The 57,671-nt window shown below is 39.0% G+C and carries 44 protein-coding genes, 1 tRNA gene and 1 pseudogene (1 of these 46 running past the window's edge); 31 read left to right on the forward strand and 15 right to left on the reverse strand.

The window, feature by feature from the left end; translation table 11 throughout:
* Positions 1–103: 103 nt before the first annotated feature.
* The 10 genes from EXE09_RS15700 to EXE09_RS15745 all read left to right on the forward strand — a co-directional run bounded on the left by EXE09_RS15700 (position 104) and on the right by EXE09_RS15745 (position 13,737).
* A tRNA-Trp gene (locus EXE09_RS15700) sits at positions 104–179 on the forward strand.
* A 74-nt stretch (positions 180–253) separates the two neighbouring features.
* On the forward strand, positions 254–694 hold the full coding sequence (gene secE / locus EXE09_RS15705; RefSeq protein WP_068973912.1) for a preprotein translocase subunit SecE: 441 nt from the start codon (positions 254–256) through the stop codon (positions 692–694).
* A 7-nt stretch (positions 695–701) separates the two neighbouring features.
* Positions 702–1,235, forward strand: coding sequence for a transcription termination/antitermination protein NusG (nusG, locus tag EXE09_RS15710; RefSeq protein WP_004718486.1), 534 nt, complete (start codon positions 702–704; stop codon positions 1,233–1,235).
* A gap of 117 nt (positions 1,236–1,352) precedes the next feature.
* Entirely contained in the window at positions 1,353–1,781 is a 429-nt protein-coding gene (gene rplK / locus EXE09_RS15715) for a 50S ribosomal protein L11 (protein WP_004868049.1), read from the forward strand.
* A gap of 3 nt (positions 1,782–1,784) precedes the next feature.
* Positions 1,785–2,480 carry a 50S ribosomal protein L1 gene (gene rplA / locus EXE09_RS15720; protein WP_068973911.1) on the forward strand — a complete coding sequence of 232 codons (696 nt, stop codon included), beginning with the start codon at positions 1,785–1,787 and terminating at the stop codon, positions 2,478–2,480.
* Between the two features lie 363 nt (positions 2,481–2,843).
* A complete protein-coding gene (rplJ, locus tag EXE09_RS15725) occupies positions 2,844–3,350 on the forward strand; it encodes a 50S ribosomal protein L10 (protein WP_068973910.1) in 507 nt (168 codons plus the stop codon).
* Positions 3,351–3,398: 48 nt separating this feature from the next.
* The gene (gene rplL, locus EXE09_RS15730) at positions 3,399–3,770 is read left to right on the forward strand and encodes a 50S ribosomal protein L7/L12 (protein WP_068973909.1); all 372 of its coding nucleotides are present in this window, start codon (positions 3,399–3,401) and stop codon (positions 3,768–3,770) included.
* Between the two features lie 307 nt (positions 3,771–4,077).
* A complete protein-coding gene (gene rpoB / locus EXE09_RS15735) occupies positions 4,078–8,166 on the forward strand; it encodes a DNA-directed RNA polymerase subunit beta (protein WP_130117882.1) in 4,089 nt (1,362 codons plus the stop codon).
* Positions 8,167–8,321: 155 nt separating this feature from the next.
* Positions 8,322–12,515 (forward strand): DNA-directed RNA polymerase subunit beta', encoded by a 4,194-nt coding sequence (rpoC, locus tag EXE09_RS15740; protein WP_130117883.1) that lies wholly within the window; start codon positions 8,322–8,324, stop codon positions 12,513–12,515.
* Positions 12,516–13,380: 865 nt separating this feature from the next.
* Entirely contained in the window at positions 13,381–13,737 is a 357-nt protein-coding gene (locus tag EXE09_RS15745) for a DNA transfer protein p32 (protein ID WP_068973905.1), read from the forward strand.
* A gap of 151 nt (positions 13,738–13,888) precedes the next feature.
* On the opposite strand, the gene EXE09_RS15750 is transcribed toward EXE09_RS15745, so the two are convergent.
* A complete protein-coding gene (locus tag EXE09_RS15750; RefSeq protein WP_068973904.1) occupies positions 13,889–14,377 on the reverse strand; it encodes a PaaI family thioesterase in 489 nt (162 codons plus the stop codon).
* 119 nt (positions 14,378–14,496) lie between these two features.
* On the opposite strand from EXE09_RS15750, the gene EXE09_RS15755 reads away from it, so the two are divergent.
* From EXE09_RS15755 to EXE09_RS15785, 7 genes are all read left to right on the forward strand, one after another.
* On the forward strand, positions 14,497–15,366 hold the full coding sequence (locus EXE09_RS15755; protein ID WP_130117884.1) for an alpha/beta fold hydrolase: 870 nt from the start codon (positions 14,497–14,499) through the stop codon (positions 15,364–15,366).
* A gap of 179 nt (positions 15,367–15,545) precedes the next feature.
* On the forward strand, positions 15,546–16,961 hold the full coding sequence (locus tag EXE09_RS15760; protein WP_130112285.1) for a Na+/H+ antiporter family protein: 1,416 nt from the start codon (positions 15,546–15,548) through the stop codon (positions 16,959–16,961).
* A 373-nt stretch (positions 16,962–17,334) separates the two neighbouring features.
* Positions 17,335–17,952, forward strand: coding sequence for an OmpW/AlkL family protein (locus tag EXE09_RS15765; protein ID WP_130112284.1), 618 nt, complete (start codon positions 17,335–17,337; stop codon positions 17,950–17,952).
* Between the two features lie 275 nt (positions 17,953–18,227).
* Positions 18,228–18,830 carry an OmpW/AlkL family protein gene (locus tag EXE09_RS15770; RefSeq protein ID WP_068973927.1) on the forward strand — a complete coding sequence of 201 codons (603 nt, stop codon included), beginning with the start codon at positions 18,228–18,230 and terminating at the stop codon, positions 18,828–18,830.
* Between the two features lie 137 nt (positions 18,831–18,967).
* Positions 18,968–19,309, forward strand: a complete 342-nt coding sequence (locus tag EXE09_RS15775; RefSeq protein ID WP_068973900.1) for a lysozyme inhibitor LprI family protein — start codon at positions 18,968–18,970, stop codon at positions 19,307–19,309.
* 82 nt (positions 19,310–19,391) lie between these two features.
* On the forward strand, positions 19,392–21,311 hold the full coding sequence (htpG, locus tag EXE09_RS15780; RefSeq protein WP_130117885.1) for a molecular chaperone HtpG: 1,920 nt from the start codon (positions 19,392–19,394) through the stop codon (positions 21,309–21,311).
* 61 nt (positions 21,312–21,372) lie between these two features.
* Entirely contained in the window at positions 21,373–21,738 is a 366-nt protein-coding gene (locus EXE09_RS15785) for a hypothetical protein (protein ID WP_130117886.1), read from the forward strand.
* 60 nt (positions 21,739–21,798) lie between these two features.
* Here the strand turns inward: EXE09_RS15785 and EXE09_RS15790 are convergent, their stop codons facing one another.
* The 3 genes from EXE09_RS15790 to EXE09_RS15800 all read right to left on the reverse strand — a co-directional run bounded on the left by EXE09_RS15790 (position 21,799) and on the right by EXE09_RS15800 (position 26,868).
* Positions 21,799–22,932, reverse strand: coding sequence for a hypothetical protein (locus tag EXE09_RS15790; RefSeq protein ID WP_068973897.1), 1,134 nt, complete (start codon positions 22,930–22,932; stop codon positions 21,799–21,801).
* A gap of 229 nt (positions 22,933–23,161) precedes the next feature.
* Positions 23,162–25,360: a phosphocholine-specific phospholipase C gene (locus EXE09_RS15795; protein ID WP_165382077.1), complete on the reverse strand. Its 2,199-nt coding sequence runs from the start codon at positions 25,358–25,360 to the stop codon at positions 23,162–23,164.
* Positions 25,361–26,166: 806 nt separating this feature from the next.
* Complete coding sequence (locus EXE09_RS15800) at positions 26,167–26,868, reverse strand: DsbA family oxidoreductase (protein ID WP_130117888.1); 702 nt, start codon at positions 26,866–26,868, stop codon at positions 26,167–26,169.
* Positions 26,869–27,062: 194 nt separating this feature from the next.
* Here EXE09_RS15800 and EXE09_RS15805 point away from each other — a divergent pair, with 194 nt between their 5' ends.
* The 3 genes from EXE09_RS15805 (at position 27,063) to EXE09_RS15815 (ending at position 31,600) form a co-directional block, all read left to right on the forward strand.
* Positions 27,063–27,824, forward strand: coding sequence for a hypothetical protein (locus EXE09_RS15805; RefSeq protein ID WP_130117889.1), 762 nt, complete (start codon positions 27,063–27,065; stop codon positions 27,822–27,824).
* Between the two features lie 200 nt (positions 27,825–28,024).
* Positions 28,025–28,546 (forward strand): hypothetical protein, encoded by a 522-nt coding sequence (locus tag EXE09_RS15810; protein ID WP_130117890.1) that lies wholly within the window; start codon positions 28,025–28,027, stop codon positions 28,544–28,546.
* A gap of 150 nt (positions 28,547–28,696) precedes the next feature.
* Positions 28,697–31,600, forward strand: coding sequence for an ATP-binding protein (locus EXE09_RS15815; protein WP_130117891.1), 2,904 nt, complete (start codon positions 28,697–28,699; stop codon positions 31,598–31,600).
* A 28-nt stretch (positions 31,601–31,628) separates the two neighbouring features.
* On the opposite strand, the gene fadA is transcribed toward EXE09_RS15815, so the two are convergent.
* Entirely contained in the window at positions 31,629–32,801 is a 1,173-nt protein-coding gene (gene fadA, locus EXE09_RS15820; protein ID WP_087512598.1) for an acetyl-CoA C-acyltransferase FadA, read from the reverse strand.
* Between the two features lie 12 nt (positions 32,802–32,813).
* Positions 32,814–34,967: a fatty acid oxidation complex subunit alpha FadB gene (gene fadB, locus EXE09_RS15825; protein WP_068973890.1), complete on the reverse strand. Its 2,154-nt coding sequence runs from the start codon at positions 34,965–34,967 to the stop codon at positions 32,814–32,816.
* Between the two features lie 513 nt (positions 34,968–35,480).
* On the opposite strand from fadB, the gene lpxO reads away from it, so the two are divergent.
* Positions 35,481–36,425 (forward strand): lipid A hydroxylase LpxO, encoded by a 945-nt coding sequence (gene lpxO, locus EXE09_RS15830; RefSeq protein ID WP_130117892.1) that lies wholly within the window; start codon positions 35,481–35,483, stop codon positions 36,423–36,425.
* 147 nt (positions 36,426–36,572) lie between these two features.
* Entirely contained in the window at positions 36,573–36,989 is a 417-nt protein-coding gene (locus EXE09_RS15835; protein WP_068973888.1) for a PH domain-containing protein, read from the forward strand.
* Positions 36,990–37,025: 36 nt separating this feature from the next.
* On the opposite strand, the pseudogene EXE09_RS15840 reads toward EXE09_RS15835, so the two are convergent.
* A pseudogene (locus EXE09_RS15840) lies at positions 37,026–38,068 on the reverse strand (AAA family ATPase).
* Between the two features lie 195 nt (positions 38,069–38,263).
* On the opposite strand from EXE09_RS15840, the gene uvrC reads away from it, so the two are divergent.
* The 4 genes from uvrC to EXE09_RS15860 all read left to right on the forward strand — a co-directional run bounded on the left by uvrC (position 38,264) and on the right by EXE09_RS15860 (position 43,092).
* Positions 38,264–40,063, forward strand: coding sequence for an excinuclease ABC subunit UvrC (uvrC, locus tag EXE09_RS15845; protein WP_130117893.1), 1,800 nt, complete (start codon positions 38,264–38,266; stop codon positions 40,061–40,063).
* A 159-nt stretch (positions 40,064–40,222) separates the two neighbouring features.
* Positions 40,223–41,017 (forward strand): thioesterase family protein, encoded by a 795-nt coding sequence (locus tag EXE09_RS15850; RefSeq protein WP_130117894.1) that lies wholly within the window; start codon positions 40,223–40,225, stop codon positions 41,015–41,017.
* Between the two features lie 121 nt (positions 41,018–41,138).
* Positions 41,139–41,726, forward strand: a complete 588-nt coding sequence (gene pgsA, locus EXE09_RS15855; protein ID WP_087552253.1) for a CDP-diacylglycerol--glycerol-3-phosphate 3-phosphatidyltransferase — start codon at positions 41,139–41,141, stop codon at positions 41,724–41,726.
* A 205-nt stretch (positions 41,727–41,931) separates the two neighbouring features.
* A complete protein-coding gene (locus EXE09_RS15860) occupies positions 41,932–43,092 on the forward strand; it encodes a hypothetical protein (RefSeq protein ID WP_130117895.1) in 1,161 nt (386 codons plus the stop codon).
* Positions 43,093–43,158: 66 nt separating this feature from the next.
* Here EXE09_RS15860 and EXE09_RS15865 read toward each other — a convergent pair whose 3' ends face one another.
* The 4 genes from EXE09_RS15865 to EXE09_RS15880 form a co-directional block, all read right to left on the reverse strand.
* A complete protein-coding gene (locus tag EXE09_RS15865) occupies positions 43,159–43,377 on the reverse strand; it encodes a hypothetical protein (protein ID WP_130117896.1) in 219 nt (72 codons plus the stop codon).
* Positions 43,378–43,572: 195 nt separating this feature from the next.
* On the reverse strand, positions 43,573–44,196 hold the full coding sequence (locus EXE09_RS15870; RefSeq protein ID WP_130117905.1) for a hypothetical protein: 624 nt from the start codon (positions 44,194–44,196) through the stop codon (positions 43,573–43,575).
* Positions 44,197–44,238: 42 nt separating this feature from the next.
* Complete coding sequence (locus EXE09_RS15875) at positions 44,239–44,646, reverse strand: DNA polymerase III subunit chi (RefSeq protein WP_130117897.1); 408 nt, start codon at positions 44,644–44,646, stop codon at positions 44,239–44,241.
* Positions 44,639–46,102, reverse strand: coding sequence for a leucyl aminopeptidase (locus tag EXE09_RS15880; protein ID WP_130117898.1), 1,464 nt, complete (start codon positions 46,100–46,102; stop codon positions 44,639–44,641). The genes EXE09_RS15875 and EXE09_RS15880 overlap by 8 nt, the downstream gene beginning before the upstream one ends.
* Positions 46,103–46,245: 143 nt before the next feature.
* Between EXE09_RS15880 and lptF the strand changes: the two genes are divergently transcribed.
* From lptF to EXE09_RS15900, 4 genes are all read left to right on the forward strand, one after another.
* On the forward strand, positions 46,246–47,346 hold the full coding sequence (gene lptF, locus EXE09_RS15885) for an LPS export ABC transporter permease LptF (RefSeq protein WP_130117899.1): 1,101 nt from the start codon (positions 46,246–46,248) through the stop codon (positions 47,344–47,346).
* Positions 47,346–48,416: an LPS export ABC transporter permease LptG gene (gene lptG, locus EXE09_RS15890; protein ID WP_068973878.1), complete on the forward strand. Its 1,071-nt coding sequence runs from the start codon at positions 47,346–47,348 to the stop codon at positions 48,414–48,416. Before lptF ends, lptG begins: the two co-directional genes overlap by 1 nt.
* Before the next feature lie 160 nt (positions 48,417–48,576).
* The gene (gpmI, locus tag EXE09_RS15895) at positions 48,577–50,124 is read left to right on the forward strand and encodes a 2,3-bisphosphoglycerate-independent phosphoglycerate mutase (RefSeq protein WP_130117900.1); all 1,548 of its coding nucleotides are present in this window, start codon (positions 48,577–48,579) and stop codon (positions 50,122–50,124) included.
* Positions 50,125–50,148: 24 nt separating this feature from the next.
* On the forward strand, positions 50,149–51,318 hold the full coding sequence (locus tag EXE09_RS15900) for a S41 family peptidase (protein ID WP_068973876.1): 1,170 nt from the start codon (positions 50,149–50,151) through the stop codon (positions 51,316–51,318).
* A 59-nt stretch (positions 51,319–51,377) separates the two neighbouring features.
* Here EXE09_RS15900 and EXE09_RS15905 read toward each other — a convergent pair whose 3' ends face one another.
* The 3 genes from EXE09_RS15905 to EXE09_RS15915 are packed head-to-tail and all read right to left on the reverse strand — an operon-like array spanning position 51,378 to position 55,065.
* The gene (locus tag EXE09_RS15905) at positions 51,378–52,796 is read right to left on the reverse strand and encodes a sigma-54-dependent transcriptional regulator (protein WP_130117901.1); all 1,419 of its coding nucleotides are present in this window, start codon (positions 52,794–52,796) and stop codon (positions 51,378–51,380) included.
* 27 nt (positions 52,797–52,823) lie between these two features.
* Complete coding sequence (locus EXE09_RS15910; protein ID WP_068973874.1) at positions 52,824–54,392, reverse strand: sensor histidine kinase; 1,569 nt, start codon at positions 54,390–54,392, stop codon at positions 52,824–52,826.
* Positions 54,393–54,429: 37 nt separating this feature from the next.
* Positions 54,430–55,065, reverse strand: coding sequence for a response regulator (locus EXE09_RS15915; protein WP_068973873.1), 636 nt, complete (start codon positions 55,063–55,065; stop codon positions 54,430–54,432).
* 233 nt (positions 55,066–55,298) lie between these two features.
* On the opposite strand from EXE09_RS15915, the gene pbpG reads away from it, so the two are divergent.
* Positions 55,299–56,354, forward strand: a complete 1,056-nt coding sequence (gene pbpG / locus EXE09_RS15920; RefSeq protein ID WP_130117902.1) for a D-alanyl-D-alanine endopeptidase PBP7/8 — start codon at positions 55,299–55,301, stop codon at positions 56,352–56,354.
* A 514-nt stretch (positions 56,355–56,868) separates the two neighbouring features.
* On the opposite strand, the gene thrC is transcribed toward pbpG, so the two are convergent.
* Positions 56,869–57,671: the 3' portion of a threonine synthase gene (thrC, locus tag EXE09_RS15925; RefSeq protein ID WP_068973871.1), read on the reverse strand. It continues 337 nt past the right edge of the window; only the last 803 of its 1,140 coding nucleotides appear in the window; the start codon falls outside the window, past its right edge; its stop codon occupies positions 56,869–56,871.

The following is a 57,671-nucleotide window of genomic DNA, read 5'->3' on the forward strand; positions in this document are numbered from 1 at the left end:
TCGTGAAGGTGGTCGTACAGTTGGTGCTGGTGTAGTTGCTAAAGTAACTGCATAATCACATAATGAAATTTGAACCGAGAGTTTAGACTCTCGGTTTATTTATAGGTCAGTAGTTCAATTGGTAGAGCGTCGGTCTCCAAAACCGAATGTTGGCGGTTCGATCCCGTCCTGACCTGCCAGTTTTTAAATAAAAAACTTGATGTCGGCTAAACTGGTCATATAATAAGTCGCGAAACCTACGACGAGTACAAAAATGTCGAATGATAAATCACGTGACGCAAATGGCGGCGCGGCAATTCCTCAAAGCAACAATTCAGCTGAAATGGTGAAGTCAGGTTCTCCATTTGATTTTATTTTGTGGATCATTGCATTGGCTCTATTGGGCGGTGCGTTGATGACAAATCAATATCTTCCAGCATATTGGGCACCAGCAAATAATGTGTGGGTGCGCGTTGGGGTAATTTTAGCTTGTATCATCGTAGCTTTAGGTTTATTATACGCCACCCATCAAGGCAAAGGCTTTGTTCGTTTGCTCAAAGATTCGCGCATCGAATTGCGTCGAGTGACTTGGCCGACGAAGCATGAAACAGTAACCACTTCATGGCAGGTTCTGCTCGTTGTTGTAGTTGCCGCAATTATTTTGTGGTGTTTTGACTATATCATCGGTTGGTTTATGAAGTTTATTATCGGGTAAGAGAGCTATGAAACGTTGGTACATTATTCATGCCTATTCAGGCTATGAAAAACAAGTGATGCGTTCACTTAATGATCGAATCCAGCGTAGCGCTGTTGCTGATAGTTTTGGTGAAGTCCTTGTTCCTACCGAAGAAGTGGTAGAAATGAAGGATGGTAAGAAACGTAAGTCAGAGCGTAAATTCTTTCCAGGCTATGTATTGGTCGAAATGGAAATGAATGATGAAACTTGGCACATTGTTAAAGAATGTCCGAAAGTTTTAGGTTTTATTGGCGGTACGGCTGAAAAACCTGCACCAATTACGCAAAAAGAAGCTGATGCGATTCTTGCACGTGTACACAATAAAGGTGAAGCACCTCGTCCTAAGACGATGTTCGAGCCGGGTGAAGAATTATTGGTTACTGATGGTCCATTCACAGACTTTAAAGGTGTGGTGGAAGAAGTTCAGTACGAAAAATCGCGCTTAACGTTGACGATTAACGTATTTAACCGTCCAACGCAGGTTGAATTGGAATTTCGCCAAGTCGAAAAAACAATTTAATCTAAATCGTTTTAAAGCGCCCGATTTGTTATGGATCGGGCATTGTTGTTGTAACGGTATCGTTACTTAAAAACTTGGGGAGCTCTAAAAGGCGTTTGTACCCAGAGGTAATTTGAAATGGCTAAGAAGATTGACGGCTATATCAAGCTGCAAGTTCCAGCTGGTAAAGCGAATCCATCTCCACCGATTGGTCCTGCACTAGGTCAACGTGGTGTTAACATCATGGCATTCTGTAAAGAATTCAATGCTGCTACACAAAAAGTTGAAGCTGGTCTTCCAATTCCTGTAGTGATTACTGTGTACAACGATAAGTCGTTCACATTCATCATGAAAACTCCACCTGCTGCGATTCTTCTTAAGAAAGCTGCTGGTATCCAAAAGGGTTCAGCTGTACCTAACAAAACTAAAGTTGGTAAGTTGACTCGTGCTCAATTGGAAGAAATTGCGACTACTAAAGAACCAGATTTAACTGGTGCTGATTTAGACGCACGTGTACGTACCATTGCTGGTTCTGCGCGTTCTATGGGCTTGGAAGTGGAGCTATAAGACATGGCTAAATTAACTAAACGTCAAAAAGCCATTGCTGCTGCTGTTGAAGCAAACAAAGTTTACACTTTGGAAGAAGCAGTACAAGTTCTTAGCAGCCTACCTGCTGCAAAATTCAAAGAATCTTTGGATGTTGCGGTAAACCTAGGTGTTGATCCTCGTAAATCTGACCAAGTTGTTCGTGGCGCGACTACACTTCCTGCAGGTACTGGTAAAACTGTACGTGTTGCTGTGTTTGCTCAAGGCGCTGCTGCTGAAGCTGCTAAAGCTGAAGGCGCGGACGTTGTTGGTTTTGATGATCTTGCTGAAAGCATCCAAGCGGGTAACCTTGACTTTGACGTCGTGATTGCTGCACCAGACGCTATGCGTGTTGTGGGTAAATTAGGTACGATCCTTGGTCCACGTGGCTTAATGCCAAACCCTAAAGTGGGTACTGTAACTCCTGACGTAGCAACTGCAGTTAAAAATGCAAAAGCTGGTCAAGCACGTTACCGTGTAGACAAAGCGGGTATCATCCACGCTGCGATCGGTCAAGTAGGCTTTACTGCTGAAGCTGTTCGTTCAAACGTTGAAGCACTTGTTGCTGACCTTAAGAAAGCAAAGCCTGCAACTTCTAAAGGTATCTACATTCAAAAGATCACTTTGAGCTCAACTATGGGTCCTGGTCTTGTTGTAGACGTACAGAATGTTACTAAATAAGTTTTATTACTTATTAAAAGAATTTTAAAGCCCTGAGCAGGTTTTAAAGCATTGCTTTAAAATCTGCGCAAGAAAGAATTTTTGCTTTATTCGAAGCATAGCTTCTCATCTTGCGGGTCAGCAAAGCTCTGCTTTGCTGATCGCCCCTCAGGCAAACTTTGAATTGATAAATGAATGTTTATCAGCGTCAAAGACCTCAGGCGAGGGGAGTTTTCGGACTCGCTTCTTAAAAGTCCAGTCTGAGTAGACGCGGTGGTGTGATTTTTCCTCCTCCGCGTGTAAGTCCCAATGTTGCAAAACATGAGGCTTACGAATTGGGAGTGCATTCGGTTGAATGCATAAATTACCGCTAGGAGGTTTTCAATGGCTCTTCTTATCGAAGACAAAAAACAGATCGTAGCAGAAGTAACTGAAGTTGCTGCTACTGCGTTCGCTGCTGTTGTTGCTGACTATCAAGGTTTAACCGTTGAGCAGTTAACTACTCTACGTGTTGAAGCTCGTAAACTAGGTGTTAAAACACGTATCGTGCGTAACACTTTGGCTAAACGTGCACTTCAAGATACTCAATTCAATATCTTGAATGATGACCTTGTTGGTCCAACAATCTTAGCTTTCTCTACTTCTGAAGACGACATGGGCGCATCTGCTCGCTTGTTTGAAGAATTTGCTAAAACGAACAAAGCATTTGAACTTAAAGCTGCTGCATTTGACGGCAAACTTTATAAAGGTGCTGAAGTTAGCGTTATTGCAAATCTTCCAAACCAAGAAAAAGCACTTACTATGCTTGCCAATGTTCTTCAAGCTCCTATTTCGAAATTGGGTCGCCTTATTACAGCACTCAAAGAGAAAAACGAGTCAGAAGCAGCTTAAGCTTAAAAATTTTTACACACCATTCAATTTCCATTTGGAGTTATTCTCATGGCTTTAACAAACGAAGAAATCTTAAACGCAGTTGCTGAAAAAACTGTTCTTGAACTTGTTGAACTTATTTCTGCATTCGAAGAAAAATTCAACGTATCTGCTGCTGCTGTAGCTGTTGCTGCTGCTCCTGGCGCTGGCGCTGCTGCTGCTGAAGAACAATCTGAATTCAACGTTGAGTTGACTTCTTTCGGTGCTAACAAAGTTGCTGTAATTAAAGCAGTTCGTGAAGCTACTGGCCTTGGTCTTAAAGAAGCTAAAGATTTAGTTGAAGGCGCTCCTTCAGTAATCAAAGAAGCTGTTTCTAAAGAAGAAGGCGAAGAACTTAAGAAAAAACTTGAAGAAGCTGGTGCTACAGTTACACTTAAGTAATCTTAAGGGGAGTCGATTATTTAAAAATCGACTCCACAAATTGGCTGATGGCTCTTGGGTCATCAGCCTTTTTGCGTTACAATAATCGGCTCGATTTTAGATTGTTTGATGTAAAAATCATCAATTTTAAAAATAAATAAACACAATCAAACGCTTACCAATATTTTTCCATTTTAAAAATATTGTTAAGCGTTTTGTACCACTGAAATTTGCAGCATTTGTATAAAAGTGGTGGTCATATCGACCTGCGTAATTTCTTCTAAGTTCGTTCTGCAGGCGGACTTAGTTTACCTTCCGAGGACTCCAGATGGCATACTCATATACCGAAAAGAAACGGATCCGTAAGAATTTTGGTAAATTGCCCCAAGTCATGCATACTCCGTACTTGCTCGCGATTCAAGTCGACTCGTACAGAACTTTTTTGCAAGATGGCAAAACTCCAAAAAATCGCGAAGATATCGGTCTCCAAGCGGCATTTCGTTCAGTTTTTCCTATAGAAAGTTATTCGGGCAATGCTGCTTTAGAATTCGTTGAGTATAGTCTTGGTAAACCAGAGTTCGATGTTCGCGAATGTATTCTTCGTGGCTCAACTTTTGCGGCACCAATGCGCGTAAAAATTCGTTTGATCATCAAAGATCGTGAAACGAAATCAATCAAAGACGTTCGTGAGCAAGAAGTGTACATGGGTGAAATGCCACTCATGACTGAGAACGGTACCTTTGTGATCAACGGTACTGAGCGTGTAATCGTTTCTCAGTTACACCGTTCACCAGGCGTGTTCTTCGATCACGACAAGGGTAAAACACACTCAAGTGGTAAAGTGCTTTATTCAGCACGTATCATTCCTTACCGTGGTTCATGGTTAGATTTTGAATTCGATGCGAAAGATTTAGTTTACGTGCGTATTGACCGTCGTCGTAAATTACTTGCGACTGTTGTATTGCGCGCACTGAATTTCAGCAATGAACAAATCTTGAATATGTTCTATGAAAAAGTGCCTGTATATCTTGATATGGGTAGCTACCAAATCGACTTAGTCCCAGAACGTCTACGTGGCGAAATGGCACAATTCGATATCGTGGATAACGATGGTAAAGCGATCGTAGAACAAGGTAAACGTATCAATGCACGCCATGTACGTCAAATGGAAGCTGCTGGTTTAACAAAACTTTCAGTTCCAGATGAATACTTGTATGAACGTATTACAGCGGAAGATATTGCTTTACGTGATGGTGAAGTGATTGCTGCAAATACAGTGCTTAGCCATGAAATCTTGGTGAAAATTGCTGAAGGCGGTGTTAAACAATTTAACATTCTATTCACCAATGACATCGACCGTGGTTCATTCGTTGCAGACACTTTACGTGCAGATACCACAACAGGTCGTGAAGAAGCGCTTGTTGAAATCTATAAAGTGATGCGTCCAGGCGAGCCACCAACAAAAGAAGCTGCTGAAAACTTATTCAATAACTTATTCTTCTCTACAGAGCGTTATGACTTGTCTCCTGTAGGTCGTATGAAGTTTAACCGTCGTTTGGGTCGTCCTTACGAAGTGGGTACAGATCAGAAGTCTCGTGAAGTTGAAGGCATCCTTTCTAACGATGACATCATTGATGTATTAAAAACTTTGGTTGAAATCCGTAACGGTAAAGGTGAAGTCGATGATATCGATCACTTGGGTAACCGTCGCGTACGTTCTGTTGGTGAAATGACAGAAAACCAATTCCGTGTAGGTCTTGTTCGTGTTGAACGTGCTGTTAAAGAACGTTTAAACCAAGCTGAAACAGATAACTTGTCTCCACAAGATTTGATCAATGCAAAACCAGTTGCTGCTGCAATCAAAGAATTCTTTGGTTCAAGCCAATTGTCTCAGTTCATGGATCAAAACAACCCGTTATCTGAAATTACACACAAACGTCGTGTATCAGCGCTCGGTCCTGGTGGTTTGACTCGTGAACGTGCGGGCTTTGAGGTACGTGACGTACATCAAACTCACTATGGTCGTGTGTGTCCTATTGAAACGCCTGAAGGTCCAAACATTGGTTTGATCAACTCGCTTTCAGTTTATGCGAAATGTAATAACTTCGGTTTCTTGGAAACACCTTACCGTAAAGTTGTTGATGGTCGTGTAACGGATGATGTTGAATATTTATCTGCGATTGAAGAAGTGGGTACTGTGATTGCACAGGCCGATTCGATTGTTGACAAAGACGGTAACTTACAAGAAGAATTCGTATCTGTACGTCATCAAGGTGACTTCGTACGTATGCTTCCTGAAAAAGTAACGCATATGGATGTATCTGCTCAGCAGGTTGTATCTGTTGCTGCGTCACTGATTCCGTTCCTTGAACACGATGATGCCAACCGTGCATTGATGGGTTCAAACATGCAACGTCAGGCTGTTCCTACTTTGCTTGCTGACAAACCACTTGTTGGTACAGGTATGGAAGCAAACGTAGCACATGACTCTGGTGTGTGTGTGATCGCGAAACGTGGCGGACGTATTGAGTTTGTTGATGCTTCTCGTGTGGTTATTCGTGTCAATGAAGACGAAATGATCGCGGGTGAAGCTGGTGTAGATATCTACAACCTCATCAAATATACACGTTCAAACCAAAACACTTGTATCAACCAAAAAGTGCTTGTAAGCCTTGGTGATAAAGTGGGTCGTGGTGACGTTCTTGCTGATGGTCCTTCTACTGATGGTGGTGAACTTGCGCTTGGTCAAAACATGCGCGTAGCGTTCATGACTTGGAATGGTTATAACTACGAAGACTCGATCTTACTTTCTGAGCGTGTACTTCAAGAAGACCGTTTGACTTCGATTCATATTCAAGAATTGTCATGTGTTGCGCGTGATACTAAGTTAGGTGCAGAAGAAATTACTGCTGATATTCCTAACGTAGGTGAAGCTGCACTGTCTAAACTTGACGAATCAGGTATCGTTTATATCGGTGCTGAAGTTGCTGCTGGTGACATCCTTGTAGGTAAAGTAACGCCTAAAGGTGAAACTCAATTAACTCCTGAAGAAAAATTGCTTCGCGCAATCTTCGGTGAAAAAGCGGCTGACGTGAAAGACTCATCTTTACGTGTATCTTCATCTGTGAAAGGTACAGTTATTGATGTTCAAGTGTTCACACGTGACGGTATTGAAAAAGATGAACGTGCTCAAGCAATTGAAAAAGCGCAGTTAGATGCTTACCGTAAAGACTTGAAAGAAGAATTCAAAATCTTCGAAGAAGCAGCACGTGAACGTATTGTTCGCTTGTTGAAAGGTCAAGAGTCTAACGGTGGTGGTACAACTAAACGTGGTGACAAACTTTCTGAAGAATTGTTATCTGGTTTAGAGCTTGTTGAACTTCTTGAAATTCAGCCAGTAGACGAAGCAATCGCTGAACGTTTAACTCAAATTCAAGTATTCTTGAAAGAGAAGAGCCAAGAGATTGACGAGAAATTTGCTGAGAAAAAACGCAAACTTTCTACAGGTGATGAGCTTACAACTGGCGTATTGAAAGTTGTTAAAGTGTATTTAGCTGTTAAACGTCGTATCCAGCCTGGTGATAAGATGGCGGGTCGTCATGGTAACAAGGGTGTTGTATCTAACATCTTACCAGTAGAAGACATGCCACATGACATCCACGGTGTTCCTGTTGATGTGGTACTTAACCCTCTAGGTGTACCATCTCGTATGAACGTGGGTCAGATTCTTGAAACTCACTTGGGTATGGCTGCGAAAGGTCTTGGCGATAAGATCGACAAGATGATGAAAGAACAACGTACAGTTCTTGAACTCCGTGAATTCTTAGACAAGATTTATAACAAAGTTGGTGGCGAGCAAGAAGATCTTGATAGCTTAACTGATGAAGAAATCTTGGTATTGTCAGGTAACTTGCGTAAAGGTGTTCCTTTAGCAACGCCAGTATTTGATGGTGCAGAAGAAGGTCAAATCAAAGAGTTACTTGAACTTGGTGGTATTTCACGTACAGGTCAAACCGTATTGTATGACGGACGTACAGGTGAACGTTTCGACCGTCCAGTAACTGTTGGTTATATGTACATGTTGAAATTGAACCACTTGGTTGATGACAAGATGCACGCGCGTTCTACAGGTTCTTATTCTCTTGTTACGCAACAACCATTGGGTGGTAAAGCTCAATTCGGTGGTCAGCGTTTCGGTGAGATGGAGGTCTGGGCACTTGAAGCTTATGGTGCTGCTTATACACTTCAAGAAATGCTTACTGTGAAGTCGGATGACGTTGAAGGTCGTACTCGCATCTATAAGAACATTGTAGATGGTAACCATTATATGGATCCGGGTATGCCTGAATCGTTCAACGTATTGACCAAAGAGATCCGTTCTTTAGGTATCAACATTGAACTGAAAAATGGTGACTAAGAAATCTCCCCCAGCCCCTCTTTAAAAAAGAGGGGAGAAGTCCCCCTTTCTTAAAGGGGGATTTAGGGGGATTTCGAGATTCCCTAAAATCAGTAAAAACAATATTTGTGACCCAGTTGTAGAGTGAAAATCTCCACAACACACGGAGAAAAAAATTGAAAGACTTGCTCGATATCATGCGCAAAAAGACGGACTCAGACGGTCATGCTCCAGTAGAGTTTGATCGCATCCGTATTGGTCTTGCGTCACCAGAAATGATTAAGTCATGGTCTCACGGTGAAGTTAAAAAGCCAGAAACCATTAACTACCGTACGTTTAAACCTGAACGTGATGGTTTATTCTGTGCCAAAATCTTTGGTCCAGTAAAAGATTACGAATGCTTGTGTGGTAAATACAAGCGTATGAAATACAAAGGCGTCATTTGTGAAAAATGTGGCGTTGAAGTAACAACTGCGAAAGTTCGTCGTGAACGTATGGGTCACATCGAATTGGCTTCTCCAGTTGCGCATATTTGGTTCTTGAAATCATTACCAAGCCGTATTGGTTTGCTTCTAGATATGACTTTACGTGATATCGAACGTGTATTGTATTTCGAATCTTATGTGGTTACAGATCCTGGCATGACGCCAATGGAGAAATACCAGCTTCTTAACGATGAAGAATACTTCACTGCTTTAGAAGAACATGGCGACGAATTCAGCGCGAAAATGGGTGCGGAAGCTGTTCAAGACTTGTTGAAAGACATCGATCTTGAAGCTGAAATTTCTCGTTTACGTGAAGAAATTCCAAACACAACTTCAGAAACGAAGCTTAAAAAAGCATCTAAACGTTTGAAGTTGATGGAAGCGTTCAAAGAGTCGAACAACAAACCAGAATGGATGGTGATGAATGTACTTCCTGTACTTCCACCAGATCTTCGTCCGTTAGTTCCGCTCGAAGGTGGTCGTTTTGCGACTTCTGACTTGAACGATCTTTACCGTCGTGTAATCAACCGTAACAACCGTTTAAAACGTCTTCTTGACCTTGCTGCGCCAGACATTATCGTACGTAACGAAAAACGTATGTTACAAGAGTCTGTAGATGCGTTGTTAGATAACGGTCGTCGTGGTCGTGCAATTACTGGTTCGAACAAACGTCCTCTTAAATCTTTGGCAGATATGATCAAAGGTAAACAAGGTCGTTTCCGTCAAAACTTACTTGGTAAGCGTGTTGACTATTCTGGTCGTTCGGTAATTACTGTAGGACCATCATTACGTTTACACCAATGTGGTCTTCCGAAGAAAATGGCACTTGAATTATTCAAACCATTTATCTTTGCGAAACTACAAGCATCTGGTCAAGCAACCACCATTAAAGCTGCGAAGAAAATGGTTGAGCGCGAAACGCCAGAAGTTTGGGACGTTCTAGCATCTGTAATTCGTCAACATCCAGTGATGTTGAACCGTGCGCCAACACTTCACCGTTTAGGTCTTCAAGCATTTGAACCTATTCTGATTGAAGGTAAAGCGATCCGTCTTCACCCACTCGTTTGTGCTGCGTTCAACGCCGACTTCGATGGTGACCAAATGGCGGTTCACGTACCATTAACACTTGAAGCTCAGTTAGAAGCTCGTGCGTTAATGATGTCGACCAACAACATCTTGTCACCTGCGAATGGTGAGCCAATCATCGTTCCTTCTCAGGACGTTGTCTTGGGCTTGTATTACATCACACGTGATGCAATCAATGCCAAAGGTGAAGGCATGGTGTTCGCGGATACTCACGAAGTAAACCGTGCGCTTGCAACAGGTCAAGTTGATTTACACGCTCGCGTTAAAGCACGTGTACACCAAACTGTAATTGATGAAAATGGTAACCGTGAGCAACAAACCATTGTTGTAGATACGACTCCAGGCCGTTGCTTACTTTGGGAAGTTGTTCCTGAAGGTATGGATTTCCAACAAATCAATGTTGAGATGACCAAGAAAAACATCTCTAAATTGATTAACTCTTGCTATCGTAAATTAGGTTTGAAAGATACCGTTATCTTTGCTGACCAATTGATGTACTTGGGCTTCCGTCAAGCAACACGTTCAGGTGTTTCTGTTGGTATGGAAGACATGTTGATTCCACCACAAAAACAAGCAATTATCGAAAAAGCTGAAGTTGAAGTTCGTGAAATCGAACAACAATTCGAACAAGGTTTCGTAACTGCGGGTGAGCGTTATAACAAAGTTGTCGATATTTGGGCGCGTACAAACGACCAAGTAGCGAAAGCGATGATGGATAACTTGTCATTCACAACTGTTAAAAACAAACAGGGTGAAGACGAGAAACAAAAATCATTCAACTCAATCTACATGATGTCTGACTCTGGTGCCCGTGGTTCGGCAGCTCAGATTCGTCAGCTTGCAGGTATGCGTGGTTTGATGGCGAAACCAGATGGTTCGATCATTGAAACACCAATTAAAGCAAACTTCCGTGAAGGTTTGACCGTACTTCAGTACTTCATTTCAACACATGGTGCACGTAAAGGTTTGGCCGATACAGCACTTAAAACTGCGAACTCTGGTTATTTGACTCGTCGTCTTGTAGACGTAGCACAAGATTTGGTTATTACTGAGCCTGATTGTGGTACTTATGACGGTCTTGTCATGACGCCGTTCATTCAAGGTGGCGATGTAATCGAGAACTTAGGTGCTCGAGTATTAGGTCGTGTACTTGCTGAAGATGCGAAAAAACCTGGTTCAGATGATGTTATTCTTCCACGTAATACACTCATCGACGAAAAACTTGCAAACTATTTAGAAGAGCAAGGTGTCGATGAAGTGAAAGTACGTTCAGTTGTAAACTGTGCGTCTACTTTCGGTGTATGTGCGAAATGTTATGGTCGTGACTTGGCTCGTGGTCACTTGGTGAATCCAGGTGAATCAGTTGGTGTAATGGCTGCACAATCAATTGGTGAACCTGGTACACAGTTAACCATGCGTACATTCCACGTGGGTGGTGCTGCAAGCCGAACTTCTGCTGCTAACAGCGTTCAAGTTCGTAACAAAGGTACAGTTCGTTTCCATAACGTTAAAACTGTACAACATGCTAAAGGTCACTTGGTATCTGTTTCACGTTCTGGTGAAATCGGTATTGCAGATGACATCGGTCGTGAACGTGAACGTTATAAACTTCCATACGGTGCGTCTATCTTAATCAAAGATGGCGAAGTTGTAGAAGGCGGCGGTATTGTTGCAACTTGGGATCCGCATACACATCCATTGGTTACAGAAGTTGCTGGTAAAGCACGTTTCAGCCAAATCGCTGATGGCGTAACTGCAACATCGAAGACTGATGATGCTACTGGTATGACGACTGTAGAAATCTTACCTGTAACAGCACGTCCTGCTTCTGGTAAAGATATGCGTCCTGCAATCGTGTTGGATACAGCAGATGGCGGTGAGCAATTCTACTTCTTGCCACAAAACACGATCGTAACTGTTCGTGATGGTGAAACAATCGGTGTCGGTGACGTTATCGGTCGTGTACCACAAGAATCTTCACGTACTCGTGATATTACCGGTGGTTTACCACGTGTAGCTGACTTGTTCGAAGCGCGTAAACCGAAGGAACATGCAATTCTTGCAGAAGTTTCTGGTGTTGTTAGTTTCGGTAAAGAAACTAAAGGTAAAAACCGTTTAGTGATCACACCTGATGATGGTTCTGAGATCTACGAAGAATTGATTCCAAAATGGCGTCAAATCAACGTGTTCGAAGGCGAGCATGTGAACCGTGGTGAAACCATTTCTGATGGTCCACAAAACCCACATGACATCTTACGTCTGAAAGGTGAAGTTGCATTAACCAACTACATCGTGAACGAAGTTCAAGACGTTTACCGTCTCCAAGGTGTAAAAATCAACGATAAACATATTGAAGTCATCGTACGTCAAATGTTGCGTAAAGTTGATATCACTGATGGCGGTGACACAAGCTTCATCAAAGGCGAACAAGTGGATTACATCCGTGTTGTCGGCGAAAACCAAGCTGTCTTGGCTCAAAACAAGTTCCCTGCGAAGTTTGAACGTCAATTGATGGGTATCACGAAAGCATCGCTTTCTACTGACTCGTTCATCTCTGCTGCATCGTTCCAGGAAACAACGCGTGTGTTAACTGAAGCTGCTGTAACAGGTAAAGAAGATGATTTACGTGGCTTGAAAGAAAACGTTGTAGTTGGTCGCTTGATTCCAGCAGGTACTGGTCTTGCATACCATTTAGAACGTCGTCGTCAAGAAGCGGAAGCTGCTGAACATGAATTGGTCAATGACTTCTCTGAAGTTGACCAAGCATTCTCTCAAGCTTTAAATGAAGATTCTTTCTAAGAACGCATTTAGATTTTGAAATGAAGAAGACGCCTTAGGGCGTCTTTTTTTGTATACTGAAAATGAAAAACCTTTATAAAATTTGAGTACTACCATCATTTTCATGATCCAATATATGTAAGCTTATAATTTAAAATAAAAAAAGGAGAATAAATATCGATGCTACCGCCTTGTAATACCACACTATGGATGGTGAGTTTGGTCTTGATCTTTTGGATTTCTATACTGTTGATTCTTGAAATTGTAAGATATATCAATCAATTTTATAAAGAGCTTACGGGTCAATGGACATCATTTTGGATATTTACGGATCGGCTGTTGAATAATGAAAGGTTTTCGCTCAGCCTAAAATGGCATCGAACTCTTGTCATGGTGTGCTTTCCAATAATACTATTTATTCTGTTCTCTTTGATGTTTATGCCAGAGATGAGTTTTTATGGTGTACTGATGATGTTAGGGATGAGCTATTTTATATTTCTATCTTTACTTGGACTTTTTAAACTTCAAGAGTCGTGGATCTCGAATTTGGCAGTAAAATTTCAAACACTATTCATCATCAGCATGATTATTGTATTCGCTCTATTCATTAGTTCAGTGTCGGCTATTCAGCTATGCTTATGATAGTCTTTTGAAATAGAATGATTTAACGATAAATTTATATTAAAACAAGAATAACTTTTTTGAATATTCAGTATTGTTGAATTTTAAATTTGGTCATGGCAGTTACAAATGAATGTCAAAAATCTAATATTTTTCCATTAATTTGTGTTTCTATGGCGTAATATTATTTTAAAGCGACTCTATATTTTAACAGTTGTGTTGATGAGAGTATAAAGCTGTAGCGTTAAGCTAAAGGAGAGAAGACATGAAAAAGACAGTAATGATCATGATGTGCGCAAGCTTACCGTTAATGATGCTGACTGGTTGTGAAAACATGTCTGCAAACGACAAGCGTATCGCTTCTGCTGCACTTGGTGGTGCAGTGGGTGGTGGTGTAGGTAATCACGCGGGTAATGGTGTTGGCGCTGCAGTCGGTGCAGGTGGCGGCGCAGCTGTCGGTAGCAAGGCTAATAATGGCTCAAACCGTAATGCAACATATAGCGGTGTAGGTGCAGGTATCGGTGCTGTACTTGGTAAAGGCATCTTCGGTGGAGATACTGGTGCTGCAATTGGTGGTGCAATCGGCGGTGGTGCTGGCTCTGCAATTGAAACAAAGAAGTAATTTAATATAGAAATTATCTACTTCAGATAAAATAAGCGCAAATTGCGCTTATTTTTTTGTGTATAAATGATAGGTGCTTAATCGAATAACGATGATTATAAGAATAGACTTAAAAAAATATTTGGAGAACGGATGCGTTTTGAAAGCGATTTTAGCGTTTAAATGGTTTTGATTTTTTTCTACGGATATACACAGTCTTTTGAACTTCTGCGATTCTTAGTCCAGAATCATCAAAAATATTTAAAGTGTAATTTCGATAAACGGGTTGGTAATTATCAGCCAGTTTTTTGATGTGATCAATTTCATTTAAATCTAAACGAATATCTGCATAGACCGTACTTCGTCCTGGTGAGAGAAAATTAATAGTTGCCGCTTTGTCCCAAACGATATATTTAGGTCCAAGATGATGCATCAAAATCAACATATAGAATGGATCAACCATCGAATATAGGCTACCGCCAAAATGTACGCCGACAACATTCTGATTGCGCTGAGTTAAAGGCATTTTGACACGAACGTGGAAATTTTTGAGATCAATTTTATCAATCTCGATACCAGCACCCTTGTAAGGTGAATAGTGATTCAACATAAACTTAGAGACAAAGGGGATTGTCTGTAGTTTCTTGATTAGTGAATTCATGGTCAATTCTAGTTATCTATTTTTCAACCATAATAAAGAACAGAATGGAAAGAGGCATTGATCGAAATGCCCTATACCATAAAATCATAGTCAATGGTTAAAACAATAAAGGTGAGTCGATGCAAGCGCAAAGTTATTGGATTTCCACTCAAGATCAACAAAAACTATATGCAAAAACATGGGGCAATGTTGAAAAACCGGCTTTAGTCTTGGTACATGGTTATCCCGATAATCAGGAAGTTTGGGAACCGATCATTGAAAATTTAATTCATGATTTTTATATCGTGACTTATGATGTACGTGGTGCAGGTGAGTCGAGTGTACCGAAGCGTATTCGTGATTATGCATTACCGCGTTTGTCTTTAGACTTAGAATGTGTGGTCAATGAGCTTTTACCAAATCGTAGCTTTCACTTAGCCGCACATGATTGGGGTTCTATTCAGTCATGGGAATCAGCCACTGAAGCAAAATTTAAAGATCGTATGTTGTCTTATACGACGATTTCTGGTCCATGTTTAGATCATGCTGCTTTCTGGATGCGTGATCAATTTGCAAATCAAAAAAGTAAATTTTTCAAACAATTATTTAAGTCTTGGTACATTGTTGCATTTCAACTGCCGATCCTAGCACCTACAGTTTGGCATTTCTTTAATCCTGAGCGTTGGGGCATGGTACTGAGTCAGTTGGAGAAAACCAAAGGCTTACCATTAAATCAAAATATTTCTAAAGATGGTGAACATGGGATTAGTTTATATCGAGCGAACTTTATTCCTCGTTTAACACGACCACGTCAGCGTCATGCAATATGCCCTGTACAGGCAGTGGTGTTAAAGCGAGATAAGTTTGTCAGCCCAGAATTGATCGATGAAATGCCAAAATGGGTCGAAAAATTTGAACGTGTGGAAGTAGATGCAAACCATTGGGCAGTATTGAGTCGTCCACAAGAAATTGCAGGATATATTGCTCAGTTTGTGACTAAAAATAATTAAAAAGCAATAAATTGATTTTCTTTTAGATGTTTAAGTGCTCGCCTGAGTTGACCTTAGAAAAGGTTGCTCAGGCTTTTTTTTTGGAATTTTGGGCACATAAATGCAATCTGACTAAAGAATCACAGTAATTGTAGTGAATCTGCTAAAATATCAACTTTCAAATTATCGTAAATTTCTCCATGAACGCTGTCGTTATCGCGATTGCCATGATGTTTATACTCTCATTGGCACGAGTTTCTGTTGTCTTGACACTGGTCATTTCAGCAATTGTTGGTGGTTTAGTTGCAGGTTTAAGTTTAAAAGATACTGTAGAAGCATTTAATGCAGGCTTAGGCGATGGTGCAGAAGTTGCACTGGCTTATGCTGTATTGGGTGCATTTGCATTAGCTTTATCAAAATCTGGCTTACCTGATTTATTGGCACATAAATTAATTGGTTTATTGGGTGGGGAAGCAACTCATAGCAAAGCACGTAAAGTAAAATATTTATTGTTATTTATTTTATTGATTTCTGCGATTTTTTCACAGAACTTGATTCCTGTGCATATTGCATTTATCCCTGTACTTGTTCCACCACTGCTTAAAGTCATGAATCATCTTAAACTTGACCGTCGTGCTGCGGCATGTGTGATGACTTTGGGCTTGGTTGCAACCTATATCTTTTTACCTGTGGGTTTTGGTGCGATTTTCCTTGAACAAATTTTGATGGGAAATATCAACAAAATCGGTGCGGCATATCATCTACATGTTGACCGTTGGATGATGCCAATGGGCATGGCGATTCCTGTTTTAGGGATGGTGGTAGGTACATTGGTAGCGGTATTTATCAGTTACCGTAAACCACGTGAGTATGTTGATCGTCAGGTTAAAACTGTACAAAACATTGACTTGGATAAACCTTTACGTGCAATTAATTCAGATGAATTAAAAGCAGATGCGATTGAGCTTGAAAATGAAGCTAAACAAGCACCTAAAATTGCACCAAAAACCATTTTCATGGCAGTACTTGCCATTGGTTTAACCTTGGCTGCACAACTGTATTCAGGCTCAATGATTTTGGGTGGATTGGTTGGTTTCGCTGTACTGTCTGCATCAGGTATTTTCAAATGGCAAGATGCAGATGATGTCTTTGTACAGGGTATGCGCATGATGGCATTGGTGGGTTTTATCATGATTTCTGCGGCAGGTTTTGCATCAGTTATGACCCATACTGGAGATATTAATAGCTTGGTGAATGGCGTGGTTCATATCATTGGCGATAATAAAGCACTCGCTGCATTCTTGATGCTATTTATCGGTTTGTTTGTCACGATTGGGATTGGTTCATCATTCTCAAGTGTGCCTGTACTCGCGGTGATTTATGTCCCATTGTGCGTTCAATTTGGCTTCTCGCCTCTAGCAACCGTTGCTTTGATCGGTACTGCTGCTGCACTCGGAGATGCAGGTTCTCCTGCTTCAGATTCGACTTTAGGGCCAACAGCGGGCTTGGGTGTAGATGGTCAGCATGATCATATTTGGGATACAGTTGTTCCTACATTTATTCACTTTAATATTCCATTATTAATTTTTGGTTGGATTGCAGCTATGGTGTTGTAATACATCTCATTCATTGATTTAAAGCTATTCTTCAAGTGATTGAGAATAGCTTTTTTGTATTTGGTCTGAAATATTGGCTAGTTATGAGAAATATCGCTTAATTTTATTAAATATACTTTTTTATAATAATTCTATTTATTAGAATATCTAATTAATTTTTTGATAAAAGTCTATTAAAATGATTGGTTTTATTTAAAAATAAAATCATATTAATTAAGTTGGTATTAAAACCAACCTTAAAGCTATGATTAAAATAAATTTACTTATATAACAATTATTTAAAAATAATAATATTATTAAAACTTAAATAGATATTGCAAGATTATTAATACCTGTGTTTAATGCAATTAATAACAACGATGGGGTATTAATAATGTTGAAACAAGTCGCTATTATTGCATTAATGGGAATGTCTGCTTCTGCTATGGCAGGTCAATGGCAAGTGAAAGTAGGTGGTTCTGTAATTGCACCGACTACAGATAGTGATGTTGCTGGTGTAGGTACAGTAAAAGCTGATCATGAATTTGCATTTACGCCATCTGTTGAATATTTCTTTAATGATAATATTTCGACTGAATTGCTTTTAGCTGCACCTATTAATCATGATGTTTCTATTGATGGTGCGGACGCTGTAAAAATTAAACACTTACCACCAACAGTAACTTTTAAATATAATCTTAAAAACTCAACCCGTTTTACCCCTTATATCGGTGTAGGTGGTACAGCGTTTGTTGCTTGGGATGAAAAAACTAAAGGTGATTTAGCTGATTTAGGCGCTAAAGTTAAAGTGAAAGAAGATTTCGGTTTTGCAGGGCAAATCGGTTTTAACTTCCAACCTGCTGATGCAAAAAATTGGGGTGTATTCTTTGATGCACGTTATGCTCAGTTAAGCCCAGAAGTTAAAGTAAAAGTAGGTAAAGACACAATTGCTAAATTCGATCTAGACATCGACCCAATGGTTTATACTCTTGGTTATAGCTACAAATTCTAAGTTTTAGTTCTTAAAATTTAGTTTAGAAAACTCGGCAGTTTGCCGAGTTTTTTATTGAGCAAAATATAAGAAAGAAATATAGAAATCGAATTTACTTAGCATTTTTTATTTAAAAAATTTATTTCGATATAGAAACCTAGAATTATTATTTTTGAATTCTTTTTGATGCACTTACATTGGTAGCTGTTTAGATCAAGTGATGATCAGCACACACTTATTTAAAAGACCATAGAAAAGAATCAAAGAGGTTAAAATATATGTTTAAAAGATCAACAATACAAAAATCACTTTTCGTTGTTGCACTGAGTTTTTGTGCAGTTTCAACGAGTTTTGCATCAAATTGGCAATTAAAAGTCGGTGGAAGTTTATTAGCGCCTGCCAGTAATAATGGCACACTTGCTGGTGCAAAAGCCGATGTGAGCTATGAATATAACTTAACCCCTTCTGTTGAATACTTTTTTGGTGATTCACCTTTTTCGGCAGAGCTGCTTCTCGCTGTTGCACCCTTCAAGCATGACATTAAATTAGATGGCGCGGAAGCTGCGACATTTAAGCATTTACCACCAACAATCACTGCAAAATATCATTTAAAAAATAGTACTCGCTTCACGCCATATATAGGTGTTGGGTTGACAGTCGCAGTACCTTGGGATGAGAAGTTAAGAGGAAGTAACTCAAAACTTGAAGCCGATGTAACTTATGGTGTCGCAGGGCAATTAGGCTTTAATTTCCAACCTGCAGACGCCAAAAACTGGGGTGTATTTGCAGATGTACGCTATGCGCAAGTTGAAAGCGATGTGAAACTAGATGGTAAAGACATCGGCACTTTAGAGGTGAATCCTTTGGTGTATACCTTAGGTTATAGTTACAGGTTCTAAAGTTGAAAATGTATATAAAACCTTGGTCTAGCTCAGGTTTTATATACAATAATATTCAAAAATGATGCTTTTTGTACTGGTTGAAAATGTAGATTTTAATTATTCTGTAGCTTATTCATTGTTGTTGTCGAAGACTTATGAAAGCTTTGATTTTCATTCTATTAGGCTTATTGAGTGGTATATCTATCAGCCATGCCGCCAGTTTTAATTGTGAGCGTGCACAGACTCAAACTGAACATACGGTATGTGAACAATTGAGTTTGAATGATGCCGATGTAAAAATGGCAACGACCTATAATATTATTCGTAAACTTGTCCCGATGGGGACGCGTGGTGTCATTCAAGATCAACAAGTGAAATGGTTACAGCTTCGAGATCAATGCCAAGACAATGTGAATTGCTTAACCGAAGTCTATAAAATGCGCCAGCAGAAGTTGGATATTTATATGAACAATATTTATAAACAGGGACCATTTTAATTTTTGGCGAAACCTTGAAAATCAATAAAATCACTCCATTCATATAGCAATTGATTTTTAGTTTGCGTGAAAGGAGTGAAGAATGAGCGAACAAACAACACAAAAACATAGCTTCCAAGCGGAAGTGGCTCAACTTTTACATTTGGTGACCCATTCTCTTTATTCAAATCCTGAAATTTTCCTCCGTGAATTGATCTCTAATGCTTCTGATGCATGTGACAAATTGCGTTTTGAAGGGATTAATCATCCTGAATATTATGAAAATGATCCTGACCTGCATGTCCGTGTCAGCTTAGACAAAGATGCGAAAACCATTACCATTTCAGACAACGGCATTGGTTTAACTCAACAAGAGGCGATTGATAACCTTGGTACGATTGCCAAATCGGGCACCAAAGACTTCATGTCGAAGTTGTCAGGCGATCAAAAAGCTGATGCGCAATTGATTGGTCAGTTCGGTGTAGGTTTCTATTCAGGCTTTATCGTGGCTGAAAAAATTACGGTTGAATCACGCCGTGCGGGTGAACCTGAGTCTGATGGTGTGCGTTGGATCAGTGGTGGTACAGGTGATTTCGAAGTTGAAGTGATCAACAAGGCTTCACGTGGAACAGATATTATTTTGCATTTGCGTGATGACGCACTTGAGTATTTAGAGTCTTATAAAGTTAAGCAAATCATCAATAAATATTCTGACCACATCAGCTTGCCAATCGAAATGCAAAAAGAAGTATGGCAGGAAGAAGAAGTTGCTGAGGGTGAAGAGCCTAAAGGCGGTCAATATGTGAAAACTGATGAGTGGGAAGCGATTAACTCTGCAAGTGCTTTGTGGACACGCAATAAATCAGAAGTGACTGAAGAGCAATATGTTGAGTTCTATAAGAATTTAACCCATGACTTCGAAGCACCGTTGGCTTGGACACATAACCGTGTCGAGGGTAGCACTGAATATACCCAATTGCTTTATATTCCAAGCAAAGCAGCGAGCAATATTTTCACACGTGAAGCCAAAGCAGGCATCAAACTCTATGTGAAACGTGTATTCATCATGGATGAAGCGGATAATTTAATTCCAAATTATTTACGTTTCGTACAAGGTGTGGTGGACAGTGCTGATCTTCCACTCAACGTCAGCCGTGAGTTATTGCAAGAAAGCCGCGATGTCAAAACCATTCGTGAGGGCAATACCCGCCGTGTTTTGACTACTTTGGATGGCTTGGCAAAATCTGAAGATGTAGCAGACCAAGAGAAATTCAAAACTTTCTATGCTGAATTCGGTTCAGTGATTAAGGAAGGTTTGGGCGAGGACATGGGTAACCGTGACCGTATTCTTAAACTTTTACGCTTCTCTACTTCAACCAATGATGAAGTTTCAACTTCACTTGAAGCCTACAAAGCACGTATGAAAGAAGGGCAAAAAGCCATTTACTACGTGACTGCGGACAGCTTGGCAGCAGCGAAAAACTCACCACAACTTGAATTGTTCCGTAAAAAAGACATTGAAGTATTGTTAATGGCTGACCGTGTCGATGAATGGGCAATGGAGTTTGTTCATGAGTTTGATGGTACACCAATGCAGAACGTGGCAAAAGGTGCTGTAGATCTTGGTGATTTACAAGATGCTGAAGAGAAAAAAGCCCTTGAAGCAGCAGCAGAACAATTTAAACCTGTGGTCGATAAATTGTCTGATTCACTCAAAGCCAAAACCAAAGAAGTGCGTGTAACGACTCGTCTTGTTGATTCTCCTGCGTGTTTGGTGACAGGTGAAGGTGAGCTTTCTCCGCAATTGGTGCGTATGTTGAAACAAGCAGGGCAAGTGGTACCAGAGTCTAAACCGATTCTTGAAATTAACCCTGAGCATCCTTTGGTGAAAAAATTGGAAAGTTCAGCGCAGTTTGATGATTTAGCCAATGTGATTTTCGATCAAGCCGTGATTGCAGAAGGTGGTTTACCTGATGATCCTGCGGAATATGTAAAACGTATTAACAATTTATTGCTGAAATAAGTCGTAAAATGTTGCTAGAGAGCCTATCGTAACGATAGGCTTTTTTATGAATAAAAAAATAATGAAATGGATAGTATGGGTTTTGAGTATTTTGATTTCTGCTGAAGTTTTTGCACAGCAGTCTTTGGGACGTAATTCAGAATTAAGTTTTGAAGAAGGAATTTTAAGAGAAAAAGTGGTTAAACCCTTATTAAAACAAAATAAGGAAACACAACAAAAGTATCGTTATTGTTTGGAAAGTTTAAAATCGAAACGTTGTACACCATTGAGCATAACTGAATCTGCGAGTTTTGCTCAAAGTTGGATTGGTCAAAAAATTAAAGTCACAGGTAAACTGAAAGAACAATATGAAGTAGAACCAAAAACAGGACTTAAGCTTCATTCAGTTTTTGTTTTAGATGTAATTGATGTTCAGCAAGTACGTTAAAATAAAGAGTGGATAAGTCTCAACTTATCCACAGTTGTTTAAATTATTTCCATTCTCGGCTTAAAATAATGCCTCAAGTCGTACCAAGGCACTTGGATAATGGCTCTTGTCTTCACGATGATCGTTGAAATAGTTAAGGTCACCTTGCACATAGAACCATTCACGCCATACAGGTTGACGCCATGATACAAAAGGTCCCCAACTGTTTAGACGCAAATCATCATTATTATAAAAACCACCGGTATACATACCGTAGTTAAAACGATTACCTTTAAAGAATTGATGCTGACGATAGGTACGGTTATCCCAAGTTAAATCATCATCCTGTTCATCTGCATAGGTGATATAGAACTGATTAGATAAAAAAGCCTGATCTGGACGAGCATGAGTCAGTTCTAGGTTTGTCCGTAAATAATTTTCACTGTCGATGCCATAGCGATAAATTTGTTCCGCATGGAAATAGAAATCATTGGCTAGTTTCCAATCCTTTTCAGCTTTTAATCGAGCGTAGATATCATCACCAGAACGAATACCCAAGTCAGCATCGACATCAAAAGGTAAGCGTTTAGACAGTTGTGACCAACGCAGTGCAATCGAGCTGTTGTCATCACGGATTTTTTTACTATCGACTGATTTATCGGGGTTACGATCTGTCCCGCTTCCTGTAATTGCAATATTGTTTTCGATTTCATCGTCTAAAGAATCGTCACCGAATACTACACTGAGACGATTTTCTAAGGTCGGTAATTTAATTTTTCCTCGAATACGAGGACTAAAGTCATAATTATCGTGCTTATTCCATCGGTTATCGAGTAATACTCTCAACGAAGCTGTAGCAGGCTTAGTTGGATCGGTTTCACCAAACCAACTGTCCATTTTATTGGCTGTGCGATCGACCCAGTTTCGAACACTCTTTTGTTTTTGGTCTGCCCATGTTTGATTTTCAGTTTCAGATGTTGGAGGCACGATTGCCAAATTTGATTGTTCTGGGAGAAAAGTAGGTGTTGAATCTACGAGCTGAGGAATATATTCCCAGATATTAAAATAGGGGTTTTTCGTTACAGTTGTAGACGTTTCTTGAAATTCTTCATTAGAATCAATTATTTCTGATTCTGCATAAGTTTGACCAAAGAGGCTACTGGTAATAATACTGAATGCAAAAATTGAAAGCTTAAACTTGATAGAATTCATCATTCATCAATAACCTATTTTTCTGTTTGGTATATAAAACTAATACTACATTCTAATAAAAAAATCAGCTTGATTTAAAGAAGTATTTTGTCAAAACAAATTGAAATCTTATGTAGAAATAGGTGTAGGTGATTGATAATGAAGTATACATCTCAGTATTCTGAAGCAAGCAACCGAATATTGAGATTGCTTGCTTTTAAAAGTGTGTCTAAAGGTTAAAAGCTGACAGACCTTAATTTAAAATATAGCCAAAAGCAGGATCACTTACACCATGCTGACCTGTTTCAACTCGCCCTGCAAAGCGACGATAAAAATTCATTGCTTCTTTGCAAGTCACTTCAAAATCATACCAATGCCCTGAGTCTTTTAATGACCATGACAGGATTTCTTCAGCATTTGGTTTGACTGTTACAGTTTTAGCCTGTTGTGAGAAATAGGCTTTGTCTTTGACTGTTAGGGTGCAGTTTCGTGAACCTGTATTGTGCAATTTTAAATAGACATCCCCTTTTTCTAAATCATAGCAAACTTGGATTTCAGGCAGTATTTTTGCAGTCGTTAATTCTTGGAAATTACCTTTAAAATAGCGTAAGAATCCATTATGACTCAGTACCCAAAGATCATACTGATGATTGTTTAGTGACCAAATATCCTCAAGCTGTTTATTTGCTTCAACCACATAGCGACGAGGAAATTGATCTAAGGCAAGTTTATCATAGACATGGAATACAGCCCCTTGCGTACCTGCATTGGCAAATTTAAGTGTTATATCGTTGGCTGAAGTCACAGCGCTGTTATGCAGTACATAAGGCAAAGCACGTGAAGGGCGGCTTCCTGTTTCTTGCTTCGGCAGTTGTTGATTGGATGGTACTGGAATTTGCAATAAAGCACCTTGAGCGATTGCAATTGCATCAGCTTCTGCCTGTGTTTTCTTGCCATTTAAAACAGGCAACTCTAATTTATTGGGATTTTTAAAATCAAAAGCAGAGGTTAAATCTCCACAAATAGCGCGTCGGAAAGCGCTGATATTGGGTTCTTGAACATTGAAGCGTTTTTCTAAGAACTGAATCACTGATGTATGGTCAAAACTTTGAGAATTTACCCAGCCCCCACGACTCCACGGTGAAATGATATACATCGGAACACGAATCCCAGGCCCAAAAGGTTGTCCATCACCGACAGACTTCCCATCTTTACGTGCTTCGAGTTTTGGCTGTTTGCTAAATCCTTCTGGGAATGGATAATTGCAATATTCATAAGCCATGTCTGCGTCACTAAGAGTGGTTTTACCATAAGTTTTGCCTGTGTTGTGGTCATAATAAGGCGGGCAAGGTGGTGCGACATGATCAAAATAACCATCATTTTCATCATAGTTAATGATCAGTACCGTTTTACTCCATACATCTGGGTTTGAGGTTAATGCATCCAATAATTCTTGGACATACCAGCCACCTTGTACAGGCGATGACGGTGATGGATGTTCAGAATAAAGCGCTGTAGGTACGACCCATGAAACTTCAGGAAGTTGATTGTTCAATACATCCTTTTTAAGCGTGTCAAATAGTCCTTGATTGGGGAGTGTATTGGCAATTCCTTTAAATAATGGATTATTCACATCATCAATCGTAGGGTCATAGGCAGGGCTGATGACTTTGCTGTCGCTAGAAACTTGACGTTCTTTAGGCGCTTTTTCGTTGGCTGCACGAAATTGGCGGAATGTGATGAGCTGATTACAACCAAAATTATCAGGCATATTCTGATAGACTCGCCATTTCACACCCGCTGCTTCTAAGCGCTCGGCATAGGTTGTCCAAGTCAGTCCGACTGAAGAAGGGCCGATTGAACTCTGCTCATTATTCAGCATATTTACACCAGCAGGCTTAGGACCATTGCTTCCCGTGTAATAAAACAAGCGATTGGAATGTGTTCCTGTATGCATGGCACAATGGTTGTTATCACAGACGGTAAATGCTTCAGCGAGTGCATGTTGGAAAGTCAATTCTTTGGGTGAATAATAAGACATTGAATGGTCTTTTTTGATTTTTGGCCAACTGTCCATGCGACCACCATCCCATGCATCTTGAGAATCGATCCATGTATGTGGTGTGCTATTAAGACGTTGAGCATTTCCTTTAGCACTGTCTAATTCATAGGGTAGTACTTCTTTGCCCAAGGCATTGAGCTGTTGCCAAACTGTACGATTATTGGCAAGTGGAATGGTAAAGCGATCACCAAATCCTCGATAACCTTTACGGGTACCATAATAACTATCAAAAGAGCGGTTTTCTAACATCAGCATGACTACATGTTTGACATCTTGGATCGTACCTGTTTGATTATTGGCATCAATCGCTAAAGCTTTTTGAATCGAGTTTGGAAAGGCTGCCATCGCGCCTAAGCCCGTCAATCCTTGTAAAAAGTGACGTCGATTCATTTTTATTGTTTTCATGTTTTAATTTTCCTCGAATTATTTCTATTAAGGTGCACAATTCAGTTTAGGTGTATTGGGCTTGTTTTCTGATGAATCATCATCATTACAAGCACTGAGTCCAAAACTCATCATAATAAAAAATCCTAAGAGGATAATTTGGCGTGTTTTTTTTATACAAGGAGGGCTGTTCATTGACAATTTGCTTCCATGAAGTTGAGTCAAGAACATAGGAAAGGCGAGTTGCAAAGATGTGACTGTGCTTTGACAGATTCATGAATTCCAAAACATCTTGAAATGTAAAAAAGCTAAGTTGTTTATTTTTAAAATAAAGAAATAGGTTGTGAAATTTTTATAAAAATATAGGAGAAATGTGATCACATCATGCACAGGTTGTGGATAACTTCGATCTTATCCACTCGGAATTTTTTAACAAATCAACAAAAAATCCCCCAAAATGGAGGATTCATTGTCTTAGAAACTAAGAAAATACAAACAACGTGGAATATACATCAAAAAATAAAAAGAAAACTACAGCGCGATAAATTCGTAAAAATACAATTTCTAAAATCATATTAATAGATCAAAAAAAGCTTGAACAGTTCTATTTATGCAACGCTCTATTGCAAAAATGACACAAAATAAATGAAAAAATGTCAGTAAAAATAAGTAAAAGAAATATAAAAAATTCTTTTAAAAATTGAGACCCAAACTTTTAAGTTGAATTTCAATAAAATTGTAACTGATCAAAGCAGGTGAAATTCTTAAGTGGATTTCACCTGTTCGTGATTTGATTATTGTGTCATTCAGATTTATTTATTCGGCACTTCACAAGATTCATCATTACATGATGGTGCATCTGGTTGCTCAACTTCAACATCATTGGCTGATTCAAGGGCTTTTTGCATCACTTGAACAAATACGTCATGTGGTTGCGCACCTGCCAAAGCCACACGTTGATCAAATACAAAGAATGGAACGCCAGTCACTTTGAGTTGATCATGCGCCACTTCTTCATCAAACTTCACAAAATCAGCAAATTCTTCAGAATTAAGTACATCATCCACTTCAACAGGATTTAAACCGATACGTGCAGCAACATCTTCAATCGTTTCACGTTCACCAATCGGTAAACCTTGGGTCATATAGCTATAGAAAAAAGCTTCTTTGGCTTCTGAACCTAAACCTTTGCTTTGCGCAAGGTGAATAATACGATGCGCGTTAAAGGTATTGCCAGAATTGGCATTTTCCCAATTAAACTCAATGCCTTCTTCTTTTGCCATCGCTGCGATATTACGTTGCATTTCTTCAACTTCAGCAATGGTACGACCATATTTTTGTGCTAAACGTTCAGAGTTAGACACTTCTTGGCGTACAGGTGCTTCTGGATCAAGTTCAAAGCTGTGCCAATGTACTTCGAGTTCAACACCGACTTGCTCAGCAGCAGCTTCAAAACGTTTTTTACCAATATAGCAAAAAGGGCACACCACATCTGACCAAATATCTACACGCATGGGAAATCTCTAAAATCGAATAATGAACAATGATGGGGTTGTTGGAGAGAAATTTAAAGGGACTTTTTGAATAGAAAATGGATTTACTGTTGTGGAGTCATGGGTATTTATCGCTAATATGGATAAATAACATACAGTTTTTTATAATTTCATATATATTTTGAGATATGAACGATGATATGTGGAGTGAGGGAATGCGACGAACGTTGCTGATTGTGATAAGCCTTGTTTTGGTGATTCTCTTAGCCATCGGTGGCTTTCTTTACTATGACCATACTTCGATTAAAAATGAGGAAGCCAATCGTCAGGCATTTGATTTGGTGATGACAGAAAAAATGCGTCAACTTTCTGAGCAAGCTCAAGATCGCTCTAAATCGGTTCAGATTGATATTCAGGATGCACGTTTAAAAGGTGACTATAAAACGCTATCTGAGTTTTTATTGGCTTATTGGGTGCGGAATGTCGATACTCGAAATGCTTATTTAAATCAACTCGCTGCTGCCAAATGGGATCAGTTTTTAGATGTAAATCGACTTGATCTAGATCGAAAGCAAAATTATGCAGAAACTACGCAAATGTTGAGCACGGTACGTCAAGCCATGCAACAGTATCAGCAAAATAATACACAAAATAAACAACAGGCATTGCAACAATTAAAGCAATTGGATTTGCGCAAAGATCTGAAACAGCCTTTGCTGGATAAATTACAGCAAAATGCAAAAGTTGATCCTGAAAATGCTTTGATTTTGAATGAATTACAGATTCTAGCCAAAGCTGAAAAAATGTTTGAAATGTTAAAAAAATATGAATGGAAAAAGCAGGGCAATCAAATTCTGTTTAAGGAAGATGCACAAGTGAAACAGTTTAATCAGCTTTATCAGGATGTGTTAAAGCTCAATAGCCAAATCAACTCCAAGAAAGAGCAAAATGCGGAGGTTTTGGCAGATGAGTTATAAACTTTTAAATAAATAGGCTTTTTATGGTAAACGTCTATGTGTTTATCATCATTTGATAAATTAATGGTGTGAAATTTACCGTTTATCTAAGTTTTGATGAATCAAAACGTGGTTTGCTGTAGCCTATTTTATACCCAATTTATTTTACTCGATCATATTGTTATCCATGATATGACGATCCATTTTTACAGGTGAAATGTATGAACTTTATCAAAGCTTCGATACTTGTAACTGCACTGAGTTCTATTTTTTTAACCAGTGTTCAAGCTGAAGAAGTCACAACTTTGCCGACCATTAAAGTAATGGCAGATGCTGAGTTGCGTGATGAAGAAGTCAAAATGGCACCTTTGCAAGAAGATAAAAATGTCCGTAAAGCTTTGCAGAAAAAAATAATTAAAAGTGAGCAAGATATTCAAAATTATGTGATTGGTGATAGTGCCAATATTGTGAATGTTCAACCGAAAGCACCGCAGATAGATATGAGCGGTTTAAGCCCAATGATGCAAGAATATGTTTTGGCAGTTGCATCTGGTTTACAGTCTTCTGATCCAACATCTGGTTTGATGACGATGCTTCAACCTGTTTCGATGGGGCTTACACGTGATCAAGCGATTGAGGCTGTTAAAAATGGTTCGTTTAAGTTGAATATAGATACAGATCGTTTGAATTTGATGATGGGTGATAATAAGTGGCAAAGTAATCTGCCGACGAATAAGCGTTAAGCTGAATATGATGTTAAAAAGCCAATCAGACGATTGGCTTTTTTAGTTTTAATTATGGGTAATTAAAAATTATAAAAATAGTTAAATACTTATTTTTATAAATAAATTTGTTAATATCGATATAACTTTATAATAAATTGATGTAGCGCTATGAGCACGAATTTAATCGCCCATTTAAAGAAAAAATGTGAAGAAGATGGAAATGTAGCAATCCTATTTGCACAATGGGAGTTTGATCAAAAGCTTGTAGGGAAAGCCTTAGAAAATATTGGTGGTTTTTATCCACATTTTAGTAATCATAATGCTTCGCACTCACAGCAAATATTAGTCAATATTGAGCGTATTTTAGGTAATGATATTGAGTTTCTAAGTGCAACAGATACATGGTTAATTCTTGAAGCTGCATATTGGCATGATGTTGGAATGTTAGTCGATGCTAAAAATGCAAAAGAAGTCCATACAAACGCTGATTTCAATTTCATGATCCAAACAATAGCGAGTGAAAAAGGACATGATCTTCAGAAGTTTTGCCAAGCCTATGTTGAGCAAAATTGGCTATCGGCTGTTGGTACTGAAAGTCACCCTTTTGATGGGATTGAAAAGTATCGTCAATTAGTTGCAGAATGGTTTAGACGTGGGCATGACAAGCGTGTTGGTAAAATAGTTGAAGACCCCTTTGAAGATTTAGGAATAAAGTCACCTAGAACAGAACTTTTACCAAATCGAATTTATCGTTATTTAGGTCAAATTTGTGTTTCCCATGGTATGAATTTTGATACTTTGATGGAAACACTACCTTATAAGCAAACAGGTTTAGGTACTGAAGATTGTCACCCCCGTTTTATTGGATGTTTACTTCGTTTAGGAGATTTATTTGATTTAGATGATAATCGGTTTTGTCCTGTTATGGCTAAGCATGTCAGTAATATGCCTTCTGTAAGTAAGCATCATCACGACAAGCATTTATCGTTACGAGAATTTCAACTTGATAAACGAACTGTAAAACTAGTCGCAGAATGTCCTGATGAAATGTCTTATGTCGAAACACAAAATTGGTTTGGTTGGATACGTGAAGAATTTCAAAATCAAATGTCACAATGGAATTTGATTGTACCAAGTTTGAAATTTGGCTCACTTCCAACAATAGAACAACTCGATGTTCGAATGCAAGTCAAAAATGATAAGGGATTAATTAGTGAAAAAATTTTACTAAATAAGAAACCAATGAAGTTTACTTTAGATGAAAAAAATGGAATGGAATTATTACAAGGTGCAAACTTGTATATTAATGAATTTAGCATTTATAGAGAACTGATTCAAAATGCAATTGATGCAACAATGTTGAGAATATGGCTTGAGGAAGATCAAAATAAAATTCGAAACTTACATCCATATCACCCTGATTTTATAAGTTTATGTCAGAAATACCCAATTAATATAGATATTTCTAGAGTATCAAGCATAGGTGAGCCAAATAGTTTCATTTGGGAAATTGCGATTACAGACAATGGAATTGGTATCAGCCTAAAAGATTTAAATTATATGCAAAAAATGGCGGGTTCAAGTAGAAATCATGAAAAGAAAAAAATAGTAGAAGAAATGCCAATTTGGATGCGTCCATCAGGTGAGTTCGGCATAGGATTACATAGTGCATTTTTACTTTGTAAAAATCTACCTGAAGAAGATCAATTTTTGAAGTTCACGACAATGAATTATTTTAGCAATGAGAAACTTCAGGTTGAAATGAGTTCACCCCTAGGGCATAAGAACGGATATTGTTTTATAACTAAAATTGAAAGTAAAAGAAGAAATATCGGAACAGAGCTAAGAGTTAGATTTTCAAGTCAATTTGATTTTTCATCATATTATTTACAGTTACAAGGACGAAGTATTAGTGAAATTGAAAAAAATAAAATGAATTTATATAAAGAAAAAATTATTGATACTATTTTAATGAATACTCCATTTTATAATTCTAGATCTAACTCTTTCAAGTGGGATGGTGAAAATAATATAGCTTATAAAGTTTTTATCAATGAAGATGCGGATGAAAAAAATGCAAGTTTTAGAGGGCAAAAGACACGCTTTACAGATTACTTTTATGATCGTAATGTTGTGGATTATAGTATTGATTTTTATGGGCTAAAAGCCAGTGATACTTTAAATATTAGTCGTGATAAATGGACTCGTGATTTTTCATTGAAAATAATCAAAGATGTCGATAAATATACTAAAACTTATATAGAAGATTTCTCAACAATCGAAAAGAAGTTTATTGATAAGTTGATGGGGTATAATTTATCAAATAGTAGTGATTGGAAAAAATTCAAAATAAATTTTATTAATAAATCTTTAATTATTAAAGATCTATTTAATAAAGATAATTTGTTTATAGATATGGAGTTATTTGAAATTATCTCTGATAATGTAAGCTTACTTAAAGATTATTATATTTTTGAGCATAAAGAAATGAAAATATTAAGTAAATTAATTGATAGTCAAGCTAAAAATGAATTGAGCAGTTGTGCTATTTTTGAAAGTGATGTTTCGTATTTAGAAAACGATAGAGATTTTAAATTTGATACTAGAGCAATTTATATTTCCCCAAATGGAAATAAACCTCCAGAGGAAGTTAATGGAGTCGTAATAATATGGAAAGATTTCATTCCTTCAAGTAGATTTAATTATGATCATTATAATGTAAAAAAGCAGTTTTCTGACATAAAACATCGTATTGAAAACAATATAATAGCAAAAAAAAGTAATGATAATTTTTTAATAATAAAAGATAGAGATATTCTAGAGAAATATAAATTGTTAAAAATCAATATAAAGGATGATGAGTGTATAATTAGTCCTTATCAAATAGATAAAAAACTATATCTTTTAGATATGAATAATTTAGCTACTTTTTTATTTTATAATCAAAAAGATCAAAAAGTAAAAAACACTAAAGAGATATACTTAGATGAAATAAAAAAATTAGTAAGTGAGCTTGATATTTATATTGAAAGTACAGGTCTTAAGAAATTTTTAAAAAGAACCCCACACTAAGCGGGGTTCTTTTTCACATATTTAAAACTTAAACACGTTCGATAATAGTCGCGATACCTTGACCAAGACCGATACACATCGTTGCAAGACCGATTTGCGTATCTTGTTGCTCCATTACGTTAAGTAATGTAGTTGTAATACGCGCACCAGAACAACCCAATGGGTGACCCAATGCAATCGCACCACCGTTCAAGTTAATGATGTCTTGCTTGTCATAGATGTTCAAACCTTTCATAACAGAAAGACCTTGAGCAGCAAATGCTTCGTTTAACTCGATGGTTTGGATGTCATTCATGCTCAAACCAGCACGTTTAAGCGCTTTTTGAGTTGCAGGAACAGGACCATAACCCATGATCGCAGCATCACAGCCTGCAATCGCCATAGAGCGGATGACAGCACGAGGCTTAAGACCAAGCGCTTGAGCACGTTCAGCAGACATCAACAACATTGCAGAAGCACCATCAGACAACGCTGAAGAAGTCGCAGCTGTTACAGTACCGCCTTTCGGATCAAATACAGGGCGTAACGCTTTGAATGCTTCAAGATTAGCATCGGCACGGATCACTTCATCGATATCGCAAAGTTGTTTGAAGCCATTTGCATCATGACCTTCAACACCAACGATTTCATTTTTGAAACGACCTTCCTGAGTTGCAGCCCATGCACGACGGTGAGATTCAACACCGAACGCATCTTGTTCATCACGAGAGATACCATTCATACGACCTAACATTTCAGCGGTTAAACCCATCATGTTAGACGCTTTTGCGTAGTGTTTAGACGCTTCAGGGTTGAGGTCGATGCCGTGCATCATGCCTACGTGACCCATGTGCTCTACACCACCGATGATGAAAATATCACCTTGGTTGGTTGCAATCTGCGCCGCAGCAGTATGGATCGACTGCATAGACGAACCGCAAAGACGGTTAACCGTTTGACCACCCACAGTCTTAGGAAGATCAGCTAGAAGGACGATGTTACGAGCAATGTTCATACCTTGCTCTAAAGTCTGGTTCACACAACCCCAGATTACATCTTCAACTTCGTTGACATCAAACTGGTTACGAGCAACTAAAGCACGAACCAATTCAGCAGATAAGCTGTCAGCACGTACATTGCGGAACATACCGTTTTTGGTTTTACCCATTGCAGAACGTACGCCATCAACGATGACAACGTCACGCGGATTTAAAGTAGCCATTCACGTCGCTCCTTAACCGTAGAATTTTTTGTTGTTAGCAGCCATGTCACGCAACATTTGTGGCGCTTCATAAGCCTTACCTAAGTGTGCATATTTGTCACAAAGCGCAACGTATTCAGCAACACCTGTCTGGTCGATGTAACGGCATGGACCACCACGGAATGGAGGGAAACCTACACCCATGATCATTGCCATATCTGCTTCAGATGCAGTAGATACGATGTTGTCTTCTAAGCAACGAACAGTTTCGTTACAGAACGTCAGCATCATACGGTCAATGATTTCCTGAGCATCAAACTCGTGCTTTTCAGTCGTTGCCATAGATGCAACAAGCTCGTATGCAGTTGGATCAACCACTTTGGCTTTTTTGCCTTTACGATCAAGTTCATACTTGTAGAAACCAACGTCATTTTTCTGACCAAGACGTTTGTTTTCGTACATGATTTCGATCGCGCCTTTATAATCAGGCTTCATACGGTCAGGGAAACCTTCCGCCATCACTTCTGCGCCGTGTACACCTGTGTCGATACCCACAACATCGATCAAGTATGCAGGACCCATAGGCCAGCCGAATTTTTCCATTACTTTATCAACTTGCTGGAAGTCAGCACCGTCTTTAAGCAATAGGTCAAATGCACCGAAGTAAGGGAACAATACACGGTTTACAAGGAAACCTGGGCAGTCATTTACAACGATCGGTGTTTTACCCATTTTCTGAGCTAAAACTACAGTCGTTGCAATCGCTTCTTCAGAAGTTTTTTCACCACGAATCACTTCGACCAATGGCATCATGTGAACTGGGTTAAAGAAGTGCATACCGACGAAGTTTTCAGGACGCTCTAATGCATTTGCAAGGCGTGTGATTGAAATCGTAGACGTATTTGACGCAATGATCGTATTTTCACGAACTTTTGCTTCTGTATCACGTAATACAGCTTCTTTGATTTTTGGATTTTCAGTCACAGCTTCAATCACAATGTCGACTTCTTTGAATTCGTCATAGCTTAAAGTTGGACGGATGCGAGCAAGGGTTTCACCCATTTTCGCAGGAGTCATGCGTTTGCGTTCAACCTGTTTGGTCAACAAGCCATTCGCTTCAGACATACCCAAAGCAAGTTGTGGATTACCAATATCTTTCATGATGATTGGTGTGCCTTTGCTTGCCGCCTGGTAAGCAATACCGCCACCCATGATACCCGCACCTAAAACAGCTGCCTGGTTAACTGGATGCGCACCTTTCTCATGTTTCTTAGATGCTTTTTTCACAACCTGGTCATTGATGAATAAACCGATCAATGCACCTGCTTGTGGGGTAATCGCAGCTTTAGCAAAAGCTTCCGCTTCAATTTTCAACGCAGCATCACGACCTTGGCTCACACCCGCTTGAAGTGAATCAAGAAGAAGTTTAGGCGCAGGGTATTGAGCAGGGTTTGCTTTCGCAAGAACCACACCTTTAGATGAGTTAAACGCCATCATTTGTTCAAGCATGTCTAACTTAACAGGCTCTAATTTTTCTTGACGTTTTGCTTTCCAATTTAAACGACCTGAGATTGCTTGTTTAACAAGGTCAATCGCAGCGTCCTGTAATTTGTCCGCAGCAACAACTGCATCTACAGCACCGTCTTTCAACGCAGCAGCAGGTTTTTTGTTTGCAGAAGTGGCAATCCACTCAACTGCATTGTCGATACCGATCACACGGCTTAAACGAACAGTACCACCGAAGCCTGGGATGATGCCCAGTTTAACTTCTGGCAGACCAACTGTTGCAGCTTCTGACATGACACGGTAGTCACACACCAGGCACATTTCAAAACCGCCACCCAATGCAATACCATTGATCGCAGCGACTTTAGGAACTTCTAAATCTTCAAATGAGTTGAAAATTTCATGAACAGGCATTGCCCATTCTACAATTGCGCTTTCGCCTTGTTTGAAATTGTCACCGAATTCAGTGATGTCTGCACCAACGATGAATGTTGATTTACCAGATGTAACGATTAAGCCTTTCACTTCGCTGTTATTTTTTACAGCTTCAATGGCAGCTTTAAAGTCTTCAATCGTTGCACGGTTGAATTTGTTAACCGACTCACCTTGTAAGTCAAAGCGGAATTCTGCGATTCCGTCCGAAAGCATTTGGACGGTAATGGCATTGCCAGCGTGGATCATGCCCTGATCTCCTTTTTTGGAGGACTTCTAAGTTGATGTTCTGAAGTGTGTGTGCAATTCCCGCACACATTTCGACTTCTCTAATCTTACGATAACTATATCTAAAAAGAACCTAACAAGTTGTATCAAGCCGTGACGCAAGGGTCATCAATTTTTTTGTTGCAAAAACTTGTTCTGGATTAAACAGTATGTGCATGAAATCCTAGAAATGAAGCAAAGCGAATGTTTAATTTGAGTTTTTTCATAAAATAAAGGAAATATTTAGGTTTTTTAAAAGCATTTTAAGTATGAATAAAAAATAATTTTTTAGTCATTTTGGTCAATTGATTGTATCAATCCAAAAGAACACAGCATTTTCAAGTGAGTTTTATATAAGGTGATTTCTTTTTACGATTGGCATTTTACGTACTATTTTTGTTAAGATTTACCATTGATAGTCTCATTGATTGAGATTTTCATTGCATTAGCAATCCTTTATTGCTCGATTACCCTTACTAATGAAATGAGTGCTGTATGATTAAATGGATCATATTGGCGATTTTTGTGATGTCTGCATTGTATATCCAAAATCGCGGTAAAGTGCGTCATTCGTTTTATCGTCAGTTCTTTGACCATTCTACGATACTCGCACCCATCAATTTCTTGATGTACATGTTTTCTAAAGTGCCAAATCAACCCTATATTGACACTCAACATTTTAAAGACTTAAAAGTGTTGGATGAAAATTGGGAAATGATTCGTGATGAAGCGAAAGCACTTTATGCCAAAGGTGGGATTAAAGCATCTAGTAGCTATGATGATCTGGGCTTTAACTCGTTTTTTAAAACAGGCTGGAAGCGTTTTTATCTGAAATGGTATGACTCAGCGCATCCTTCAGCGGCAGAACTTTGCCCAAAAACCACTGAATTGTTAAAAACATTACCGACCATTAAAGCTGCGATGTTTACTGAGCTTGCACCTGATAGTCGTTTAGTCCGTCACAGAGATCCTTATGCAGGTTCATTGCGTTATCACTTGGGTTTATTAACACCAAATGATGATCGTTGTTTTATTGATGTGGATGGTCAGCGTTATTCATGGCGTGATGGTGAAAGTGTGGTATTTGATGAAACTTATATTCACTATGCTGAAAATACCACAGACCAAAACCGTATTATTTTCTTTGCCGATGTGGAACGACCATTAAAAGCTAAATTTATGGAACGTTTTAATCATTGGTTCGGTCGAAAAGTGATGACTGCTGCAAGTTCTCCGAATGAAGCAGGAGACCAAACTGGCGGTTTAAATAAGGTTTTTGGTTATGTTTACCAATTCCGTATTAAAGCCAAAGCATTAAAGAAAACCAATCGTCAACTGTACTACTTCTTAAAGTGGTTCATCATGTTGGGGCTATTCTTCTTGATCTTTATTCGACCTTATATGTCACAAATCATGGCATTCTTTCAAAAGTTGTTTTGATTGTATTGAAATATCTAAACGCTCGAAAGGGCGTTTTTTTATGCCTTGAATTTGTGTATTCACACTAATGAAAAATAAAGCAATAAATCCATGAAATAATTATGGGTTTTGGTTAGAATCATGTGAAATATACATGAGTTGATAGAGATGCAAACATTTCGAAGCAAAATTGATTGGTGGGTTTTTGGCTTTATTGTTGCGATGTCTGGTTTGTTGATTCAACTCTTAGTAACGATGTATGCCAAAGGAACAATGCAGGAATATCCTGAGCATACTACCGTGTATATTTTGACTGTGATTTTGCTTTGGTTGCCGTTGTTGACGACACGTTATGTGATTAAAGATCGGACTTTAACGATTCATACTCTTATCTTTAAATGGGTGATTCAATTGGATGATATTCAAAAAGTCAGCCCAACAGATCATTTGGATGTATCGCCTGCATTGTCTTTGAAGCGGTTTAAAATAGAATATTTGAAAGATGGAAAGCCTAAACAAATATTGGTTTCACCGAGAAATCCACAAAAATTTTATGAGCTAGTAAATACGAATTATTCTAAATGATCAGTGAGAAAAAGTATTTCCTGAGTTTCCAAGCTTTTATAAAACGTGAAATTCAGCATTGTGGTAATCAATTCTGGCGTCATTATTTTCAGGATGATTTAAAAAATAAATGGCTAAAACTGGCTCAAGTTCAGTCCTGATTTTCCGTGCTAAATGCCGTGCGCCAAAACGAATATCATGATCTTGATAAAAATAGGCTTTGGCTGAATCGGTTAAATGAACAGTTCGTTTTTGATGTAGTAAACGCTGATTGAGCTTTTCGAGTTCGATCTCAACCAATCGTGGTAAAGCATCTGATTGTACCGCTTGATAATGCAAAGTTCGATCAATCCGATTGAGAAATTCAGGATCAAATTTACGATACATGACTTTTTCAATAATGGTCTGTGTTGGTATTCGTTTGAGGCAGATGTCCTGCATTTTTTTTGTAAAAACTGTATTTTCTCCAAATATTGCTGTGCTGCCTGTGCACCAATATTACTGGTCATAAAGATCATACAGTTTCTAAAATCTATGGTTTTTGTCCCTGCGGTTAAGGTCAGCTTTCCTGTATCTAGAATATTCATCAAGCCACGAATCACTTCGGTAGAGGCTTTTTCTAACTCATCAAAAAGTACAATGCCAGGACGGGTATGTGAACCTGCAATCGCAGTTTCATCAAAGAGGCTATGACCTTCTTTTGAACCGACATAGCCAGGCGGTGCGCCTGTAATGGCTGCTGTATAATGCTCTTGTGCCAAAGTATTCATATCAATGCGACAAAAGGCATCGGCTTGTCCATAAATGGCTTCCGCAATTAATCGTACAGTTTCAGTTTTTCCTACACCCGTTGGGCCAAGCATCAGCGTGACCGAAAGCGGTTTATCGGGTGGAGAAAAATCAGCTTTAACCACATGCAACATTTTCGATATTTCATCTAATGCTTTTTCTTGCCCAATAATATGTTTACGCAAATGCTGCATTACAGTTGTAGGTTCAAAATGAAAACGTGATTTTCCTAGACTCAGATTTTTCTCAGATCTGCCATGCGTGGAAGTGGAAGGCTTTACGATATGGATTGCTGCATTTTCAATGCTCATTCAAATTGAACCTAACTTGATCAATGAATAAATTTATCACTTGAGCATAGCAAAAAATAAAGGGCTGACTAATAGCTTTTAGCAATGGGATGATCGGTGAATTCTTTGTTTCTACATGCTTAGTAAATAAATTGCTTGAAATTGGAATAAAAAGCATCACATCATGGGATGGAGTTGAAAAGAATTAGGTCAACAGTGAACGAAAACGCACGTGAAAATATCGAAAAGATTTTAGCCAATATGACTACATTGCCGGGTGTCTATCGCATGCTCGGTAAAGAGGGTGAGTTGCTCTATGTTGGTAAAGCCAAAAATCTAAAAAATCGTGTGTCGAGTTATTTTGTGAAGACCATTGAACATCCCAAAACACAAGCTTTAGTTGCACGTATTTATAATATTGAAACATTGGTTGTTCGTTCTGAAACTGAAGCTCTATTACTTGAACAAAACTTAATTAAACTGCATCGTCCGCCCTATAACATCATGCTGCGCGATGATAAATCGTATGTCTATATCTTTGTTTCAGCGGATAAACCTTATCCACGTATTGCATCGGGGCGAGGTAAAGGTAAACACCAAGTCGGCAAGTTTTTTGGTCCTTATCCGAGTGCTTATAATGCACGAGATACCTTACTCGTCCTACAAAAATTATTTAATGTTCGTCAATGTGAAAACAGCTATTTTTCACAACGCAAACGCCCATGTTTGCAGTACCAAATCAAACGCTGTACTGCGCCATGTGTTGGTCTGATTTCGCCTGAAGCCTATAACGAAGATGTGCAAAACTCGATTCGCTTTTTAAATGGTGATACCAAAGAATTGAATCAAGAATTGATTCAAAAGATGGAACAGGCTGCTGAAAATTTAGAATTTGAAAAGGCAGTATTCTATCGTGATCGTATGGCTTTATTGCGTGATGTGCAGGCGCAACAGGCAATTTATAAAATTAAGGGTGAAGCCGATATTCTTGCCATTGCCTACCAAGCGGGGGTGACTTGCGTACAGATCATGCATGTGCGCAATGGGAAAATGCTCGGTGGAAAAAGTTATTTTCCTGATATGTTAGGCGATGATTTGGGGCAAATGTTGTCCGACTTTATGGCGAATTTCTATTTCCAAGTCGCAGATGAAGTGCCAAGTGAATTGATCGTGAATGTTGAAGTTTCTGATCGCAAAGAGTTGGAAGAAGCGCTGCATCAACAGTTCGAGAAGAAAATTCAAATCAAACATAATGTCCGCGAAACCCGCGCGGAATGGCTCGAACTTGCAGAGATGAATGTTCAGCATGCGATTAAAGGAAAATTGGCGAATCATTTAGAACTGAATGAGCGTTTTCATCAGCTTGAAGAATTTTGTGGTCGCCCAATCGACAGTATCGAATGCTTTGATATTTCCCACACCATGGGCGAAGCGACCATTGCTTCATGTGTGGTCTTCGATGCAGGTGGCGCACGCAAGCGTGATTACCGACAATTCTCGATTGAAGATATTACTGGTGGAGATGACTATGCAGCGATGCGTCAAGCTTTGACTCGTCGCTATAAAAAAGCCATGTTGCCTGATTTATTACTCATAGACGGTGGTAAAGGGCAATTACACATGGCAATGGAAGTGATGCAAGAGTTGGGACTCGATGCCTTTATGGTCGGCGTGTCGAAAGGTGAGGGACGTAAGCCAGGCTTAGAAACTTTACATTTTACCGATGGTACAAAAATCCAGTTGCCTGAGGACAATAAAGCTTTGCATTTGATCCAACAAGTACGTGATGAAGCGCATCGTTTTGCTATTACGAAGCATCGTGCAAAACGTGATAAACGCCGTGGTGGCTCGGTGCTGGAAGCAATTCCAGGACTTGGGCCAAAGCGTCGTCGTGATTTACTCACCCATTTCGGGGGGATTCAAGGCGTGCTCAAAGCTTCTGAACATGATTTGAAATTGGTACCTGGTTTGGGAGATGTCATGGCAAGAACCATTTATAAGGTTTTGCATGAATAATCCTTTTAATTAGTAAATTAAGACTATTGGTAAAACAGTCATACTTGTCGATCATAAGTTGCATTCGCCTAAATGCTCATTGACGCATCAGTCATTGATCATTTCCTTATCTTCAAAAATATGAAAAAGTAGTTTCAGAATATAAAATCAGGATTGGTCATGTCATTGGAACAATTATTTCAACAAATTGAGCGACAACAATGGATTGATATTCCACAAGGTTGGCTACAAGGGCGGACGATTTTTGGTGGTTTAGTTGCAGGAATGTTGATTTACAAAGCAATCACGACGATCAATGATTCAGAGAAAAAACTGTTGAGCTGTAGTGTCACTTTTGTTGGGCCTGTAGACGAAGCACAGGTCAAATTGACGGCTGAAATTTTACGTGAAGGTAAGTCGGTCACGACGATTGAAGTACGACTTTGGCAAAATGATGCTGTACAAAGTATTTTGATTGCGAGTTTTGGCAGTCAACGTGAGTCGAAAATTAATGTTCCATTGGGCGTTCAACCCGTTGAGTTTCCACCAGTAGATCAACTGAATATTGTTCCAAAATATCTGCCATTTCCAGAATGTGTGAAAAATTTCCAATTGGCGTGGACGGATGGACATTATCCTATGTCAGGCAGTAAAGAGCCTGACTTTAAGGGCTGTTGTCGCTTTGATCCAGAAGTGCATGCTAATCGTGAGATGAATTTGGCTGACTTAGTCACTTTGATGGATGTTTGGCCACCGGGTGTATTACCAATGTTTCGTAAACCTGCACCTGCAAGTTCATTAACATGGCATTTAACCTTTATTTATCCATTACAAAGTCAGCTCAATGATTGGTTTAAATATCACGTGATTACTGATTTTGCAGAGCATGGTTATTCAGCTGAACACGCCTACTTGTGGGATGCGCAAAATCGTTTGATTGCAATCGCTCGGCAGACTGTGACTGTCTTTGCTTAACTGAGAGTTTGTATAGTCGACAGTTTCATGTGAATCGTATAAAGTAATAGCGAAATAGAGCATACTCTAAATTATCATTTGCCTGTTATTCGGGTAAATAGGGGACTCAGTGGCGGTATCTATGACTACAGGTCGTATCCTGAATATTCCAAATATCTTGACGTTAGCTCGTATTGCGTTAATTCCTGTGTTTTTAGCTGTTGCATATTGGCCACCTGCGATTGGTGTGGGTGGACATGAGGGGAGTATGACGCGTCATATTATCCTGACTGCGATTTTTGTCATTGCGGCGGTGACAGACTGGTTTGATGGTTATCTTGCGAGAACCTTGAATCAAACCTCTGCATTTGGGCGTTTTTTAGATCCAGTCGCAGATAAACTGATGGTTGCAGCTGCACTCATTGTACTAGTGCAATGGCAACCGACGATTACGATGGCATTTGCTGCGATTGTGATTATTTCCCGTGAAATTACGGTATCTGCTTTACGTGAGTGGATGGCAGAGTTAGGTGCGCGTACCAATGTTGCGGTATCTACAGTGGGTAAATATAAAACTGCCTTTCAAATGATTGCGATTACAGTATTTTTATTAAACTGGCAACCACTTGAAATGTTGGCGTATGGCTTGCTCTATACTGCTGTGATTCTGACTTTATGGTCGATGTTTATTTACTTAAAAGCTGCTTGGCCGTATTTAAAACAGCCTTAATATTTGAATTGAATCATAATATTGATTGTCGAAGCCTTTCTTTGTGAAAGGCTTTTTTATTGCATTAAAATTGTATTTTAGAACTGCTTAAAATTTGAGTCGAAATATAGGAATTATGCTATATTTTAGACAGAAAAATGAAGAATTAAACTGTCGCACAGTAGAATGAAAAATATCCTGTGCGTGGTCAAACTAAGGAATATTCATGTCTGCATTGCTGTATTTATCGAATAATCAAGTGTACTTATTAGATAATAATAAAACCATAACTGTCCCATTTCAGGCGATTGATCAATATAAAAAGAACTTAGTTGAGATCCAACAACGTAAAGACTGGAAAACCAAAGGTACAGGTGCTCAGTTTATGGGGAACTATGTACAAAATGATGAAGCCGATTTAAATCATATTTTCCCTACAGATGTGATTTTAACCTCTGATCATAAAATGATTTATAGCGCATGCTTACAAGATGGCGTTTCGATCAATATTAAGTCATTAGATAATTTGCAAGAAACAGAAGGTTTGATCCTGCGAAAAAATGATTTTGTCGTCCAAGATATGGCATACGATGAATCGAAGCGACGTTTAGCTTTGTCGGTTAACACAGACCACTATGAACGCCACATTTGTATTTTACCTTTGGATGCCAATCGTACACAGTATTTAACTGAGGGAGAATGTCAGGATTCAAACCCATGTTTTGATCCGCGAGATACAATGCAGTTGTATTATGACTCTTGTGGCTTAGGCATCGGAGAGCATCGTATCGCGTTTAGCCCGAAAGAAATTTGTCATTTAGATATGGGGACTGGTGAGCTAGAAACCATCGCCTCTGATCCAAAGTTTGATTTCTTTAAACCGAAGATGGATGGTTTGGGAAATTTATATTTTATTAAACGTCCTTATATGCGTGATGGCTATACCAATTCGCCAGTAACAACATTTAAAGACATTATATTTGCGCCGTTTAAAATTATTCGTGCCATTGTGGGTTGGTTAGATTTTTTCACCCAGCGCTATACAGGTGAATCGTTAAAAACTACGTCTGGAAATAACCCAGCGAAATCACAACAAAAGTCTGAAGAAGAGTTATTTGTTGAGGGGAACTTGATTAAGTCACAACAGAACTTAGAACGAAATCAGAAATTAGGCGAAAAATATCCAGGAACCATTCCAAATTCTTGGGAATTAATCAAAATGACACCATCTGGTGAAATGACAACCTTAAAAAAGGGTGTGATGAGTTTTGCCTTGAACGGTGATTCAATTTTCTATTCTAATGGTAAGTATTTGATTGAAATGGATGCCAATCTGAATGAAAAATCATTGGTCGAAGCGAAGTTAATTTCAAAAATTGTTTGTTGATCATTGCTCGATAAAAAAGCCCAACTGATGATGAGTTGGGCTTTTAAGATCGGTAATTTAAAACACTTAGTTTTTAGTGATCGTGAGAGAGGTATGTTCAAAATGTGGTTTGATATTTCCTACATCACCCAAAGAAAATGTACCTTTTTCCGATTCACGGCTGAGGAAGACAGACAGGGATTGGAAGTCTGCACGACTGATCAATAAATCTTGTATAGAGACCGTCCATTTTTCACCAGAACGGAGTTGAGCAATTCGGTTTGAAATTTGGTTGGGTAGATCCATTTTATTTATCCCGATAAATACGAGCTTGTGTCTTTATTGGGAGCAACATAAAGACCGAGTTCTCGTTAAATTGTTCAGTGAAGTTTCCCCCATGCAAGATGATCAACACCTTGCGATATGACCATCTTGTGACATTTATATTTCATTATCGTGACAAGCTAAAAAAGTATTTAGAAATAAAACAGATAAGCTTTTCTATTTTTCTGCTGAAAAGTTTGAGTTTGCTAAAATATATTCAATTTCTTCTTTTGCTGCAGTTTGTAGTTTTGCGCGAAAAGCTTCTACGGCTTGTTCAATCTGCGTTTCAGCTTCTAGTTCAAGACGTAAGCGCACACTTTCAAGTTCAGAAATGATTTGTGTATCATCAACACGGAATTGACCATTGGCATAGTCGATGGCAGGTGTGTCAGGATTCTTGGTGTACTTTTCGCTGTATTGTAAAATTTCAGTGTCGATGTGTTGGCGTAAGCCTTGCAGCGTATGTTTTTGTTGTTCAAATTGTAGTAATTCATCTTTGATCAATGCTGAATTATAAGCTTGTTGTTGCGCACGTTTTTCAGCCAATGATTTTTCTAAAGCCAGTTGTTTACGAAGTCGTGCTTCTTCTATCAATTGTGCTTTTAAGTCTGCATAAGCTTGTTCAACTTTCAGTTGAGCCACTTGCATTTGACGCTGATCATTATCCAGCCAGTTAGGGATATCTGTTACAGGGCTTAAAAGATCACAGATGCGGTTGAGGTCATCTACAAAAGTTTGGCGTACAGCTTCAGGTGTATCTAACCAACGCTTTTTAAAATCTTGACCGACATTTAATGCCACCACGCATCTCCTTGAAATAAAAGCATACTGATTGAAAATAAATTAAAGTTTATAGGTTTGAGGTGCAATTCCCATCCGTCGATAGGCTTTAAATTTCTCTCGACCGAGTTGTTTTGCAGACTCATCATTTTCAACGATTTCTATAATGTGACTAAATTGTGTCGCAGGATCAAGTGCTTGATTGTTAAAATTAAACACAATCCATTCAGATGATTCAGGTAATTTTGAAGAAATACAAATCGGTGCATTAGTTTGATCAATACCATGCGCTAAGAAACTGCTCGGATCAAAGCTCCATAAGCGTTCATCAAGTTGCTGTTGTGTAACGGTATCAGGGCAATGCAGCCAAATTTTAGCTGCATTTCGCAAAATTTTACGACATAAACGACAGGCACTTTCGACCTGTCGTTCAGGGCTTTTTTCAAACAAATAAAAGCTAATTTTAGCCATTCTTTTGATCACGGTTGATTTTCGCACGATTGGCAATGAATTGCATCAGCAATGGCACTGGACGACCCGTCGCGCCTTTGTTTGCACCAGAGTTCCACGCCGTACCTGCGATATCTAAATGCGCCCAACGGTAGTCTCGTGTGAAGCGTTGCAAGAAACACGCTGCTGTTACAGCCCCTGCTTTTGGCCCACCAATATTGGCAATGTCTGCAAATGGAGAATCAAGCTGTTCTTGATAATCCTCATAGACAGGCATGCGCCATACACGGTCAAATGCCGTATGACCTGCTTCAGTGATTTCAGCAGCCAATTCATCATCTGGGGTAAATAAACCCGAAACAACTGAACCCAATGCAACCACACATGCACCTGTTAGTGTCGCAATATCAATCACTAGGGCAGGATTGAAGCGTTTGATATAGGTCAGTGTATCGCAAAGGACTAAACGACCTTCGGCATCGGTATTTAAAATTTCAACCGTTTGCCCACTCATCGTAGTTACAATATCGCCTGGGCGAGTTGCATGACCTGAAGGCATATTTTCTGCCGCTGCAATTGCACCGACTACATGAATTGGTAATTTCGCTTCACACAGCGCACGAATTGTACCCAATACAGATGCTGAACCGCACATGTCGAATTTCATTTCGTCCATGCCTAGACCTGGTTTCAATGAAATACCGCCAGTATCAAATGTTACACCCTTACCAACAAGGACAATCGGTGCTTGGTCAATATCCGCTTTATATTCAAGGGTAATGACACGACCTGGACGATCAGAACCTTTACTTACGGCTAAGAAAGCATTCATACCTAAGTCAGCAAGTTGTTGCTCTTCAAGTACCGTTACTTTTAAAAGGTCTGGAAATTCTGCAGCCAAAGCACGCGCTTGTTCTGCTAAATATTCAGGGAAGCAAATATTGCCAGGGCAATTGCCTAAGTCACGAGTATAGTTTTGACCATTTTGAACCGCTTCAATAAAGCTGAGTTGATCTGCTGTTAAGCTTGAAGAAGTTGCAATGAATTCAATGGTTTCTAAGTTAAATTCATTTTTCTTAGATTTAAACTCATCATAGCCATAGGCAGCTTGAGTGAGGCTTAATGCAAATAAGTAATGCAACTCTGTCGGAAGTGCAGAAATATCAATACTGATCTGTTTGAATTTTTTTTGTGATGCTTTGATAATCGTTTGTGCGATTTTTGCTAATTTCGCCACTTTCACTTCAGATGCTTTATCGATTCCGAGCAAAGTACATTGTGTAACTTGAGTGAGTTTAGCAATCAATGGTAAAGTTTCATTGAAACTCGCTTTGAATTGTGTAGCTTCAATTAATGTATCTAAATCGCTGATTTTATATGTTTCTTGAGCTTGTTTGGTATTTTCAGAATCCACCAGAATATATAAGGACTGGCTAGATGTAGACGCTGAAAACGATGTATTGATCGTAAGTTTCATGTGTTGTCTTTGTGCCTTGTTTACATTTCAAATCATTAAACCATTGAACCACTTCAAATGGTAGAATTTCAATCTAGTTTTATAATTTTAACTTCGGGTAAACTAACAGCACTTCACGTTTAGCCCTTATTTGGAAGATTAATTTGATTATTCGACGTTACCTCGTCAAACAAGTTGTTTCGACTTCATTGGTCGTCGTTGCCTTATTGACACTCATTTTTATGGGTGGGCAGCTGATTAAGCAATTCGGTCGTGCGGCTATGGGGCGGATAGATCCAAGTATCCTATTTAGTATCATTGGCTTTCGTTTCCCTGAATTTCTTATTCTGATTCTTCCATTGGGTTTCTTTATTGGTTTGATGTTGGTTTTTGGTCGCCTATATGTTGATCATGAAATGGCGGTTTTAAACGGCAGTGGTATCAGTCGAATCCAATTGGCGCGCTTACTTATCCCGCTTACTTTGGTGTATTTAATTGCACAAAGTGTTTTGATGGTGTGGATGGCACCCGCAGGGCTTCGCCAATATGAACAATTGATGTCGACGCAAGCGGTCAAAACAGGGTTTGATTCCGTACGACCCCGTGAGTTTATTTCAGCAGGGATGTATACCATCTATGCAGGTTCTTTGTCTGAAGATCGTAAAAATCTAAAAGATGTATTCGTTTATAAACGTGCTGAAAAAACTGGAAAACCTGACGAAATTATCCTTGCCAAAGAAGCGACCCGTATTGAAATTGCTAATGATGCAGCCAGTGTGGTCGACTTGGTTCAAGGGCGTCGTTATGAAATTTATCCGGGCTCTGCCAAATACTCCCAAGCAGAATTCCAAACGTGGCGTTTACGTATCGAAAGTGACAAAGAAGCCAAGTACGATAGTGGTGATGTCGAAGCACTTTCTTTCAACAAGCTATTGGATGCTAAAGATGATCCTGTGATTCAAAGTGAGTTGGGGTGGCGAATATTTGTACCTTTTTCGATGGTTGTTGCACTCATGTTGGCAACAGCACTATGTGAAGTGACGCCACGACAAGGTCGTTATTTAAAGCTTTTCCCAGCCTTATTAATTTTTGCAAGCTTAATCGCAGTGTTAATGGCAGTCCGAACACGAATCACCAAAGATGAAATTGGGATGTGGGCATATCCAGCTGTATTGTTAGTTTATGCGGTTTTTGCCGCTTTATTCGCACGTAAGCAGAAATTAGCACCTAAGATTAAAAAACAGATTCAGCGAGTGAGATCATAATGTTAGCACGTAGAATTGTCGCCAAGCATGTGACTAAAACCACGATGCTCGCTATGTTGGGTGCAACAGCGATCTTATCTGGCTTACAAATATTATTTACCTATCTCGGTGAGCTCAGTAGTTTAAAAGAAGGCTATAGCGCGTGGAATGCATTGCAATATGTTTTGTGGGGATCACCGAAGTATCTCTATGAAATTTTGCCTATTTCAGCGTTGATTGGTGCAATTCTCGGGCTTGGTTCGATGGCATCCAATAGTGAATTGATCGTCATGCGTGCATCAGGGATTAGCCTTTGGCGTATCGTGGGTTGGGTGATGCGTTCGTCACTGGTCTTGGTTATCCTATCTTTTGCTTTGAGTGAGTTTGTTGTCCCTTATACCAGTGAACAAGCGAAAAGCATCAAAAATCATCGCAGTGCGGCAAAATTAGGTGAAGTAAATGGTTACTGGACACGAGAAGGGCAACGCTTTATTTACATCAATTATGCCAATTCACAAGGCGCTTTAAAGCAAGTCCAAGTTTTAGATTTTGATGATCAATATCGTTTGAAATCAGTGCTAGATGCTGAAAAAGGGCAGTTTCTTAAAAATGGTCAATGGGACTTACACGACAGTGCTCAGATGAACATTTTAGAAAATGGTCAGTCTCAACTTGCCAACCAAAATCAACAAACTTTAGCGTTGGCACTACAACCTAAATATGTGCATATGGTGACGATTGACCCTGAAGACTTAGCACCAAGTCAGTTGCTGAGTTTTATGAAATATATGCATGAATATAGTCAAGTACCGAAAACCTATCTTTTAGCGTTTTGGAAAAATGTCGGTTCACCATTTGCTCTACTGGGTCTAGTTTTGATTGCTTGCTCATTTATTTTTGGGCCATTGCGTCAACAGTCGATGGGCTTTCGCTTAGTGATTGCATTGTTTGTGGGCTTAGGCTTCTATTACGTCCAAGACTTTTTGGGCTATGCAAGTTTGGTCTATGCACCTTCTCCTGCGTGGTTTGTATTCCTGCCGATCGTACTGATGTTCGGTGTGGGGAGTTATTTACTTTATCGTGCCCGATAGCCTGTAAATAAGAGAATTGAATCAAGTTTTAGTCGAAAAGCATTTAGATTAGAAATTCTGATGATGGGGATAAATTATTGCCATCGTCGAAACATAGAGTCTGCCGTAAAAAAACGGTAAGATATGATGATTAATTTGTAAACAGAAAAGAGTGTAAATCATGACGGATGCAACTGCTGGCAAAATCCCTCACGTTCTAGTGATTATGGACGGTGTGGGTCATCGTGAAGCGGTCGAGGATAATGCGTTTTTAGCAGCAAAAACGCCAAATCTAACCATGATGCAAGACAAGCATCCGCATAGTTTAATTTCTGGCTCTGGTGAAGATGTGGGGCTACCTGATGGGCAAATGGGGAACTCAGAAGTGGGTCACATGAACCTCGGTGCAGGTCGTGTGCTATATCAAGACTTTACTCGTATTACCAAAGATATCCGTGAAGGTGCTTTTTTTGAACATGAAGTTTTGGTTGATGCTGTAGAAAAAGCCAAAGCTGCCAATGGTGCAGTGCATATCATGGGTTTATTGTCACAAGGTGGCGTACATTCTCATGAAGATCATATTGTTGCGATGTGTGAATTGGCACTCAAACGTGGTGCAAAAGTGTATTTACATGCTTTCCTTGATGGTCGTGATACGCCACCACGTAGCGCAAAACCTTCTTTAGAAAAGCTAGATGCTTTATTTGCTCAATATCCAAATCAAGGTCGTATTGCGACCATGATTGGTCGTTACTTTGCCATGGATCGTGACAACCGTTGGGATCGTGTAGAGCAAGCGTATCGTTTGATGACTGAAGGTGAAGCTGTACGTGTGGTGAATTCTGCGGTTGAAGGCTTGGAACAAGCCTATGAAGCCAATGAAAATGATGAGTTTGTTAAAGCAACGCGTGTTGGTGAGATTGCTAAAGTTGCTGATGGAGACAGCATTGTGTTTATGAATTTCCGTGCTGACCGTGCCCGTGAAATTACCAAAGCATTTGTGGAAAAAGACTTTGCTAATTTTGAGCGTAAAGTTGTGCCAAATCTGTCTAAATTTGTGATGTTAACACGTTATCAAGCAACCATTGATGCGCCAGTTGCGTATATGCCTGAAGAGCTTAAAAACTCAATTGGTGAATATTTATCTTCGCTTGGTAAAACTCAATTACGTATTGCTGAAACTGAAAAATATGCACATGTGACCTTCTTCTTCAGTGGTGGTCGTGAAGATGAATATCCTGGTGAAAAACGTATTTTGATTCCATCACCGAAAGTCGCAACCTATGATTTACAACCTAAAATGAGTGCGCCTGAAGTGACTGATCAATTGGTTGCTGCGGTGAATTCAGGTGAATATGATTTACTTGTGGTGAACTATGCCAATGGTGATATGGTTGGGCATACGGGCGTATTTGATGCAGCGGTGAAAGCAGTTGAAGCCGTTGACCTGAGCCTTGGGCGTTTGTATGAAGCAGTGATGGCAAAACATGGTCATATGTTGATTACAGCAGATCATGGTAATGTAGAACAAATGCAAGACTATGTCAGTGGTCAAGTCCACACTCAACATACCACTGAACTCGTGCCATTTATTTATGTAGGTCCAACATCAGCAACGATTGCAGAAGGTGGTGTATTGGCAGATGTGGCGCCAACATTGCTCCATCTTATGAATATCCCTGCACCGAAAGAAATGCAAGGTCGCAATTTGATTACCTTGAAATCGTAGTAATTATTTAAATTAGGTGAGTGAATGGCTCGAGCTTGGACATATATTGCTGTATTAGCAGGATTATTGACCTGTGGAAGTCATTCTCTTTGGGCGGCAGAAAATGCTGCCCCACTTGACTTTGATGATGTAGAACAGAGCATTGCCGAAGTTCCAATCGAATCGATTGAACAGTTTGTGCAGATTTATGGCATTGTCAAAGACAACTATGTACAAGAAAAACCTGATGATGTTTTATTTTTACAAGCAATCAAAGGCTTAGTCGGTGGTTTAGATCGTTATTCACGTTATTTGTCGCCTGAAGAATATAAACAGTTGATGCAATATACGGAAAGTGATCTTGCAACAGCCGATTTTGAACTCAGTTTTGACAGCCATTTCCATCAATGGAAAATCAAGAATTTGAGAGACAATTCAGATTCAAGCAAGTTGGGTTTGAAGAATGGTTTTACAGTATTTAAAATTGAAAACCAAGAATTAAAGAATTTAAATGCAACACAAGTACAAGATTTATTACATGGTTCAATTGGTTCTACATTTCAATTGCAACTCAACGAGAAAAGCCCAGCGATCTCTATTGTGCGAAATCGAAAACTTGAAGTTGCAGATATTGAACCAATCATGTTGCACAACCAAGTTTTGGTATTAAAAGTAAAAGTATTTCAACAAGATACTGCCAATGAAATTAAGCGTTTAATCGAAGAATATGGCACGCAACGAGTTAAAGCAGTACTTTTGGATTTGCGAAACAATCCTGGTGGTTTGCTTTCAGCCGCTGTTGAAACAGCAGATTTATTTTTAAGCCAAGGGACGATTGTTTCAACAAAAAGTCGTTCCGAAGGAAATCAACAATTCCAAGCTTTACCGGGGGATGAATTTATCCATACTAAACTCGGTGTTTTGATCAATGGTCGTTCTGCTTCTGCGGCAGAAGTGTTTACTGCTGCCATGAAAGAGCATCAACGTGCATGGGTGGTTGGTGAAAAAAGTTATGGCAAAGGCGTAGTACAAAAACTTTTTCCATTGCCAAATGGTGCGGCACTTCAAATGACCGTCTCACATTATTATACGCCGAACGGCAATATGATTGATGGGCAGGGTATTCGCCCTAATTTGGAATATGCATGGACATTGGATCAAAAAGAAGATACGTATTTAAACAATGTTGCGGAGTTACTTCTAAAACATCGTTGATCATTTCGAATTTAAAAAGCTGAGAATGTTCTCAGCTTTTTTCACTTCAAAACTTGAGATTATTCATCATCGTCATCTGTATCTAATCCAAACTTTTTCAGACGATAGCGTAAAGAACGAAAGGTCATACCGAGTTTTTTAGCAGCTAAAGTTCGGTTCCAATGGGTCTGATTCAAAGCGGAGAGCAAGACTTCTTTTTCTACCTTTTCCAAATATTGTTCTAAACCTTCTTCAGGAATTGGTTGATTTTTATCAGCCAGTTCAACAGGAGCAGTTTTTGTAACGATGGGTTCAAATGATTCAGGTTTTATCTGTCCGCGTGGTGGGGCTGCTTGTAAATGTTGAGTATCGATATATTCTTCATCACTCATAGTGATAGCTTTTTCAATAATGTTGCGTAATTCACGAACATTACCTGAATAGTATTGCACCAAAAGAAAAGATTTCGCTTCTTCAGTTAAGTGTTTCGTTGAGATCTTCCATTCAGTACAAATTTGCTGAATAAAGTAACTCGCTAGAATGAGGATGTCACGGTCACGGTCACGCAATGGTGGGAGTAAGATGTCCATGACATGAATTCTGAAAAATAAGTCATGACGGAATTTACCTTGTTCAACCAAAGCCTCAATGTCTTGATGACTAGCACTGATAATACGAAAATCTACTTCAATTTCTGAGTCACTGCCCAATGGACGAATTTTTTTCTCTTGAACTGCACGGAGTAATTTAGCTTGCATAGCTAAAGAAAGTTCAGCAATTTCATCTAAGAATAAAGTTCCACCATTGGCTGCTTGAATCAGCCCTTGTTTGTCCGAGATTGCGCCAGAAAAGCACCCTTTTTTATGACCAAACAGCTCACTTTCCATCAACTCTTCAGAAATTGCACCGCAATTGATGGCGATGAATGGACTATCGCTACGATTGCTGAGTTGATGAATTAGATTCGCAACGACTTCTTTACCTGTTCCAGATTCACCTGTGATAAAAACAGGCGCTTGTGAACGTGCTACTTTTTTTATGGTTTCTCTAAGCTTACGAATGACTTGTGAATCGCCGATCAGCATTGATTCTTCAAGCGGAATATCTGTAACAACTTCTGGTAACTGTGGGACGTGTAATGCTTTTTGTAATAGCTGTTGTAAGTGAGTTTGGTTAATCGGTTTACTGACAAAATCAAAAGCACCTGCTTTTAACGATGCAATGGCAATTTCCATATTGCCATAAGCTGTAAGTACTGCAATAGGGGTGTTAGGATAATGCTGTGAAACATGTTTAACCAGTTCTAAACCACTTCCATCAGGGAGGTTTAAATCTGTAATACAGGCATCATATTTATATTCACTAAAGAAGTATTTGGCTTGTTGTAAATGATGTGCCATATGGGTTTTGATCCCCATACGTGACAGGCTCATTTGCATGAGCATACATAAATCTTGTTCATCATCGACCAATAAAACTAGTGGTTGTCGTGCAGTCATAACCCCAATATTTCCCCAAAAAACAATTTAATCTATGAGCGGGCATTCAATTCGGAAACATGCCCCTTGTTGTTTTTGCTCTATATACATTAATTTCGCTTGATTTGCTTCGCAGATCGTTTGCGATAGGTATAATCCTAAACCAGTTCCAGTAATTTCGGTACTATAAAATGGTGTAAATAATTTAGAAATATTTTGTTCTGTGACGCCATTCCCATAATCAATCACATCGATACAGACGTGAGATTGAGTATGGTATGCCTGTATTAAAATGAATTCAGCATGCTCATCATTATGACGTAACGCATTTCGAATCAAATTAATCAAAACTTGCCGTAGTTGCAGATCGTCAAAGTAAACACGAGTTTCAGCTTCGATTTCGACTTTAATTTTCTCTTGAGCATCATTTAAGTCACTTGCTAATAAGTCATGGATAAATTCAGATAGATTTATTCTTCTGGCATCGACCTTTTTATTTTTTGCCATATCTAATGTGTCTTTAATGATGGCATTGATACGTACCGCTTGTTTGCTAATCATCTGATGAAGCAGTGTTTGTTGCTCAGGGTCACTACCTAAATAGAGCTCATTGGCTTGGACGATTGCCGCCAATGGATTACGAATTTCATGCGCAATACTGGCAGAAAGTTGCCCGAGTGAGGCAAGTTTGAGTTGTTGTACTTTTTGATTGATGCGTTGAGCATCTTCGAGGACTAAAAGCGTGAGGGCTTGATGAGGAACGACCAGTTTTTGAATACGAATATCGACTGTATAGGTAGATTGATGTGATTCAAACTGGAAACGTTCTTCATCACGAATCATTGCATCTTTTAAGATTTCATATAAATCAGATTGAAACTCCGATAAATAATATTGTTCGTAGGCATAAAGTGGTGAAATACCCAAAAGTTGACAAGCTGCTGGATTGCTCACGACGATTTTGAATTTATCATCGATCACAACATAGCCTACTTCGATCTGTTCTAAAATATAGCGGTTAATGTTTTGTAATTTAAATAATTCTAAGGATTGGTAAGTATTAAGCGACTCTAAAACCTGAAAGCGTTTAATGGCGATTTGCCCGATGCCATAAACAATGAAAAATAGAAATGCCAATAAAGCACTATTACTAATATTATTTAAATTAGAAAAATCAAAAAAACTACCGAGAAACTGCTGATAAATAATCGCAATCACGGAGATGAGCGTAATAAATAAGGCTTGATTTTTACTGAGCAAAAAATTTGCAGAGAAGATGGTAATCACAAATAGAATACTAATCGAAAGATTAGGACCGCTTAATGCAAAAACTAGAAGACTCAGAAAAGGAACATCGATGATAAAAAAGCCGATGAATTGCTTACTGATTCCATGTGGAAAGAATCTGAGAAGCATCATTTGTAAGGCTGAAATAACAGTAAATGCTGCAATCGAATAAAAATATAAACTTGGATAAAGGTAATGAGTTTGCTGATTTTCCAGTGAAATCAAAAAAATAACAATCAGGCAGAATGCGATGACTACACGGTAGACTGAATACAGTGAGCCTAGTCGGTAAATGGTTTGATAAATCGGGACAGATACCTTAGGCGCCATAGGTGTACTCAGTTACGTATTTTGTATTTCTTGTCAGTTATGGTTTGATCAAACCATAACGAATTGCGAGGTGGGTTAATTTAACGTCGCTATCAATTCCGAGTTTTTCAAAGATACGATAACGATAAGTATTGACTGTTTTGACACTCACGAAAAGTTTGTCTGAAATTTCTTGTGCGCTGACACAATTCACAACCATCATGGCAACTTGCATTTCACGTTCAGACAGTGCATCAAAAGGTGAGGTTTGTGTATCTGAAAGATATGAACTGGCAAGTTGTTCAGCAATATCCGCACTGAAGTATTTACCACCTTGCATGACTTTTTTAATCGCTCGAACCATTTCCGTAATGGGTGCACCTTTGGTGATATAGCCACGTGCACCTGCCTTTAAGAGCAAGGAAGGGTAAGGTTCTTCAGCCAAGCCACTGACTGCTAGAACTTTGGTATCTGGTGCAGTTTGTAATAAACGGCGGGTTGTTTCAACACCACCGATTCCAGGCATATTTACATCTAATAAAACGACGTTAGGATGTTGTTGTCTAACGATGGTGATGGCTTCTTCGCCTGATTCTGCTTGCCCAATGACTTGAATATCGATTTGATCTTCTAACATTCTGCAGATGCCTGTTCTTACTAATTCATGGTCATCTACCACTAAAACAGTAATCACTTACACCTCCTTTTCATTCTAAATATCAATATTTTTGTTACATAAAGCAAAAAATACTTGCAAAGACATAACAAAATTGGCAATGCTATTCCTAATATCCATTCAATATTTATGCACAATACATTGTGATTGAAATATTTGTTTTAATATAGTCACGATTGAGTGTAAATGTAAGTCATATTTGAGGTAATTAGCAAGTTTGTGAATACCTCCCAAAGGATGAGTAAGTTATCGTGAAAAAATCAAAAAAAACGTTAATGCATGTGCTGAGTTTGTCAGTGCTACTCAGTATGAGTTCAACTGGTTTTGCTGAAATCATTATGAATTCAACGGGAGGAAGCGGACAAGCGAGTGTGAGTTGGTCGTCTTCAGATGCTAGCCAGTTACTGAATGGGGATTCTGTTGATGATGATGGTGAAGATATTTCACCTAAAGGTTCAACAACTTATACCACAACATTGCGCACTTCAAATACAGCACCTGTAACTTTGAATAATAGATCTGCACAGATTTATGATACCAATAACTATAGCAGTCAGCCATCTGTCAATGCTCGTGCTGCTTTGGTGATGGATGCAAATACTGGTGAAGTGCTATACAGTAAAAATACCAATATGGCATTACCTATTGCTTCGATTACCAAGCTTATGACAGCGGTGATTACGGCAGATGCTCGTTTGAATATGTCTGAAGATATCACATTGCAACAAATTGATTTTGCTGGTGCTGGGGGGAAGAACTCAAGTTCTACGCTAAAAGTAGGTGACACGATGAATCGTGCAGAAATGCTTTTGGTGGCTTTGATGAAATCTGAGAATCCTGCGGCGGCGGCTTTAGCACGTACTTATCCGGGTGGTCGACAGGCTTTTATTGCTGCAATGAATAGTAAAGCACGTCAATTGGGGATGAACTCAACACACTATGTTGAGTCTACTGGTCTAGACCCTCGTAATATCTCTTCTGCGCGCGATCTTGGGATTTTAGTCAGTGCATCATCCCAATATGGCTTAATTCGTCAATTCTCGACTACAGCGCATTATGACTTCAATCTCGGCTACCGTGTATTGAAATCAAACAATACTAATGCACTGGTGCGTAATGGTGGTTGGAATATTAATATTTCAAAAACAGGTTATATCAATGAAGCAGGGCGTTGTGTTGTGATGCATACGACAGTGAATAGTCGTCCAGCTGTAGTGGTGTTATTGGGTGCAAGTACGTCTCAAGCACGTACTAACGATGCAACCAATCTTTTAAACTGGGTGAGTCATTTACCAAAACGTATTTAAGCTATTTTTAAGTATGATTTTATTTTAAAGTTAACTTTTTAGTGAATCGCCTCTTAAGTTTAAAGGGGCGTTTTTTTATTAACTGATGTAACGCATTTAAAGAATGTCTAAAAACTGAGAATACTCAAAATATTGACTATAAAAATATTCTTGAGCTAGCACAGCCCCATTTGCCTAGCAAAGTTTAGTTCAATTTGTGTAGGCGATACTTACTTTTCAAGGATGAAAAGTAACAAAAATCCTTTGTTGGGCGAGGGGGTATGTCCTATACCCCCGCCCAACAGCGACATCCATGTCGCCTATCGCGATAGGACCACTGATTTGAAATCCACAATCACTAATTATTCTGATACTTATTGATGATAATCAACTGCTCATACATTAAAAGTGTAGAGGTGCCCTAAAATATACTTCCTGTGTAACATCAGTTATTAAGTTTTTATTGATAAGCTTTATATTTAGATTCGAGCTATAAAAAAACCTGCACTTGGCAGGTTTTTTAATGATTTAAATCTTACATATTTGAAAGAATAGAATCACGAACTTGGTTCAGTTCAGCATCAATCGACAACATAACAGCATCTGCACATTGTTTGATTGCTGTATCAGGGTCTTTCAAGCCGTTACCTGTTACGGTACATACGATCACAGAACCTTCAGCAATTTTACCTGCTTTAATATCACGGATCGCACCACCGATAGATGCAGCAGAAGCAGGTTCAACAAACACGCCTTCATACATTGAAAGCATACGCTGTGCTTCTAAGATTTCAGCATCAGTCAATTCATCAAACCAACCGTTTGAATCACGAACAACCGCTTTGGCATGGTTAAAGCTTTGTGGATTACCGATACGGATTGCAGTTGCAACTGTTTCAGGGTTTTCAACTGGACCACCACGTAAGAATGGTGCAGCACCAGAAGCTTGGTAACCGACCATTGTTGGGCGACCCGCTGGTTTTTGACCAGTGAAAGCATCCGCTTCTGCATCATAAACCACTTGGTCTTTTTCAAAGCTGAAATTTTCAGTTAAAGCTTCGGTATAGCCCATCCAATGTGCAGTGATGTTACCTGCGTTACCCACAGGCAAGCAGTGATAATCAGGTGCACGACCCAAAGCATCTACGATTTCATAAGCAATGGTTTTTTGACCTTGCAAACGGTAAGGGTTGATTGAGTTTACAATCGTTACAGGTGCTTGATCAGCCACTTCTTTAACCAGACGCATACCGTCATCGAAGTTACCGTGAATTTGTAAAGTCACAGCGCCGTACATCATTGACTGCGCCATTTTACCCATTGCAATTTTGCCTTCTG

It is taken from the genome of Acinetobacter sp. WCHAc060025, from assembly GCF_004209355.1.
GTDB classification, from domain to species: domain Bacteria; phylum Pseudomonadota; class Gammaproteobacteria; order Pseudomonadales; family Moraxellaceae; genus Acinetobacter; species Acinetobacter wuhouensis.

What these genes read in the sequence shown, in the direction of transcription:
- secE (WP_068973912.1), top strand. Translation starts at nt 254, where the DNA reads ATGTCGAATGATAAATCACGTGACGCAAATGGCGGCGCGGCAATTCCT.
- nusG (WP_004718486.1), top strand. Translation starts at nt 702, where the DNA reads ATGAAACGTTGGTACATTATTCATGCCTATTCAGGCTATGAAAAACAA.
- rplK (WP_004868049.1), top strand. Translation starts at nt 1,353, where the DNA reads ATGGCTAAGAAGATTGACGGCTATATCAAGCTGCAAGTTCCAGCTGGT.
- rplA (WP_068973911.1), top strand. Translation starts at nt 1,785, where the DNA reads ATGGCTAAATTAACTAAACGTCAAAAAGCCATTGCTGCTGCTGTTGAA.
- rplJ (WP_068973910.1), top strand. Translation starts at nt 2,844, where the DNA reads ATGGCTCTTCTTATCGAAGACAAAAAACAGATCGTAGCAGAAGTAACT.
- rplL (WP_068973909.1), top strand. Translation starts at nt 3,399, where the DNA reads ATGGCTTTAACAAACGAAGAAATCTTAAACGCAGTTGCTGAAAAAACT.
- rpoB (WP_130117882.1), top strand. Translation starts at nt 4,078, where the DNA reads ATGGCATACTCATATACCGAAAAGAAACGGATCCGTAAGAATTTTGGT.
- EXE09_RS15745 (WP_068973905.1), top strand. Translation starts at nt 13,381, where the DNA reads ATGAAAAAGACAGTAATGATCATGATGTGCGCAAGCTTACCGTTAATG.
- EXE09_RS15750 (WP_068973904.1), bottom strand. Translation starts at nt 14,377, where the DNA reads ATGAATTCACTAATCAAGAAACTACAGACAATCCCCTTTGTCTCTAAG.
- EXE09_RS15755 (WP_130117884.1), top strand. Translation starts at nt 14,497, where the DNA reads ATGCAAGCGCAAAGTTATTGGATTTCCACTCAAGATCAACAAAAACTA.
- EXE09_RS15760 (WP_130112285.1), top strand. Translation starts at nt 15,546, where the DNA reads ATGAACGCTGTCGTTATCGCGATTGCCATGATGTTTATACTCTCATTG.
- EXE09_RS15765 (WP_130112284.1), top strand. Translation starts at nt 17,335, where the DNA reads ATGTTGAAACAAGTCGCTATTATTGCATTAATGGGAATGTCTGCTTCT.
- EXE09_RS15775 (WP_068973900.1), top strand. Translation starts at nt 18,968, where the DNA reads ATGAAAGCTTTGATTTTCATTCTATTAGGCTTATTGAGTGGTATATCT.
- htpG (WP_130117885.1), top strand. Translation starts at nt 19,392, where the DNA reads ATGAGCGAACAAACAACACAAAAACATAGCTTCCAAGCGGAAGTGGCT.
- EXE09_RS15785 (WP_130117886.1), top strand. Translation starts at nt 21,373, where the DNA reads ATGAAATGGATAGTATGGGTTTTGAGTATTTTGATTTCTGCTGAAGTT.
- EXE09_RS15790 (WP_068973897.1), bottom strand. Translation starts at nt 22,932, where the DNA reads ATGATGAATTCTATCAAGTTTAAGCTTTCAATTTTTGCATTCAGTATT.
- EXE09_RS15795 (WP_165382077.1), bottom strand. Translation starts at nt 25,360, where the DNA reads ATGAATCGACGTCACTTTTTACAAGGATTGACGGGCTTAGGCGCGATG.
- EXE09_RS15800 (WP_130117888.1), bottom strand. Translation starts at nt 26,868, where the DNA reads ATGCGTGTAGATATTTGGTCAGATGTGGTGTGCCCTTTTTGCTATATT.
- EXE09_RS15805 (WP_130117889.1), top strand. Translation starts at nt 27,063, where the DNA reads ATGCGACGAACGTTGCTGATTGTGATAAGCCTTGTTTTGGTGATTCTC.
- EXE09_RS15810 (WP_130117890.1), top strand. Translation starts at nt 28,025, where the DNA reads ATGAACTTTATCAAAGCTTCGATACTTGTAACTGCACTGAGTTCTATT.
- EXE09_RS15815 (WP_130117891.1), top strand. Translation starts at nt 28,697, where the DNA reads ATGAGCACGAATTTAATCGCCCATTTAAAGAAAAAATGTGAAGAAGAT.
- fadA (WP_087512598.1), bottom strand. Translation starts at nt 32,801, where the DNA reads ATGGCTACTTTAAATCCGCGTGACGTTGTCATCGTTGATGGCGTACGT.
- fadB (WP_068973890.1), bottom strand. Translation starts at nt 34,967, where the DNA reads ATGATCCACGCTGGCAATGCCATTACCGTCCAAATGCTTTCGGACGGA.
- lpxO (WP_130117892.1), top strand. Translation starts at nt 35,481, where the DNA reads ATGATTAAATGGATCATATTGGCGATTTTTGTGATGTCTGCATTGTAT.
- EXE09_RS15835 (WP_068973888.1), top strand. Translation starts at nt 36,573, where the DNA reads ATGCAAACATTTCGAAGCAAAATTGATTGGTGGGTTTTTGGCTTTATT.
- EXE09_RS15850 (WP_130117894.1), top strand. Translation starts at nt 40,223, where the DNA reads ATGTCATTGGAACAATTATTTCAACAAATTGAGCGACAACAATGGATT.
- pgsA (WP_087552253.1), top strand. Translation starts at nt 41,139, where the DNA reads ATGACTACAGGTCGTATCCTGAATATTCCAAATATCTTGACGTTAGCT.
- EXE09_RS15860 (WP_130117895.1), top strand. Translation starts at nt 41,932, where the DNA reads ATGTCTGCATTGCTGTATTTATCGAATAATCAAGTGTACTTATTAGAT.
- EXE09_RS15865 (WP_130117896.1), bottom strand. Translation starts at nt 43,377, where the DNA reads ATGGATCTACCCAACCAAATTTCAAACCGAATTGCTCAACTCCGTTCT.
- EXE09_RS15875 (WP_130117897.1), bottom strand. Translation starts at nt 44,646, where the DNA reads ATGGCTAAAATTAGCTTTTATTTGTTTGAAAAAAGCCCTGAACGACAG.
- EXE09_RS15880 (WP_130117898.1), bottom strand. Translation starts at nt 46,102, where the DNA reads ATGAAACTTACGATCAATACATCGTTTTCAGCGTCTACATCTAGCCAG.
- lptG (WP_068973878.1), top strand. Translation starts at nt 47,346, where the DNA reads ATGTTAGCACGTAGAATTGTCGCCAAGCATGTGACTAAAACCACGATG.
- gpmI (WP_130117900.1), top strand. Translation starts at nt 48,577, where the DNA reads ATGACGGATGCAACTGCTGGCAAAATCCCTCACGTTCTAGTGATTATG.
- EXE09_RS15900 (WP_068973876.1), top strand. Translation starts at nt 50,149, where the DNA reads ATGGCTCGAGCTTGGACATATATTGCTGTATTAGCAGGATTATTGACC.
- EXE09_RS15905 (WP_130117901.1), bottom strand. Translation starts at nt 52,796, where the DNA reads ATGACTGCACGACAACCACTAGTTTTATTGGTCGATGATGAACAAGAT.
- EXE09_RS15910 (WP_068973874.1), bottom strand. Translation starts at nt 54,392, where the DNA reads ATGGCGCCTAAGGTATCTGTCCCGATTTATCAAACCATTTACCGACTA.